58 protein-coding genes are annotated in these 56929 nt (G+C 68.6%); 40 read left to right on the top strand and 18 right to left on the bottom strand.

The window, feature by feature from the left end:
* Positions 1–55: 55 nt before the first annotated feature.
* Positions 56–1138: a Gfo/Idh/MocA family protein gene (locus EV645_RS38345; RefSeq protein ID WP_130449617.1), complete on the top strand. Its 1083-nt coding sequence runs from the start codon at positions 56–58 to the stop codon at positions 1136–1138.
* Here the strand turns inward: EV645_RS38345 and EV645_RS38340 are convergent.
* Complete coding sequence (locus tag EV645_RS38340; RefSeq protein WP_130449615.1) at positions 1135–3159, bottom strand: HelD family protein; 2025 nt, start codon at positions 3157–3159, stop codon at positions 1135–1137. The genes EV645_RS38345 and EV645_RS38340 overlap by 4 nt on opposite strands.
* 60 nt (positions 3160–3219) lie before the next feature.
* Between EV645_RS38340 and EV645_RS38335 the strand changes: the two genes are divergently transcribed.
* The 3 genes from EV645_RS38335 (at position 3220) to EV645_RS38325 (ending at position 5275) form a co-directional block, all read left to right on the top strand.
* A complete protein-coding gene (locus EV645_RS38335) occupies positions 3220–3807 on the top strand; it encodes a TetR/AcrR family transcriptional regulator (protein WP_130449613.1) in 588 nt (195 codons plus the stop codon).
* 5 nt (positions 3808–3812) lie between these two features.
* The gene (gene aroQ, locus EV645_RS38330) at positions 3813–4259 is read left to right on the top strand and encodes a type II 3-dehydroquinate dehydratase (RefSeq protein WP_130449611.1); all 447 of its coding nucleotides are present in this window, start codon (positions 3813–3815) and stop codon (positions 4257–4259) included.
* A 281-nt stretch (positions 4260–4540) separates the two neighbouring features.
* On the top strand, positions 4541–5275 hold the full coding sequence (locus EV645_RS38325; protein ID WP_198682141.1) for a response regulator transcription factor: 735 nt from the start codon (positions 4541–4543) through the stop codon (positions 5273–5275).
* A gap of 48 nt (positions 5276–5323) precedes the next feature.
* Here the strand turns inward: EV645_RS38325 and EV645_RS38320 are convergent, their stop codons facing one another.
* Together EV645_RS38320 and EV645_RS38315 are read right to left on the bottom strand one after the other, a co-directional pair.
* Complete coding sequence (locus EV645_RS38320; RefSeq protein WP_130449609.1) at positions 5324–5926, bottom strand: NAD(P)-dependent oxidoreductase; 603 nt, start codon at positions 5924–5926, stop codon at positions 5324–5326.
* A 1-nt stretch (position 5927) separates the two neighbouring features.
* Positions 5928–6833 (bottom strand): EamA family transporter, encoded by a 906-nt coding sequence (locus EV645_RS38315; RefSeq protein ID WP_130449607.1) that lies wholly within the window; start codon positions 6831–6833, stop codon positions 5928–5930.
* Positions 6834–6906: 73 nt separating this feature from the next.
* On the opposite strand from EV645_RS38315, the gene EV645_RS38310 reads away from it, so the two are divergent.
* Positions 6907–7404 (top strand): MarR family winged helix-turn-helix transcriptional regulator, encoded by a 498-nt coding sequence (locus EV645_RS38310; RefSeq protein ID WP_130449605.1) that lies wholly within the window; start codon positions 6907–6909, stop codon positions 7402–7404.
* 5 nt (positions 7405–7409) lie between these two features.
* Entirely contained in the window at positions 7410–8549 is a 1140-nt protein-coding gene (fxlM, locus tag EV645_RS38305; RefSeq protein WP_130449603.1) for a methyltransferase, FxLD system, read from the top strand.
* On the opposite strand, the gene EV645_RS38300 is transcribed toward fxlM, so the two are convergent.
* Entirely contained in the window at positions 8536–9402 is an 867-nt protein-coding gene (locus tag EV645_RS38300) for a hypothetical protein (RefSeq protein WP_130449601.1), read from the bottom strand. The genes fxlM and EV645_RS38300 overlap by 14 nt on opposite strands.
* Before the next feature lie 129 nt (positions 9403–9531).
* Between EV645_RS38300 and efp the strand changes: the two genes are divergently transcribed.
* Positions 9532–10095, top strand: a complete 564-nt coding sequence (efp, locus tag EV645_RS38295; RefSeq protein ID WP_130449599.1) for an elongation factor P — start codon at positions 9532–9534, stop codon at positions 10093–10095.
* A 36-nt stretch (positions 10096–10131) separates the two neighbouring features.
* Complete coding sequence (gene nusB / locus EV645_RS38290) at positions 10132–10542, top strand: transcription antitermination factor NusB (protein WP_130449597.1); 411 nt, start codon at positions 10132–10134, stop codon at positions 10540–10542.
* Positions 10543–10803: 261 nt separating this feature from the next.
* On the opposite strand, the gene bldD is transcribed toward nusB, so the two are convergent.
* Entirely contained in the window at positions 10804–11319 is a 516-nt protein-coding gene (gene bldD, locus EV645_RS38285) for a transcriptional regulator BldD (RefSeq protein ID WP_130449595.1), read from the bottom strand.
* Positions 11320–11524: 205 nt separating this feature from the next.
* Here bldD and pyrR point away from each other — a divergent pair, with 205 nt between their 5' ends.
* From pyrR to EV645_RS38240, 9 genes are all read left to right on the top strand, one after another.
* Complete coding sequence (gene pyrR / locus EV645_RS38280) at positions 11525–12118, top strand: bifunctional pyr operon transcriptional regulator/uracil phosphoribosyltransferase PyrR (protein ID WP_130449593.1); 594 nt, start codon at positions 11525–11527, stop codon at positions 12116–12118.
* Positions 12115–13050, top strand: coding sequence for an aspartate carbamoyltransferase catalytic subunit (locus tag EV645_RS38275; protein WP_130449591.1), 936 nt, complete (start codon positions 12115–12117; stop codon positions 13048–13050). The genes pyrR and EV645_RS38275 overlap by 4 nt, the downstream gene beginning before the upstream one ends.
* Positions 13051–13126: 76 nt before the next feature.
* The gene (locus tag EV645_RS38270; protein WP_130449589.1) at positions 13127–14419 is read left to right on the top strand and encodes a dihydroorotase; all 1293 of its coding nucleotides are present in this window, start codon (positions 13127–13129) and stop codon (positions 14417–14419) included.
* Positions 14416–14919, top strand: a complete 504-nt coding sequence (locus EV645_RS38265; RefSeq protein ID WP_130449587.1) for a PH-like domain-containing protein — start codon at positions 14416–14418, stop codon at positions 14917–14919. Before EV645_RS38270 ends, EV645_RS38265 begins: the two co-directional genes overlap by 4 nt.
* Positions 14916–16049: a glutamine-hydrolyzing carbamoyl-phosphate synthase small subunit gene (gene carA, locus EV645_RS38260; protein WP_130449585.1), complete on the top strand. Its 1134-nt coding sequence runs from the start codon at positions 14916–14918 to the stop codon at positions 16047–16049. Before EV645_RS38265 ends, carA begins: the two co-directional genes overlap by 4 nt.
* Entirely contained in the window at positions 16049–19351 is a 3303-nt protein-coding gene (gene carB, locus EV645_RS38255; RefSeq protein WP_130449583.1) for a carbamoyl-phosphate synthase large subunit, read from the top strand. Before carA ends, carB begins: the two co-directional genes overlap by 1 nt.
* On the top strand, positions 19344–20375 hold the full coding sequence (locus EV645_RS38250; protein ID WP_130449581.1) for a quinone-dependent dihydroorotate dehydrogenase: 1032 nt from the start codon (positions 19344–19346) through the stop codon (positions 20373–20375). The genes carB and EV645_RS38250 overlap by 8 nt, the downstream gene beginning before the upstream one ends.
* Positions 20372–21229, top strand: coding sequence for an orotidine-5'-phosphate decarboxylase (gene pyrF, locus EV645_RS38245; RefSeq protein WP_242000925.1), 858 nt, complete (start codon positions 20372–20374; stop codon positions 21227–21229). Before EV645_RS38250 ends, pyrF begins: the two co-directional genes overlap by 4 nt.
* An 11-nt stretch (positions 21230–21240) precedes the next feature.
* A complete protein-coding gene (locus EV645_RS38240; RefSeq protein WP_130449579.1) occupies positions 21241–22191 on the top strand; it encodes a DUF4037 domain-containing protein in 951 nt (316 codons plus the stop codon).
* Here the strand turns inward: EV645_RS38240 and EV645_RS38235 are convergent.
* Positions 22170–23030, bottom strand: coding sequence for a LysR family transcriptional regulator (locus EV645_RS38235; protein ID WP_130449577.1), 861 nt, complete (start codon positions 23028–23030; stop codon positions 22170–22172). The genes EV645_RS38240 and EV645_RS38235 overlap by 22 nt on opposite strands.
* Before the next feature lie 69 nt (positions 23031–23099).
* Here EV645_RS38235 and EV645_RS38230 point away from each other — a divergent pair, with 69 nt between their 5' ends.
* From EV645_RS38230 to coaBC, 7 genes are all read left to right on the top strand, one after another.
* Positions 23100–24071: an EamA family transporter gene (locus tag EV645_RS38230; protein WP_242000924.1), complete on the top strand. Its 972-nt coding sequence runs from the start codon at positions 23100–23102 to the stop codon at positions 24069–24071.
* Positions 24072–24079: 8 nt separating this feature from the next.
* A complete protein-coding gene (locus EV645_RS38225; protein ID WP_242000923.1) occupies positions 24080–24463 on the top strand; it encodes a hypothetical protein in 384 nt (127 codons plus the stop codon).
* Between the two features lie 161 nt (positions 24464–24624).
* A complete protein-coding gene (locus EV645_RS38220) occupies positions 24625–25008 on the top strand; it encodes a hypothetical protein (protein WP_242000922.1) in 384 nt (127 codons plus the stop codon).
* A gap of 116 nt (positions 25009–25124) precedes the next feature.
* Positions 25125–25439 carry an integration host factor, actinobacterial type gene (gene mihF, locus EV645_RS38215; RefSeq protein ID WP_130449575.1) on the top strand — a complete coding sequence of 105 codons (315 nt, stop codon included), beginning with the start codon at positions 25125–25127 and terminating at the stop codon, positions 25437–25439.
* 64 nt (positions 25440–25503) lie between these two features.
* Complete coding sequence (gmk, locus tag EV645_RS38210) at positions 25504–26127, top strand: guanylate kinase (protein WP_130449573.1); 624 nt, start codon at positions 25504–25506, stop codon at positions 26125–26127.
* A gap of 2 nt (positions 26128–26129) precedes the next feature.
* Positions 26130–26432, top strand: coding sequence for a DNA-directed RNA polymerase subunit omega (gene rpoZ / locus EV645_RS38205; RefSeq protein WP_130388473.1), 303 nt, complete (start codon positions 26130–26132; stop codon positions 26430–26432).
* A 54-nt stretch (positions 26433–26486) separates the two neighbouring features.
* Complete coding sequence (gene coaBC / locus EV645_RS38200) at positions 26487–27779, top strand: bifunctional phosphopantothenoylcysteine decarboxylase/phosphopantothenate--cysteine ligase CoaBC (RefSeq protein WP_422386670.1); 1293 nt, start codon at positions 26487–26489, stop codon at positions 27777–27779.
* A gap of 19 nt (positions 27780–27798) precedes the next feature.
* Here the strand turns inward: coaBC and EV645_RS38195 are convergent, their stop codons facing one another.
* The gene (locus tag EV645_RS38195; protein WP_130449571.1) at positions 27799–28710 is read right to left on the bottom strand and encodes a GNAT family N-acetyltransferase; all 912 of its coding nucleotides are present in this window, start codon (positions 28708–28710) and stop codon (positions 27799–27801) included.
* Positions 28711–28822: 112 nt separating this feature from the next.
* On the opposite strand from EV645_RS38195, the gene EV645_RS38190 reads away from it, so the two are divergent.
* The 4 genes from EV645_RS38190 (at position 28823) to EV645_RS38175 (ending at position 33997) form a co-directional block, all read left to right on the top strand.
* A complete protein-coding gene (locus EV645_RS38190; RefSeq protein WP_242000921.1) occupies positions 28823–29935 on the top strand; it encodes a winged helix DNA-binding domain-containing protein in 1113 nt (370 codons plus the stop codon).
* A gap of 186 nt (positions 29936–30121) precedes the next feature.
* Positions 30122–31315: a methionine adenosyltransferase gene (metK, locus tag EV645_RS38185; RefSeq protein ID WP_130449569.1), complete on the top strand. Its 1194-nt coding sequence runs from the start codon at positions 30122–30124 to the stop codon at positions 31313–31315.
* A gap of 103 nt (positions 31316–31418) precedes the next feature.
* A complete protein-coding gene (locus tag EV645_RS38180) occupies positions 31419–33446 on the top strand; it encodes a primosomal protein N' (RefSeq protein WP_130449567.1) in 2028 nt (675 codons plus the stop codon).
* Between the two features lie 44 nt (positions 33447–33490).
* Positions 33491–33997: a nucleotidyltransferase domain-containing protein gene (locus tag EV645_RS38175; protein WP_130449565.1), complete on the top strand. Its 507-nt coding sequence runs from the start codon at positions 33491–33493 to the stop codon at positions 33995–33997.
* Here EV645_RS38175 and EV645_RS38170 read toward each other — a convergent pair whose 3' ends face one another.
* The gene (locus tag EV645_RS38170; protein ID WP_130449563.1) at positions 33998–34987 is read right to left on the bottom strand and encodes an ArsR/SmtB family transcription factor; all 990 of its coding nucleotides are present in this window, start codon (positions 34985–34987) and stop codon (positions 33998–34000) included. It lies immediately after the preceding gene.
* A gap of 65 nt (positions 34988–35052) precedes the next feature.
* Here EV645_RS38170 and EV645_RS38165 point away from each other — a divergent pair, with 65 nt between their 5' ends.
* On the top strand, positions 35053–36264 hold the full coding sequence (locus EV645_RS38165; protein ID WP_130449561.1) for an MDR family MFS transporter: 1212 nt from the start codon (positions 35053–35055) through the stop codon (positions 36262–36264).
* Here the strand turns inward: EV645_RS38165 and EV645_RS38160 are convergent.
* Positions 36197–37510 carry an MFS transporter gene (locus tag EV645_RS38160; protein WP_130449559.1) on the bottom strand — a complete coding sequence of 438 codons (1314 nt, stop codon included), beginning with the start codon at positions 37508–37510 and terminating at the stop codon, positions 36197–36199. The genes EV645_RS38165 and EV645_RS38160 overlap by 68 nt on opposite strands.
* Positions 37511–37606: 96 nt before the next feature.
* Here EV645_RS38160 and EV645_RS38155 point away from each other — a divergent pair, with 96 nt between their 5' ends.
* The 3 genes from EV645_RS38155 to EV645_RS38145 are packed head-to-tail and all read left to right on the top strand — an operon-like array spanning position 37607 to position 39748.
* The gene (locus EV645_RS38155; RefSeq protein WP_130449557.1) at positions 37607–38581 is read left to right on the top strand and encodes an Lrp/AsnC family transcriptional regulator; all 975 of its coding nucleotides are present in this window, start codon (positions 37607–37609) and stop codon (positions 38579–38581) included.
* Positions 38578–39186 carry an HAD family hydrolase gene (locus EV645_RS38150; protein WP_130449555.1) on the top strand — a complete coding sequence of 203 codons (609 nt, stop codon included), beginning with the start codon at positions 38578–38580 and terminating at the stop codon, positions 39184–39186. Before EV645_RS38155 ends, EV645_RS38150 begins: the two co-directional genes overlap by 4 nt.
* A 19-nt stretch (positions 39187–39205) precedes the next feature.
* On the top strand, positions 39206–39748 hold the full coding sequence (locus EV645_RS38145; RefSeq protein WP_130449553.1) for a DUF1707 SHOCT-like domain-containing protein: 543 nt from the start codon (positions 39206–39208) through the stop codon (positions 39746–39748).
* 6 nt (positions 39749–39754) lie between these two features.
* Here the strand turns inward: EV645_RS38145 and EV645_RS38140 are convergent, their stop codons facing one another.
* Complete coding sequence (locus EV645_RS38140) at positions 39755–40888, bottom strand: hypothetical protein (protein ID WP_242000950.1); 1134 nt, start codon at positions 40886–40888, stop codon at positions 39755–39757.
* A complete protein-coding gene (locus EV645_RS38135) occupies positions 40888–42087 on the bottom strand; it encodes a C39 family peptidase (RefSeq protein ID WP_422386669.1) in 1200 nt (399 codons plus the stop codon). The genes EV645_RS38140 and EV645_RS38135 overlap by 1 nt, the downstream gene beginning before the upstream one ends.
* A 317-nt stretch (positions 42088–42404) precedes the next feature.
* On the opposite strand from EV645_RS38135, the gene def reads away from it, so the two are divergent.
* From def to EV645_RS38115, 4 genes are read left to right on the top strand one after another with little or no spacing between them, the layout of a single operon-like run.
* Positions 42405–42953 carry a peptide deformylase gene (gene def, locus EV645_RS38130; protein WP_130449549.1) on the top strand — a complete coding sequence of 183 codons (549 nt, stop codon included), beginning with the start codon at positions 42405–42407 and terminating at the stop codon, positions 42951–42953.
* Positions 42950–43882: a methionyl-tRNA formyltransferase gene (fmt, locus tag EV645_RS38125; protein WP_130449547.1), complete on the top strand. Its 933-nt coding sequence runs from the start codon at positions 42950–42952 to the stop codon at positions 43880–43882. The genes def and fmt overlap by 4 nt, the downstream gene beginning before the upstream one ends.
* Positions 43879–45285 (top strand): RsmB/NOP family class I SAM-dependent RNA methyltransferase, encoded by a 1407-nt coding sequence (locus EV645_RS38120; protein WP_130449545.1) that lies wholly within the window; start codon positions 43879–43881, stop codon positions 45283–45285. The genes fmt and EV645_RS38120 overlap by 4 nt, the downstream gene beginning before the upstream one ends.
* Positions 45286–45333: 48 nt before the next feature.
* Positions 45334–46326, top strand: a complete 993-nt coding sequence (locus EV645_RS38115; RefSeq protein WP_130449543.1) for a DMT family transporter — start codon at positions 45334–45336, stop codon at positions 46324–46326.
* A gap of 28 nt (positions 46327–46354) precedes the next feature.
* Here EV645_RS38115 and EV645_RS38110 read toward each other — a convergent pair whose 3' ends face one another.
* Positions 46355–47311, bottom strand: coding sequence for a DMT family transporter (locus EV645_RS38110; protein WP_198682139.1), 957 nt, complete (start codon positions 47309–47311; stop codon positions 46355–46357).
* Between the two features lie 121 nt (positions 47312–47432).
* Here EV645_RS38110 and EV645_RS38105 point away from each other — a divergent pair, with 121 nt between their 5' ends.
* The 4 genes from EV645_RS38105 to EV645_RS38090 are packed head-to-tail and all read left to right on the top strand — an operon-like array spanning position 47433 to position 52786.
* Positions 47433–48638, top strand: a complete 1206-nt coding sequence (locus tag EV645_RS38105) for a cysteine desulfurase-like protein (protein WP_130449539.1) — start codon at positions 47433–47435, stop codon at positions 48636–48638.
* A gap of 37 nt (positions 48639–48675) precedes the next feature.
* Positions 48676–50247 carry an alpha-amylase family protein gene (locus tag EV645_RS38100; RefSeq protein WP_130449537.1) on the top strand — a complete coding sequence of 524 codons (1572 nt, stop codon included), beginning with the start codon at positions 48676–48678 and terminating at the stop codon, positions 50245–50247.
* 12 nt (positions 50248–50259) lie between these two features.
* Positions 50260–51510: an ROK family transcriptional regulator gene (locus EV645_RS38095; protein ID WP_130449535.1), complete on the top strand. Its 1251-nt coding sequence runs from the start codon at positions 50260–50262 to the stop codon at positions 51508–51510.
* Between the two features lie 7 nt (positions 51511–51517).
* The gene (locus EV645_RS38090; protein ID WP_130449533.1) at positions 51518–52786 is read left to right on the top strand and encodes a glycoside hydrolase family 125 protein; all 1269 of its coding nucleotides are present in this window, start codon (positions 51518–51520) and stop codon (positions 52784–52786) included.
* Here the strand turns inward: EV645_RS38090 and EV645_RS38085 are convergent.
* The 6 genes from EV645_RS38085 to EV645_RS38065 form a co-directional block, all read right to left on the bottom strand.
* Positions 52779–53624 carry an ABC transporter permease gene (locus tag EV645_RS38085; protein WP_130449531.1) on the bottom strand — a complete coding sequence of 282 codons (846 nt, stop codon included), beginning with the start codon at positions 53622–53624 and terminating at the stop codon, positions 52779–52781. The genes EV645_RS38090 and EV645_RS38085 overlap by 8 nt on opposite strands.
* Complete coding sequence (locus tag EV645_RS38080) at positions 53614–54510, bottom strand: ABC transporter ATP-binding protein (RefSeq protein ID WP_130449529.1); 897 nt, start codon at positions 54508–54510, stop codon at positions 53614–53616. Before EV645_RS38080 ends, EV645_RS38085 begins: the two co-directional genes overlap by 11 nt.
* Positions 54511–54738: 228 nt before the next feature.
* Entirely contained in the window at positions 54739–54864 is a 126-nt protein-coding gene (locus tag EV645_RS43020; RefSeq protein WP_242000920.1) for a class I SAM-dependent methyltransferase, read from the bottom strand.
* 42 nt (positions 54865–54906) lie between these two features.
* Positions 54907–55332, bottom strand: coding sequence for a hypothetical protein (locus EV645_RS38075; RefSeq protein ID WP_130449527.1), 426 nt, complete (start codon positions 55330–55332; stop codon positions 54907–54909).
* A gap of 33 nt (positions 55333–55365) precedes the next feature.
* Complete coding sequence (locus EV645_RS38070; protein WP_130449525.1) at positions 55366–56031, bottom strand: response regulator; 666 nt, start codon at positions 56029–56031, stop codon at positions 55366–55368.
* 146 nt (positions 56032–56177) lie between these two features.
* Complete coding sequence (locus tag EV645_RS38065) at positions 56178–56837, bottom strand: response regulator (RefSeq protein ID WP_130449523.1); 660 nt, start codon at positions 56835–56837, stop codon at positions 56178–56180.
* Between the last annotated feature and the right edge of the window lie 92 nt (positions 56838–56929).

The raw sequence follows: 56929 nt of genomic DNA, 5'->3' as shown, positions 1-56929 counted from the left end.
TGTGGATCGGGAGCGGGGCACCGAGGATGGTAGACCCGTGGAAAGGGCTTTCCATATGCGTAAGCAGCGGATCGCGATTGTCGGTACCGGCGGGATCGCCGCCTCGCACGCCCGGGCGGTCACCGCGCTGGCGGAGCGGGCCGAGCTGGTCGCGGCGGTCGACGTCGACCTGGGTCGGGCCAAGGAATTCGCCGACAAATGGAACATCCCGGCGACGTACCCGAGCCTGACCGACCTGCTCGCGGCGGACCGCGTCGATCTTGTCCACCTGTGTACGCCGCCGAACTCGCACGTCCCGCTCGCCGTGGAATGCCTGGCGGCGGACGTCGACGTTTACATGGAGAAGCCGCCGACCCTCTCGCTGGACGAGTTCGACAAGCTGGTGGCGGCGGAGGAGAAGTCGTCGGCGCAGGTCGCGTGCGTCTTCCAGCAGCGCTTCGGATCCGGCGCCGTCCGGCTGCGGCAGCTGCTCGACGACGGCGTACTCGGTCGGCCGCTGGTTGCCCTGTGCAACACCGTTTGGTACCGCGACGACGCGTACTTCGATGTGCCGTGGCGCGGCACGTTCGACGTCGAGGGTGGCGGGCCGACCATGGGGCATGGAATCCATCAGTACGACCTGCTGCTGTCGATCCTCGGCCCGTGGGAGAAGGTGACCGCGCTCGCGGCCCGGCAGGCTCGTCCGACGCAGACCGAGGACGTCTCGATGGCGCTGCTGACCTTCGAGAACGGCGCCGTTGCCTCGGTCGTGAACTCGCTGGTGTCCGCCCGTCAAACATCGCAGCTCCGCTTCGACTGCGCGAACGCGACCGTCGAGCTGGAACACCTGTACGGCTACAAGAACCCCGACTGGACCGTCACGCCGGCGCCCGGCCACGAGGAGATCGCCGACGCCTGGTCGGCCGATCTTCCCGACGTACCGAGCGGCCACACCGCTCAGCTGGCCGCGATCCTGGAGGCCAAGACGGCGGGTAAGCCGACCCCGGTCACCCTCGCCGAGGCCCGCAACACGCTCGAACTGGCCGCCGCGATCTACGCCTCAGCCTTCACCGACAAGCCGATCCGCCGCGGCGAGCTGGCCCCCGGTACGCCGTACGCCCAGCGTATGGGCGGCCCCGGCGCTCCCTGGAGTGCCTAGCTCAGCTCCGCTGGGAGCGGGAGGTTGTGGAGCACGTCCAGGCGGGAGACGGCTCTGGTGAGGATCACGTAGAGCCGGTTCAGGCCGCGGGGCTCGTTTGCGACAATGTCCGTTGGTTCGACTGCGATGACGTGGTCGTACTCGAGGCCCTTGGCCAGGCTTGCCGGTACGACGGCGACGCGGCCGTCGCCGTCCGCCGCGACGACCTCGATGCCGGCCGTCTTCAACGCATCGGTCAGTACCGGTAGTTGGTGGTCGGCGGCGATCACGCCGACTGAGCCTTCCCGGGTGAGCGCCCGCTGCACGCTCTCGACACACGCCGCCGGAAGGTCGTCGACGTGGGTGATGGTCAGCTCGCCGTCGGAGCGGAAGGACGTGGTTGGCGGGACATCGACGTCGAGGGACGCCAGCAGACGGTTCGCCAGCTCGACGACGACGGCGGGCACGCGGTAACCGGTGCTCAGGGCAATAATCTCCGCGGTCGGTTTCCCGAGCTGGCCGAGCTGGGTCGGCCAGTCGGTCGCGGCCCAGGCCGTCGTACCTTGAGCCAGGTCGCCGAGCACGGTCAGCGAACTGTGCTCGCTGCACCGCGCGATCGCACGGCACTGCATGGGGGAGAGGTCCTGCGCCTCATCCACAATCACATGCCCGTACGTCGGTGCGCGCTCGAGCAACGCACTAACCTCGTCGAGCAGTACTGCGTCGGCAGCCGTCCACCTAGCGCTCTTCGCCGTCCGCGGCCTCGGCCATCTGATGGCGTCCAGCTCGTCCGCGTTCAGGATCCCGTCCGCAGCAGTTGAAGGATCGCTCAGCACCTCGGCCAGTACTTCGTCCGCCTTGAGCCGAGGCCACACGGCCTCGACGGCGGGCGTCACCGCCCGGGCCATCCGGCGCAGCCAAACGCCGTTGCAGTTCTGCCCGCGAGCCTCCGCCTGCCGCTGCAAAGCCGCGACGATCCGCGCGATCACCCGCTCACGACCGGTCAGGTACGTCGTCGCATCCGCCTCGGCTTCCACCACTATCTCTGCGAACTCGTGCTGGTTGACGCGCCACTTGTACGACTCGTCGCTCACCACGACTGCTTGTGACGGTCGACCGATCCGCGAGTACACCGCCTTCCGCAGTACGTCGGCCATCCGCACGTCGTGCTTCACCTCGGCGGTCGCCTGCTCGTCCGTCGCGCGGACCTCACGATCCAGCAGCTGCTCGATCGTCGTCTGCTCGACGTCGACCTCGCCCAGGGTCGGGAGGACGGCGGAGATGTAGTGCAGGAACGCCCGGTTCGGACCGAGCACGAGTACGCCGTTCCGCGTGAGTCGGGACCGGTGCGCGTAGAGAAGGTACGCCGCTCTGTGCAGGCCGACCGCGGTCTTGCCGGTGCCGGGTGCGCCTTGCACGCAGACCGAGACGTCGAGGTCGGTCCGCACCAGCGTGTCCTGCTCCGGCTGGATCGTCGCGACGATGTCCCGCATCGGGCCGACCCGGGCGCGCTCGATCTCGCGGCGTACCAAGTCACTGCCACCGGACGGCGAGCCGGTCAGGAGGCGCTCGTCCTCGAAGCTCGTGAGCGTCTGTGCGGACCAGCCGAACCGGCGGCGGGTCTCGATCCCACGCGGCTCGACCGCGGACGCCTGATAGAACGCGGCCGACACCGGCGCCCGCCAGTCGATCACCATCGGCGGCCGCCCGATCGCATCCGAGACATGCCGCCGCCCCAGGTAGTACGTCTGCCCGCCGTGCCCGCCGTGCCCGCCGTGCCCGCCGTGCCCGCCGTGCTCGCCGTGCCCGCCGGCGACTGCGCCGGCGGCGTACGCGATCGCGCCGAAGAACGGCGGGTTGTCGCCCTCCTCGCCCATGTCCCGCGCGAGCGTCTTCAGGTAGAACCCCAGTCGCTCGGCCGTGTACCGGTCGCCCCAGGTGTGCTCGCCGACCGCCACGTTCTCCCGTGCGCCGGCCACCATCCGCCGTAAGGCCTCCCGGCACCGCTCGGCGTACTCGCGCTCCGAAGCCAGACCCCGCATCCACCCCTCCAGGCAAAAGATTAACTCGGTCAATCTTTTGCCTAGGTTAACATGTTGACCATGACCGGACTTCGCGAGCGCAAGAAGCAGCAGACGTACGACGCCCTGTCCGAGGCGGCCATCGCGCTGTTCCTGAAGCGAGGCTTCGACGAGGTGTCGGTGACCGACATCGCCGAAGCGGCGAATGTCTCCAAGCCGACCCTGTTCAAGTACTTCCCGACCAAGCAGGACCTCGTCCTGCACCGGATCGCCGACCACCGGCACGAGTCCGCCCGAGTCGTCGCGGCCGCGGCGGTCCCACCGGTCCAGGCGCTCCGCGAGCACTTCCTCGCCGGGCTCACCGCCCGCGATCCCGTCACCGGGCTGAACGACCACCCGCAGGTCCTCGCCTACTACAAGCTCGTCTTCACCACGCCCGCACTCACGACCCGGCTCCACCAGTTCATGGACGACGACGAGCGCGCTCTCGCCCAAGCCCTCGGAGGCGATCTCACCGGCGAGCTCCTCGCTGCACAAGCGGTCTCCATCCAGCGAGTCCTGTCCCGCCGCAACTGGGAGGCCATCACCGCCGGCCAACGCGCCGCAGACCGCTACCTGGACGCGGTGACCGAAGCGGAAACGGCCTTCGACGACCTGCCGATAGGGTGACTGCTGTGACGGATGCGAGCAGGCGAGTGCTGGTGCTGAACGGACCGAACCTCGGACGCCTGGGGTCCCGCGAGCCGGAGAAGTACGGAACGACGACCTTCGCCGAGCTGGTCGGGGTGTGCGAGAAGACCGGCGCCGAGCTCGGCTTCGAGGTCGAGGTACGGCAGACCGACGACGAGGCCGAGCTGGTCGGCTGGCTGCACGAGGCGGCCGACGACCGGACTCCCGTCGTACTCAACCCGGCCGCGTTCACGCACTACTCGTACGCCCTGCGCGACGCGATCGCGCAGCGGACGGCTCCGCTGATCGAGATCCACCTCACCAACCCCGCCACCCGCGAGGAGTTCCGGCACACCAGCGTCGTCGCCGGTGTGGCGACCGGGACCATCGCCGGCTTCGGCCTCGACTCGTACCGGCTCGCGCTCCGCGCCCTCACCAGCCTGGATTCATAACCGCTCATAACCAAAGTGCCCTTTCGGGCATCAGGTAGTTGTGGGCAGATTTCAACCCGCCGAGCGGGCACAGTTCACAAGCCGACGGCCAAGAGCTCGGGGTGAGATGCCGGTGAAACGCCGGTGCGTCACCCTAGGCGTTGGGTCGTGACACCGGCTGTCACCGGTCCGAAAGGCCGGCCGGCCGGACGCACGATCGGGAGGAAATCGACGACTTGGGGGTTCGTGTGACTACGGATTCGATCCGTTCCGTTCAACAACGCTCTGGGGGAGTGACAGGTATGACGACCAGCACGAATGGGCAAAACCGTATTCCGGTCTGGGTCAAGGCGCTGGACCCGCTGTCGCAGTTCGGCCTGGTGCACACGCTCCGGCAGCGGCCGGAGATCAGCCTGATCAACGACACCGACATGACCGCCCTGCTGCCCGGGCTGTCCGGAATGTCTGGGCTGTCTGGGCTGTCTGGGCTGCCTGGGCCCACGCCGTCAGGCGACGAGCGCACCACCCCGCCAGTGGTCGCGTTGATCGCCATCGACTCGCTGGACGCCGGGGCCGTCCAGGTACTGCGGGCGGCAACCCAGCGCGGTTGTCGCCGGACCGTGCTGATCGGCAGCACGATCGACGACGACGCGCTGATGACCGCGGTCGAGCTGGGGGTGTCCGGCGTACTGCGCCGTACCGAGGCGACCGCTGACCGGATCGTGCACCTGGTGCAGGCTGCCGCTGCCGGGGACGGCAGCCTGCCGCCAGATCTGCTTGGCCGGTTGCTGGGACAGGTGTCACGGATGCAGCGGCAGGTGCTGGCACCACGGGGGCTGTCCCACACTGGTCTGTCCGACCGCGAGACGCAGGTACTGCGACTGGTGGCCGACGGCAAGGACACGCAGGAGATCGCTCGTGAGCTGTCCTACTCGGAGCGGACGGTGAAGAACGTCCTGCACGACGTGACCAGCCGGCTCCAGCTGAAGAACCGCTCACACGCCGTCGCGTACGCACTGCGCGAGGGCCTTATCTGAGACACCGGCCAGACAGCCGGCCCTCGCTCAACAGCGGGGGCCGGCTGCCTAGTACCCGACGGTGAAGCGCTGCCGGACGTGCTCCGCCCGCTCGGCCTCGTCGACGAGCGCGATCGCGAAGTCCTCCATCGAGATGGTCGAGTTGCCGTGGGCATCGGTCACCAGATGGTCGTAGCCCTCGCGATAGCGTCCGGTCCGCTCGCCGGGCTCGAGTAGCGCGGGCGGGCTCACGTACGTCCAGTCCAAGCCGCTGGCTGCCCGCACAACGTCGTACTGCTCGTTGCAGGCGAGGGCGATCGGGCGCAGGCCGACCGGGAAGCCGGGCGAGTCGATCAACTGCACTTCGGTCCCCGGCACGATCAGACTGGCCGCTCCGCCGACCAGGATGAGCCGTACGCCGCTGCCGCGCAGGCCGATCAGCAACCCCTTGGCCGCAGCGATGAGCTCACTTTCGCTTCCCGGACGCGGCCGGGTCGCGCTGATCACCACATCGTGCCCAGCGCTCAGTCGAGCGACGTCGTCCGGGTCAGCCGCGTCACCGCGGACCGGGCCGGAGCGGCCGACGGTGGTGACTTGGTGGCCGCGGGCAACTGCTTCTTGGGTGACCCGACTGCCGACGGCGCCGGCCGCACCCCAGACCAGGATTCGCATGTCAGCGCTCCCCGGCTGCGACGAGGACGGGACCTTCGGCGGCGGGCGTTGGCCGCACCTTCCGGCGTACCTGGGCGGTCACGAGGGCGCCGAGGACGATCAGACCGCCAACGGCCTGCCAGACCGACAGGTGCTGGTCCAGCACCAGCCAGCCGAGTGTGGTCGCCATGACCGGGCTGAGCAGCCCCAGGAACGTCACTTCGGTCGGAGCGAGCTCACGGAGTCCGCGGAACCACAGCGCATACGCGACGGCGGATCCGAACAGTGCCAGGTAGGAGTAGCCCGCGAGGTTCCGCAGGGTGAAGTCAGGGAGCGCACCTTCGACCAGGAAGGCCACTGGCAGCAGTACCAGTCCACCGGCGACGAGTTGCCAGCCTGTGGTCGCCAGCAGGGGAGCGGGCGACGTCCAGCGCTTGCTGAGTACGACGCCGAACGCCATCACGATCGCCCCGCCGACAGCCGCGAGCACACCCAGCATGTCGAGCTGTGCAGTAGCCCGCAGTACCAGCAGGCCGACGCCGAACACTCCGGCTATGGCTGTGAGGACAGTGCGCAGAGACAGACGCTGCCGCAGCAGACCGGCCGACAGTACTGCGACTAGTAGTGGCTGGATCGCACCGACAGTCGCGGCTACTCCACCGGGCAGCCGGTATGCGCCGACGAAGAGCAGTGCGTTGAAGGCACCGATGTTGAGCGTGCCGAGGACCAGTGAGCGCCACCACCAGCTGCCGCGGGGAAGGACGCGGGTGATCGCGACCAGCAGGAGGCCTGCCGGCAGCGACCGAAGCAGTGCGGCCAGCAGCGGGCGATGAGGTGGGAGGAACTCGGTCGTGACCAGGTAGGTCGTACCCCAGAGCAGCGGCGTGATCGCCGTGACCAGAAGAAGAGAGACTCGGTTGCTTAGCACTAAGATAAAGTATCTCAGCGCTAAGTTACTTACAATCCCTCAGCGCTAAGCAATTCGGCAGTAGGCTGAGCGGATGGCAGATCACGTCGACCTGGTGCTCGAGCAGTGGCGGGCGCGGCGGCCGGATATCGATCCGTCGCCGATGGGGGTCATCGGCCGGTTGAGCCGGCTCAGTGCGCTGTTCGACGCCGAGCTGCGGCGGAACTTCGCGAAGTACGAGCTGGACCGCGCGTCCTTCGACGTACTGGCGACGCTGCGGCGCAGCAACGCGGAGCACAGCCTGACGCCGGCCGGGCTGATGCACTCGTCGATGGTGACGTCAGGGGCGATCAGCCAGCGGCTGGATCGGCTGGAGACGCGCGGTCTGGTGACGCGCACGCCCAGCGAGACCGACGGCCGCGGCGTACAGGTGACCCTGACGGCCAAGGGCCTCAAGCTGATCGACAAGGTCCTCCCAACCCACGTCGACACCGAGGCCCAACTCCTCTCCGGCCTCTCCACCCCAGAACGCGACCACCTGGCCGCCCTCCTCCGAACCCTGCTCGAATCCCTCGGAGACAAGCGCGACTAGCGGTTATGACGAACGACTGGGCACGGGCGGAATCGCTTCGCAGCGCCCTGACGCGACAGTTGGTTGCGGATGGCACGATTCGCTGCCAGCAGGTGGCGGATGCATTGCAGGCCGTGCCACGGCACGTGTTTGTACCGGACGCTCCGCTCGACATCGCGTACGCCGACGACGTCGTGGTGATGAAGCGGGACCGGGTCGGTGTCGCGACCAGTTCGGTGTCGCAGCCAAGCATCATCGCGCTGATGCTCGAGCAGGCCGACATCCGGCCGGGGGACCGGGTGCTCGAGATCGGTTCGGGTGGCTACAACGCCGCGTTGCTGCGGGAGCTCACCGGTCCGGACGGCGCGGTGACCACGGTCGACATCGACCCGGAGGTGACCGATCGGGCCCGGGCATCCCTCGACGCGGCCGGGTATGGCGACGTGGCCGTCGTACGGGCGGACGGCGCGTTCGGTGACGCGGACCGGGCGCCGTACGACCGAATCGTGGTCACGGTAACCGCCTGGGACATCGCCACCGCGTGGCTACGGCAGTTGCGGCCGCTCGGCCGGATCGTCGTACCTCTCCGGGTGCGCGGTCAGACCCGGTCGATCGCGTTCGACCGAGTCGGCGACCACCTGGAGAGCCGGTCCACGACGCTGTGCGGCTTCGTCAACATGCAGGGCGCCGGAGCGAATTACGAGCGCCATATCGCGCTCGGTGGGGCGACTCTGATGTACGACGAGGATCAAGAGGACGAGCCGCGTCCGCAGGACGACGTACTGGCGTTGCCGCGCGAGCAGGTGTGGTCAGGACTGGAGGTCGGTCGGGAGGAGCCTCTGCTTGATCTGTATCTCTGGTTGGCGAGCAGACTGCCGGGATACTGCGTTCTGTTCACCGACGAATCGCCATGGGTGCCGGCGATCGCGACCGCGGACAGTCTGGCCTATCTGTCGACGCGGGCGGGCGCGGACGAGTCACATGTTGAGCTGGGGTGCAGCGGGCACGGTCCGGGCGCTCACGAGTTGATCGAGCGGCTGGTAGAGCAGGTGCTGAGCTGGGGACGTCGGCTGCCGACGTTCCAGGTGCACGCTGCGGGTGATGAGTTGCCGCCGGGCTTTCATGTTGCTCGGCGGCACAGCTACATCACGGTCAGCTGGGAGTAGTTCCCGGGCGTGGGGTGTTGCGGACGGTTTGCCAGAGTTCGTCTATGTCGGAGCGGTCTTCTGGTTCGGGCTTGTCTACCCAGCCGCTGGCCCAGACGTTCTCTTCGCGGTCGTCGAGGTTGAAGATCGACTCCGCGAAGGCGGCGGAGCCGACGTAGCGCCCGTCGTCCTCGTCCGGGTCGTCGGATTCGTCGGCGTCGGTGGAGCGGGGAGCGGTCTTGGGGGCGACGAGGGAGCGGGCGTACTTCTGTGCCTCGAGGATGCCGAGCTCGCGCTTCTCGCCCAGCAGACGGATCGCGCCGACTTCGTTGTTCGCGTTCATCAGCGTGCGCACCTGGGCGTCCAGGTCCTGGTTCGAGACCGGCAGTTGGCTTTGCTGCGGGCGATGCGCCGGCGGCTGGTAGGGATTGGCGTTGTACGCCGGCTGGAACTGGGCCGGAGGCTGGTACACCCCGGTCGACGGGTACTGCGCAGAGCCGCCGGGCTGCTGTGCCGCCTGCCCCGGAGAGGTCCGCTCGCCCAGATGACGCGGCTGCCGACCGCTCTGCAACAGCTGCTCCAGTACGGCCGCGACCTGCTGACTGCCCGGCGCGCTCCCGGTCTGGCTCGGGAAGGTGGACTGCTGGCTCTGAGGAGGGGCCGGCGGACCGCCCTGGCGGGCCGCCTGGGTGTACTGGCCCTGGAACTGCGTGGGCTGGTTGCCGCCCTGCTGGGCCTGGATCTTCTCGACCAGCGCCTGGACCCGCGGGCTGACCTTCCCGCTGTTCCGGTTGGCCCGGTTGGACTGCTGCTTGGCCTTGTTGATCAGGCTCACGACGATCATCACCACGATGAAGATGATGAATCCGGTCATCGCAGGCCTCCTCCCGTGGACGGTCCGACTCTCAGCGTAGAGCCCCCCGGGTGCGCGGAGTCGGAGGAATCCGGAAGTGACCGCTACAATCTCGTGTTACCGCTGATCGAATTCGAAGGGCATACCCGCGTGGCATCGACGAACGACCTCAAGAACGGCATGGTGCTCGACCTGGACGGCCAGCTCTGGTCCGTCGTGTGGTTCCAGCATCACAAGCCGGGCAAGGGCGGCGCCATCGTCCGGACCAAGCTGAAGAACGTGCTGTCCGGCAAGGTGGTGGACAAGACCTTCAACGCCGACGTGAAGGTCGACGTGGCCACGGTCGACAAGCGTGACATGACCTACCTGTACAACGACGGCTCGGCGTACGTGTTCATGGACAAGTCGACGTACGAGCAGCTCCAGCTCCAGCCCGAGGTGGTCGGCGAGGCCGTCCACTTCCTGCTCGAGAACCAGGACGCCATCGTCGCCGTGCACGACGACCTCCCGCTGTACGTCGAGCTCCCGGCCTCCGTCGAGCTGACCGTCGAGTACACCGAGCCGGGTCTGCAGGGCGACCGCTCCAGCGGCGGCACCAAGCCGGCCAAGCTCGAGACCGGGTACGACATCCAGGTCCCGCTGTTCCTGACCACCGGTGAGAAGGTCAAGGTAGACACCCGCACCGGGGACTACCTCGGCCGCGTCACCTCCTGAGGCCCTGACACACCCTGAGAGAGCTGACAACAGAACATGTCTGCCCGTAGCAAGGCCCGCAAGCGCGCACTGGACGTGCTGTTCGAGTCCGAGGTCAGGGGGCTGCCGGTCGGCGGCACCCTGGCCGACCGGGTGGCCGACAACGACCCGCCGGTGAACGAGTTCACCGTTGCGCTGGTCGAAGGTGTCGCGAAGCACATCGAGCAGATCGACGACCTGCTCGAGACCCACTCGGTGGGCTGGACGCTGGATCGGATGCCGGCCGTCGACCGGAACATCCTCCGGATCGGCGCGTACGAGCTGCTGTTCGACGACCAGGTCCCGGACGTGGTCGCGGTGAGCGAAGCGGTCGCGCTGGCGCGGGATCTGTCGACGGACGAGTCGCCGGTCTTCGTGAACGGGCTGCTGGCGAGACTGCTGCAGCTGAAGCCCACACTGGGCGTCTGAGAAATTCGGGCGGCTGAGTTTCGGGCGGTTCGAGGAACGAGGGGGGCGAGCCCTCTCCGAGTTCCTCTGTGTGTCTGGCCCGGTGACCGTCTCGGTACGGTCCCGGGCCGCCGATGCGTCCCCGTACGCGGCTGGTGAGGTGTTACCTGCCGCTCCTACTGCTGTTGTCCTGCTCTGTTGAGTCAGATGGAGAAGGCGGGCGGCCGCGGGCCAGCTGCTACAAGCCCCGACCGTCAAATGCCTTCGATTGACGCTAACGCGTCAGGCGCCGGCTGCCTCGGACGATTCCTCGACCTCGCCCTTCGCCTCCGGGTTCAGTACGCCCCAGGAGATGAAACGCTCGGTCAGCGTCGTCGGCGACTCGTCGTAGATCACGGCGAGCGTCCGCATGTCGTCCTGCCGGATCGACAGCACCTTTCCGTTGTAGTCCCCGCGCTGAGCCTGGATCGTGGCGGCGTACCGCGTCAGCGGACCCGCCTCGCTCGCGTCGAGGTGTTGCAGGGCCTCCAGGTCGAGGATCAACCGGGGCGGAGCGGCAGCAGCCGCGGCCGCGCTGGCGGAACCAGGGAGCAGTTCACGGATCGGCACGCCGTAGAAATCGGCGAGCTCCGCGAGCTTCTGGACCGTGACGGCTCGATCGCCGCGCTCGTAAGAGCCGACGACGACCGCCTTCCAGCGACCCTTGGACTTCTCTTCCACACCATGCAGCGACAGTCCTTGCTGCTGGCGGATGGCGCGTAGCTTGCCACCCAGTGTCTTCGCGTATTCGCTAGGCACGCTGGTCTTCCCTCCGACTAGTTTCGTCTTGTCCGGCCCGCAGGGTACGGCCCGAAAGGTGAAACCCCCCTCGATTACACAGAGTAACAATATTCTGGGTGCGAGGCCAGCGTCAAGACGGCGTGTCACATCCGATACCATGTCAAGCGGTCCGAACGTCCTTTAAAGACCCGTCCAGAGAGGCGGGAAAGGAGGAACGGTAGCGATGAGCCCTGCCCAGAGTGCAGAGCAACCCGAGCTCGCGCAGCCGCTGCAACGCAGTGGTCGCGAAGTTCTCGACGCTTCCGATATTTCCCGGGCATTGACCCGGATCGCCCACGAGATTCTCGAGCGGAACCGCGGCGCCGACCCGGTCGTCCTGCTCGGCATCCCCACCCGCGGAGTCCCGCTGGCGCAGCGCGTCTCCGCCCGGATCCAGGCTGTTGAGGGGCAGAGCGTGCCCACAGGGTCACTCGATGTGACCATGTACCGCGACGACATCGGCCTCAAGCCGCCCCGTGGCCTGGAACACACCGACATCCCCGCCGACGGGATCGACGGCAAGGTCGTCGTCCTCGTCGACGACGTGCTGTTCTCCGGCCGCACGATCCGCGCGGCCCTCGACGCACTCGGCGACATCGGCCGCCCGCGCGCGGTCCAGCTCGCGGTCCTCGTCGACCGCGGCCACCGCGAGTTGCCGATCCGCGCCGACTACGTCGGCAAGAACCTGCCCACCTCCCTGGCGGAGCGGGTCACGGTCCATCTGACCGAGTTCGACGGCGAGGACGCTGTGCTGATCGCCGACAAGGGGGCGAAATGAAGCATCTGCTGAGTGCCGGCGACCTGAGCCGCGACGAGGCCAATCTGATCCTCGACACCGCCGAGGAGATGCGGTCGCTGGCCGACCGCCCGATCAAGAAGCTGCCCGCGCTGCGCGGGCGGACCGTGGTCAACCTGTTCTTCGAGGACTCGACCCGAACCCGGATCTCCTTCGAGGCGGCCGCGAAGCGGCTGTCCGCGGATGTGATCAACTTCTCCGCCAAGGGCTCGAGCGTGAGCAAGGGCGAGAGCCTGAAGGACACCGCGCTGACGCTCCAGGCGATGGGCGCGGACGGTGTGGTCTGCCGGCACGGTTCTTCGGGCGCGCCGCACCTGCTGGCGAAGTCCGGCTGGATGACCGGCTCGGTGGTGAACGCCGGTGACGGCACCCACGAGCACCCGACCCAGGCGCTGCTCGACGCGTTCACGATGCGCCGCCACCTCGGCTCGCTGGACGGGCGCCGGATCACGATCGTCGGCGACGTCCTGCACTCGCGGGTCGCGCGGTCGAACGTGCTGCTGCTGTCCACGCTCGGCGCCGAGGTGACCGTGGTCGCTCCGCCGACGCTGCTGCCCGTCGACATGACGAGCTGGCCGTGCGCGACGTCGTACGACCTGGACGGCGCGCTGGCCAAGACCGACGCGGTGATGATGCTGCGGGTGCAGCGGGAGCGGATGAACGACGCGTTCTTCCCCAGCGCCCGCGAGTACACGCGGCGGTACGGCCTCGACCGGTACCGGATGGCGCAGTTGCCGGACGAGGCGATCGTGCTGCACCCCGGCCCGATGAACCGCGGGATGGAGATCAGCGCCGACGTCGCCGACTCCACCCGCTCGGTGATCGTCGAACAGGTCACCAACGGCGTGGCCATCCGCATGGCCGTTCTGTATCTGCTGTTGTCAGGTAGTAACGAAGAGGAGCAGACCGCGTGAGCGAGCGGAGCGAGTTCACCATTCAGCACAGTCCGTCTCGCGCCTCATCGGCGCCCGGAGCGAAGCGAGGACGTCGATGAGCTCATACCTGATCACCGGAGCGAGCATCGTCGGCGGTGAGGTGGCGGACCTGCTGATCGACAACGGCGAAATTGTTGCCGTTGGCACCGACCTCGCCGCACCGGAAGGTACGACGACCGTCGACGCGCAGGGCCTGATCGCCCTGCCGGGTCTGGTCGACCTGCACACGCACCTGCGCGAGCCCGGCCGCGAGGACGCCGAGACCGTGCTGACCGGCACCCGGGCCGCGGCCAAGGGCGGGTTCACCGCGGTGTTCGCGATGGCCAACACCGACCCGGTCGCCGACACGGCCGGCGTGGTCGAGCAGGTCTGGCGCCTCGGCCGCGACGCCGGGTACGCCGACGTGTACCCGATCGGCGCGGTCACCGTCGGCCGGAAGGGCACGCAGCTCGCGGAGCTGGGCGCGATGGCGGACTCCGCGGCCCGCGTCCGGGTCTTCTCCGACGACGGCGACTGTGTCTGGGATGCCGCGCTGATGCGGCGCGCGCTCGAGTACGTGAAGGCGTTCGACGGTGTGATCGCCCAGCACGCACAGGAGCCGCGGCTCACCCAGGGCGCGCAGATGAACGAGGGCGCGCTGTCCGGCGTACTCGGGCTGACCGGCTGGCCGAGTGTCGCCGAGGAGGCGATCATCGCCCGCGACATCCTCCTCAACGCGCATGTCGGGTCGAAGCTGCACATCTGCCACCTGTCCACCCGGGGCTCGGTCGAGATCGTCCGCGCCGCCAAGCGCCGCGGGCTGGAGGTGACCGCCGAGGTCACGCCGCACCACCTGCTGCTGACCGAGGACCTGGCCGCGTCCTACAACCCGGTCTACAAGGTGAACCCGCCGCTGCGCACCAAGGACGACGTCGAGGCGGTCCGCGAGGGCCTGGCCGACGGCACGATCGACATCGTCGCCACCGACCACGCGCCGCACCCCGTGGAGGACAAGGACTGCGAGTGGAGCGCGGCCGCGTTCGGCATGACCGGGCTCGAGACGGCGCTCAGCGTCGTACAGCACTCGATGATCGACACCAAGCTGCTGACCTGGGCCGACGTCGCCGACCGGATGAGCTACCGCCCGGCCTCGATCGGTCAGATCTCCGAGCACGGCCGTCCGCTCGAGGCGGGGGTGCCGGCGAACGTCGTCCTGTACGACCCCAGGGTCGAGCGGACCGTCGTACCGGAAGAGTCGGTGTCGCTGTCGCGGAACACGCCGTTCGAGGGGATGACGCTGCCGGGCAAGGTGGTCGCGACGTTCCTCCGCGGTACGCCGGTCGTCCTGGACGGTGAGCTCACCAGGTGAAGGCCTTCCTGGGCATTCTCGGCACGCTGCTGATCTTGGCAGCGGGCTACTTCGGCATGTACCGGGGCTGGCGGAACCGTCAGTCCCGGCAGGCCGACCTCGCGCCGCTGCCCGCGGTTCCCCCAGAAGCAGGCGCAGCGAAGGTGCGTGGTATCGAAGGTGTGTACGTCGCGACCACGAGCGCGGGCGACTGGATGGACCGGATCGCCGTGCACGAACTGGGCGTCCGCAGCATCGCGGACCTGGCCGTCAGTGAGGCCGGCCTGATCTTCCACCGGCTGGGCGCGACGGATGTGTTCATCCCCGCGGACCACTTGACCGGCGTCCGGACCGACCGCGGGATCGCCGGCAAGGTGACCGCGGAGAAGTCCGGCCTGGTCGTGGTCACCTGGACACACGACGGCCGCGAGCTCGACACCGGGTTCCGCCCGCGTCGCAAGGCCGACACCGCCGCCCTGACCGAATCCATCGCAACACTGATCGGAGCCGAGCAAAGATGAGCCTGCCCGTATCCAATCCGGCGCTGCTCGTCCTCGAGGATGGCCGGTCGTTCGCCGGCACGTCGTACGGGGCGACCGGCGAGACGTACGGCGAGGCGGTGTTCACCACCGGGATGACCGGTTACCAGGAGACGCTGACCGACCCGTCGTACCACCGGCAGATCGTCACCCAGACCGCGCCGCACATCGGCAACACCGGCATCAACGACGAGGACGACGAGTCGCAGAAGATCTGGGTCGCCGGGTACGTCGTCCGCGACCCGGCCCGCGTGCCGTCGAACTGGCGCGCGAAGCGGTCGCTCGACGACCAGCTCAAGGCGCAGAACATCGTCGGCATCTCCGGGATCGACACCCGCGCGCTGACCCGGCACCTGCGTGAGCGCGGTGCGATGCGGGCCGGGATCTCGACCGAGATCCTCGACCCGGCGGCGCTGCTGGCCAAGGTGCTCGAGCAGCCGCCGATGGTCGGCGCGGACCTCGCTGCCGAGGTCACCACCTTCGAGCCGTACGTCGTACCGGCCGAAGGCGAGAAGCGGTTCACGGTGGTCGCGCTCGACCTCGGGATCAAGGCGATGACGCCGAAGCGGATGGCCGAGCGCGGCATCGAGGTGCACGTGTTCCCGGCGACGGCCTCGTTGGACGACGTACTCGCGGTGAACCCGGACGGCATCTTCATGAGCAACGGTCCCGGCGACCCGGAGACCACCGAGCACCCGACGACGCTGCTCAAGGAGTTGCTGCAGCGCGGCAAGCCGTACTTCGGGATCTGCTTCGGGAACCAGGTCTTCGGGCGCGCGCTCGGGCTGGGGACGTTCAAGCTCAAGTACGGGCACCGCGGGATCAACCAGCCGGTGCTCGACCGGGCTACCGGGAAGGTGGAGATCACCGCGCAGAACCACGGGTTCGCGGTGGACGCGCCGCTGGACGGCAGCATCGAGACGCCGTACGGGACGGCTGAGGTCAGCCATGTCTCGCTCAACGACAACGTGGTCGAAGGGCTCAAGCTCACCGGCAAGGACGGGCGCGTGCTCGCCTTCTCGGTGCAGTACCACCCCGAGGCGGCGGCCGGTCCGCACGACTCGGCGTACCTGTTCGACCGCTTCGTAGAGCTGATGGAAGGGCGGGCCTGATGCCGCGTCGTACAGACATCGAGTCGGTGCTGGTCATCGGCTCCGGCCCGATCGTGATCGGTCAGGCCTGCGAGTTCGACTACTCCGGCACGCAGGCCTGCCGGGTGCTGCGCGAGGAGGGTTTCCGCGTCGTCCTGGTGAACTCCAACCCGGCCACGATCATGACCGACCCGGAGTTCGCCGACGCGACGTACGTCGAGCCGATCACGCCGGAGTTCGTCGAGAAGGTGATCGAGAAGGAGCGCCCGAACGCGCTGCTCGCCACCCTCGGCGGCCAGACCGCGCTGAACGCGGCGATCGCCCTGCACGAGAACGGCGTCCTCGAGAAGTACGGCGTCGAGCTGATCGGCGCGTCCGTCGACGCGATCCAGCGCGGTGAGAACCGCGAGTCGTTCAAGCACATCGTCGAGGGGCTCGGCGCGGAGGTGGCGCGCTCGGTCATCTGCCACACGCTCGACGACGTGATGGGCGCCGCGGGCCAGCTCGGGTACCCGCTGGTGGTGCGGCCGTCGTTCACGATGGGCGGCGTCGGCTCCGGCATGGCGTACGACGAGGCCGACCTGCGCCGGATCGCCGGGGCCGGCCTGCACGCGAGCCCGACGACCGAGGTCCTGATCGAGGAGTCGATCCTCGGCTGGAAGGAGTACGAGCTGGAGGTGATGCGCGACAAGGCCGACAACGTCGTGATCATCTGCTCGATCGAGAATGTCGACCCGATGGGCGTGCACACCGGCGACTCGGTCACGGTCGCGCCGGCGATGACGCTGACCGACCGCGAGTACCAGGTCATGCGGGACCTTGCCATCGGCATCATTCGCGAGGTCGGCGTCGACACCGGCGGCTGCAACATCCAGTTCGCGGTGAACCCGGCCGACGGCCGGCTGATCGTGATCGAGATGAACCCGCGGGTCTCCCGATCGTCCGCGCTGGCGTCGAAGGCGACCGGCTTCCCGATCGCGAAGATCGCTGCGAAGGTTGCCATCGGCTACACCCTCGACGAGATCCCGAACGACATCACCAAGCAGACGCCGGCCAGCTTCGAGCCGACGCTGGACTACGTGGTGGTGAAGGTGCCGCGGTTCGCGTTCGAGAAGTTCCCGGCCGCGGACGCCACGCTGACCACGCACATGAAGAGCGTCGGCGAGGCGATGGCGATCGGCCGCAACTACACCGAGGCGCTGCAGAAGGCGCTGCGGTCGCTGGAGAAGCCGGAGGCCAGGTTCTCCTGGGCCGGTCATCCGGCCAGCGAGCTGGAGCCGTTGCTGGAGGCAATCAAGACGCCGCAGGACGGGCGGCTGCGGATCATCATGGACGCGATCCGCGCGGGCGCGACGCCGGACCAGATCTTCGACGCGACCAAGATCGATCCGTGGTTCGTGGACCAGCTGTATCTGCTGCACGAGACCGCTCTGCAGGTGGCGGCCGCGCCGCGGCTCACGCCCGAGGTCATCAAGCTCGCCAAGCGGCACGGATTCTCGGACCTGCAGCTGGCCGAGATCCGCGGGCTGACCGAGGACGTCGTCCGCGGCGTACGGCAGGCGCTCGGGATCCGGCCGGTCTACAAGACGGTCGACACCTGTGCGGCCGAGTTCAAGGCCGAGACGCCGTACCACTACTCGTCGTACGACGAGGAGTCCGAGGTCGCGCCGCGCACCGAGCCCGCCGTCCTGATCCTGGGCTCGGGGCCGAACCGGATCGGCCAGGGGATCGAGTTCGACTACTCCTGCGTGCACGCGTCGATGGCGCTGCGCGAGGCCGGCTACTGCACGATCATGGTGAACTGCAACCCGGAGACGGTCTCGACCGACTACGACACCTCCGACCGGCTGTACTTCGAGCCGCTCACCTGCGAGGACGTTCTCGAGATCGTGTACGCCGAGATGCAGGCCGGCCCAGTGGCCGGCGTGATCGTGCAGCTGGGCGGTCAGACCCCGCTCGGGTTGGCGCAGCGGCTCGCCGACGCCGGCGTGCCGATCGTCGGGACCTCGCCGGAGGCCATTCACCTGGCCGAGGAGCGGGGCGCGTTCGGCAAGGTCCTCGCGGACGCGCAGCTGCCGGCGCCGAAGCACGGTACGGCGCTGTCCGCCGACGAGGCACAGGCGGTGGCCGAGGAGATCGGGTTCCCGGTGCTCGTCCGGCCGTCGTACGTGCTGGGCGGACGCGGGATGGAGATCGTCTACAGCGTGGCCGAGTTGTCGGCCGCACTGGAGCGGCTGGGCGGCGGCGAGGCGTTCGAGCACCCGGTGCTGATCGACCGGTTCCTGGACGACGCGGTCGAGATCGACGTGGACGGGCTGTTCGACGGCGAGGAGCTGTTCCTCGGTGGCGTGATGGAGCACATCGAGGAGGCCGGGGTTCACTCGGGCGACTCGTCGTGCGCGCTGCCGCCGATCACGCTCGGGAACGCCGACATCGAGAAGCTCCGCACGTCCACCGAGGCGATCGCGCGCGGGGTCGGCGTACGCGGGCTGATCAACATTCAGTACGCGCTGGCCGGCGATGTGCTGTATGTGCTGGAGGCGAACCCGCGCGCGTCGCGGACCGTGCCGTTCGTGTCGAAGGCAACGGCGACACCGCTGGCGAAGGCGGCGGCCCGGGTGATGCTCGGGGCAACGATCGCTTCACTGCGCGAAGAGGGAATGCTGCCGGCCACCGGTGACGGCGGGACGCTGCCGACGACGACGCCGATCGCGGTGAAGGAAGCCGTGATGCCGTTCAACCGCTTCCGGACCATCGACGGGTCGTCGGTCGACACCGTGCTCGGGCCGGAGATGAAGTCCACCGGCGAGGTGATGGGTATCGACGACACCTTCGGTACGGCGTTCGCGAAGTCGCAGGCGGGGGCCTCGCAGCCGCTGCCGATCGACGGCAAGGTCTTCGTCTCGGTCGCGAACCGGGACAAGCGGCACATGATCTTCCCGGTCAAGCGGCTGGCGGATCTCGGCTTCCAGATCTACGCGACCGAAGGCACGGCCGACGTACTGCGGCGCAACGGCGTCGAGGCGGTCACGGTCCGCAAGAGCAGCCAGGGCCCCGGCCCGAACGGCGAGCCGACGATCGTCCAGATGGTCCAGGACGGCGAGCTGAACCTGATCGTCAACACGCCGATCGGGATCACGCAGGGCGGTTCGCCGCGCCTCGACGGCTACGAGATCCGCAGCGCCGCGGTCGCACGCAACATCCCGTGCATCACCACGGTCCAGGGCCTGGCAGCCGCCGTACAGGGCATCGAGGCGCAACGGGCCGGCGACATCGGCGTACGGTCGCTCCAGGACTGGGTGCCGAGGATCCGCGGTGTATAGGCGGGTCGTCCGACCGGTCCTGTACCGGCTGGGTCGCGGTGACGCGGAGGTCGCCCACGAGCAGACGCTCAAGGGGATGCGCCTGTTGGGGCGCATCCCGGGCGGTCCCGCGCTCGGGGCCCGGATGTTCGGGTCGGCGTCACCACGTTCGGTCTTCGGCATCACGTTCCCCTCACCTGTCGGGCTCGCCGCGGGGATGGACAAGAACGGGATCGCGCTGCGCGCGTGGCCCGCGATCGGTTTCGGCTTCGTCGAGGTCGGCACGGTCACCGCGCATCCGCAGCCCGGTAACGAGAAGCCGCGACTGTTCCGGTTGGTCGAGCACGAGGCCGTCATCAACCGGATGGGCTTCAACAACCTCGGCTCAGAAGCGCTGGCGGACCGGCTAGCGGCGTATGGCGAACTCGGCTACCCGCTCGGCATCTCGATCGGCAAGTCCAAGATCACCCCGCTCGAGGACGCGGTCGAGGACTACGTGACCTCCCTCCGCCGCCTCTACCGGTACGGCGACTACTTCGCCGTCAACGTCTCCTCACCGAACACCCCCGGACTGCGCACACTCCAGGACGCAGGCCACTTGCGCGAACTGCTCGCCGCCTTGCACGCCGAGGCCGCTTCGCTGACCGTGGCCGGGCTCGATCCGAAACCGATCCTGGTGAAGATCGCGCCCGACCTGACCACGTCCGCGATCGACGAACTCCTCCAGGTGTGCACGGACGAGCATGTCGCCGGCATCATCGCCACCAACACCACCATCGATCGGGCGAGCGTCTCGGATCATCCGCTGGCTCGCGAGACCGGCGGCCTGTCGGGGCGCCCACTGGCGGAGATCGCGGCGAAGACCGTCGCCCACATCCACAACGAGACCGGGGGAGCGCTGCCGATCATCGGAGTAGGCGGTATCGTCGAACCGTCCGACGCCACCCGCCTGTTCGACGCCGGCGCCAGCCTGGTCCAGGTCTACACCGGCCTGATCTACCGCGGCCCAGGCTTGATCCGGGCCATCAACAGGAGCTTGCCATGAGCAACCAACCATCGGGGAGCGACATGCGTAACAAGCCGTTCGGCGCGCGTCTGCGTGCGGCCATGGACACCCGCGGGCCACTCTGCGTCGGCATCGACCCCCACCAGCACCTGCTCGACGCCTGGGGCCTGCCGGACACGGCCGAGGGCCTCGCGTCGTTCACGTACGGCGTCGTCGATGCGCTCGCCGACCGGGTCGCGGTGTTCAAGCCGCAGTCCGCGTTCTTCGAGCGGTTCGGGTCGGCCGGCATCGCCGTACTCGAGCAGGCCACGATCCGGCTGCGGGACGCCGGTGCGCTGGTGATCATCGACGCGAAGCGCGGGGACATCGGCAGCACGATGGGCGGCTACGCGGCGGCGTACCTGGCCGAGAAGGGCCCGCTGGCGTGCGACGCGCTGACGGTCAGCCCGTACCTCGGCTTCGGGTCGCTGCAACCGGCCATCGACGGGGCCCGCGAGTCCGGTGCCGGCCTGTTTGTCCTGGCGCTGACGTCGAACCCGGAGGGCCCGCAGTTCCAGACGGCTCGCACCGCCGACGGCCCGACTGTCGCCGGAGCGGTTCTCGACGGCCTGCGCGGATTGAACGCGGACTCCGACGACCTCGGCTCGTTCGGGGCAGTCGTTGGCGCGACCATCAGTTCGACCGACGAGAACCTCGACATCAACGGCCCGCTGCTCGCTCCCGGCCTCGGCGCCCAGGGCGGCACGGCCGAGGGTCTGACGAAGGTCTTCGGCGCGGCGGTCCGCAACGTCGTACCGTCGAGCTCCCGCGAGATCCTCGGCGCCGGTCCGAGCGGGCTGCAAGACGCGGCCGACCGGGCAAACGAGGCGTATCGGACGGTCCTCGGGTACTAGTCTTCGGTCGCATGTCTGGTCTGGAGATTTGCGAGCGGTTCTACTTCGACGTCGTCCGGCCGCAGGTGGACGTGCCGCACAGCGCGGCGTTGCTGGGCCGCGGCTCGGAGGTGCTCGGGTTCGACGACGAGATGTCGTCGGACCACAACTACGAAGCGCGAGTGCTGCTGTTCGTCGCGGAGGGAGTCGAACTGCAGCCGGAACTGCCGGCGACGTTCGAAGGCCGTCCGACGCAGGTCGACGTACATACCCTCCGCAAGTACTTCGCCGACCAGTTGACGTTCGACATCGACGCCGACCTCACGCCGCAGGATTGGCTGACCTTTCCCGAGTCGATTCTTCGGCAGCACACGGCCGGTGGTGTGTTCCACGACGACCTCGGTCTCGAGGCGGTCCGTGATCGGCTGGCGTACTACCCGGACGATGTCTGGCGCTATTTGATGATCACCGCGTGGTGGCGGGTCCATCCGGAGATGAACCTGGTCGGGCGCTCGGGGTACGTCGGGGACGAGCTCGGGTCGGCGTTGATCGGTGCGCAGCTCGTGCAGGACCTCATGCAGCTGTGCTTCCTGATCGAACGCACGTACGCGCCGTACCGGAAGTGGTTCGGTACGGCGTTCAACCGGCTGTCGTGCGGCGCGACCCTGACGCCGCTGCTGCGCCAAGTGCTGCGGGCCGAGACGTGGCAGGAACGCGAGGAGGCGCTGATGGAGGCCTATCGCGGCGTCGCCGAGCTGCACAACCGGCGGGGCGTCACCACGCCGATAGAGCTCGGTGTGGAGCAGATGTGCGGACGGCCGTTCAAGGTCGTCTGGGGAGACTTCATCGGCGCGCTCACCGCCGACATCCAGGATCCCGCCGTACTGCGCATCTACGAGCGCTGGCCCGTCGGCGGCATCGAGCAGATCCGCAATCAGCTGTGGAAGGCCGTGGATCGCCGTCAGGCGCTGGACTTCTTGTAGAGCGTCGTGAGCAGCCCGACGGCCGCCTGGGTGGCCGGATGCGGGTCCTCGCGATGCCAGATCAGATGTACGTCGACCGGCGGCGCATCACGCAGGGGGCGATAGACGACACCATCCCGCCGGTACTGCGTCGTCGTGGCCTGGGGCGTCACACCGACACAGCGGCCGGATGCGATGGCGGCCAGCCAGTCGTCGACGTCGTGGGTGAGCTCGATCCGCGGTCGCGCGTGCTCCGGCCAGAGCTCGATCGTGGTGCTTCCGGTACGGCGGTCGATCACGATCGTCCGGTCGGCGATCTGCGCGAGCGTGAGCGATCGTTTGCGTGCCAGCGCGTCGTCGGCGGGCAGGACGCAGTACCGCGGCTCCTGGGTCAGCAGGACGCAGCCGAACCTGCTGAAGTCGAGGTGGGTCCGGACGACGGCCAGATCGCACAGGCCCTCGGTGAGGCCGCCCGTGGCTGTGTTCGTGCGGATCAGTTGCAGCTCGACCTCGGGGTACGCGGCAGCCCATCGGCGCTGGAACTCCGTCGTATGCCGGCCGAACGCCGACCACGCGTGCCCGACGCGCAGCCGGGTGTGGCCGCTGGTCGCCTCCGTCACCAGTACGTCGATCTCGGCCAGGATCTGCCGGGCACGCGCGAGCACCTGGACACCTGCGGTCGTCGGCGTGATCGACCGGCTGGTCCGATGCAGCAGGCGTACGCCGAGCCGCTGCTCGAGCGCCAGGAGGCTGCGCGACACGGCGGCCTGGGAGATCCCGAGCTCGATCGCCGCGTCGGTGAAGGTCCCGTTGTCGACGATCGCGACCAGGCAGCGCAGATGCCGCAGTTCGAGATCCATGACTCCAGCGTATAGATCGACGGCCGGCTGCATTTTGTGATGCCGCCCGCTGGGCGGACTCTCGTGTTCGTGAGGCGAGAACGGTTGGTCGGAGTGGCGATGATGCTCGGGAGCGGGCTGTCGACGCAGGTCGGTGCGTCGGTGGCGGCGCTCGCGTTCCCCGTGATCGGTCCGGCAGGCGTGGTGGCGATCCGTCAGTGGGTCGCCGCGATCGTGCTGCTCGCGGTCGGTCGCCCACGTCTGCGGTCCATCACGGCCCGCCAGTGGCGCCCGGTGATCGGGCTGGCGATGGTCTTCGCAGTCATGAACCTGTCCCTTTACACAGCGATCGACCGAGTAGGCCTGGGCCTGGCTGTCACGCTGGAATTCCTGGGCCCACTCGCTGTCGCACTGCTGGGCTCACGTCGCGTGCTCGACCTGGTGTGCGCGCTCGTCGCCGCGCCCGCAGTGGTGCTGTTGGCGCGACCCCAGGCAACCACCGACTACCTGGGCATCGGCCTCGGCTTGCTCGCCGCGATGGGCTGGGCGTTCTACATCCTCCTCAACCGCAAGGTCGGTCGAGAGTTGCCGGGTGCAACCGGTTCGGCCGCCGCGGCAGCGTTGTCCGGACTCGCCTACATCCCTGTCGGCGTGGTCGTCCTGCTGCACCATCCGGCGACGCTCGCGGCCGCGTCGTACGCGCTGGTGGCCGGCGTACTGTCGTCCGCGGTGCCGTTCCTCGTTGATTTGTTGACGTTGCGGCGCGTGCCGGCGCAGTTCTTCGGCGTCTTCATGAGCGTGAACCCGGTGCTCGCGGCAATGGTCGGACTCGTGGTTCTGCACCAGCAGCTGGCGCTCGTCGACTGGGCGGCGATCCTGGTGATCGTCGCGGCGAACGCGGTCGCGATCTCGTTCGGCGGGCGCGACGACGCGGCACATCACAACCCGGTTCCAGTCGAGCCGTGCGATCTTGTTCACGGCGTGCCGGAGCTCGCGGTGACCCCGGCGTTCGGAAAGGTGTCGGCGGACGGGGAGCCACAGTCTTCCCGCGCGACTTGTTAAGGAACAGAATGCGGAAGCTGGCAGCCCTCGCGGCCGTAGTGACGATGAGTGCCGGTGTCCTGACGGCATGCTCCGGCGGCGACTACTGCGGTGACCTGAAGGGCTACGTCGACTCGGCCAAGGACGTCGACATCAAGAACGCCGACCAGGTCGGCAAGATGCTGGACCAGGCCAAGAAGGTGTCGAAGTCGGCGCCGGACGACCTGAAGGACGACTGGAAGACCGTCATCGACTACGCCGAGAAGGCGCAGGACGCCAAGGGCGACACGAACAAGCTGGTGGAGCTCGCCAAGGCCGACGGTGACAAGATCACGCCCGCCATGCAGGCGATCACCAAGCAGGCGAAGGACACCTGCAAGATCGACCTCCCGGGCGCAGGCAACACCAACTGACGCCCGCGGTGCCGGCAGGGCGGCGTCGCATCGCCGTCCCGCCGGCGCCACGGCGGCATCACCCGACACCAGCTGACAGCGGAACGTATTCGTTTCGGATGGTTTGGTGACTCCCGGTAGCGTCGTTCGCACACGACCTCCCGACCCCCGAGGATGAAGCCGTGAAACGTGTTCTCGCCATTGTTGCGACCGTGACCGCCACTGTGACGGCAGGCGGTGTGCTGACTGCCTGCACCGACGAGCAGGCGTACTGCGTCGACCTCGCCAAGTACGCCGCGAAGGCTGTCGACGTCGACCCGCAGAAGCCGGTCGACTACGTGAAGATCCTGGACGAGGCGAAGAAGCTGCAGGAGTCCGCGCCGAAGGACGTGAAGGACGACTGGGGTGTCGTCGTGACGTTCGCGGAGAAGGCCAAGGCGGCCGCTTCGGACCGGGTCGAGCTCGCGAAGCTCAGCAAGCAGACCGGCGCCGTGATGACGGCGTACAAGAACATCAGCAGCCAGGCCAAGGACAGCTGCAAGGTCGACCTCCCGGCGCTGAATTGATCAACTGATCGTTCCAATCCGCCGCCTGTCCCGCGACTCTGCTCACCGCGTCCTGATCGCGGGCTGGAGCCGTGTTAGGTTCCCTTGCGAAGCCATACAACGGGACAGGTGAAACGGTGCCACTTCCTTCTTTGACCCCGGAGCAGCGTGCGGCGGCTCTGGACAAGGCCGCGGCCGCGCGGCGTGAACGAGCCGAGATCAAGAACCGGATCCGGCACTCGGGAGCGTCTCCGACGGAGGTGCTCCACGAGGGCCAGACCAACGAGGTCATCGGCAAGATGCGGGTGAGCCAGCTGCTGCAGTGCATCCCCGGCGTCGGCAAGGTCCGGGCCCAGCAGATCATGGAGCGGGCGGGCATCTCGGAGACGCGGCGGGTGCGCGGCCTCGGCTCCAACCAGATCGCCGCGCTCGAGCGCGAATTCGCTGAGTGACGCTGGGTGATTCAGTGTGAGCCAGACCGAAATCCATCCCGGCTCGTTGGACACTGGTGTGACGATGACCACGCACCCTGACAATGTTGCGAACGAGCCGATGGCCGCCGATCCCGGCCCGGCGCGGTTGACCGTGCTGGCCGGGCCCACCGCGGTGGGGAAGGGGACGGTCGCGGCGGAGATCCGCGAGCGGTACCCCGACATCTGGATCTCGGTCTCGGCGACCACCCGCAAGCCGCGGCCGAACGAGGCGCACGGCGTGCACTACCTGTTCGTCTCCGACGCGGAGTTCGACCGGATGGTCGCGGACGGTGAGCTGCTCGAGTGGGCGGTCGTGCACAAGGCGGCCCGCTACGGGACCCCGAAGCAGCCGGTTCTCGACAAGCTCGCCGCGGGCCGGCCGGCCCTGCTGGAGATCGACCTGCAGGGCGCCCGTCAGGTCCGCGAGACGATGCCGGAGGCACAGTTCGTGTTCCTGGCGCCGCCGACCTGGGACGAGCTGGTGCGCCGCCTGGTCGGCCGGGGCACCGAGACGCAGGAAGAGCGCGAGCGCCGGCTCGAGACCGCCGTACTGGAACTGGCGGCCGAGAAGGAGTTCGACGTGACGATCGTGAACGCCTCGGTTCGGGAGGCTGCCGATCAGTTGGTAAAGTTGATTCGATCACCCTCCATCTCTGGAAAGAGCTGACTTTGTCTGGCAACCAGCCCGTCGCCATCGGCATCACCTCGCCGCCGATCGACGACCTGCTCACCCGCACCGACTCGAAGTACAAGCTGGTGCTGTACTCGGCCAAGCGCGCGCGGCAGATCAACGCCTACTACTCGCAGCTCGGCGAGGGCCTGCTGGAGTACGTCGGACCGCTGGTCGAGACGCACGTCCAGGAGAAGCCGCTGTCGATCGCGATGCGCGAGATCAACGAGGGCGTGCTGACCTGCACCGACATCGACCCCGAGGCCGAGGCGGAAGCCGCTGCCGCGGAGAAGTCCGAGTAACCCACTCGCAATGACGACCGGGAACGGGGTCAGCTGATGTCCGGATCCGGTGAAGTGCAACCCCCTGGGACCACAGCTGTCCCGGGGGACTCTGTCGTTCCCGCTGCGTCCGCCAAGCACAAGCCCAACGTGGTGCTGGGCGTCGGCGGCGGCATCGCGGCGTACAAGGTCTGTGATCTGCTCCGGCGGCTGACCGAGTCCGGGCACAGCGTGCGGGTGGTGCCGACGGCGGCCGCGCTGGAGTTCGTCGGCGCGGCGACCTGGGCGGCGCTATCCGGGCAGCCCGTGACGGCTGACCCGTTCGACCACGTCGAGGAAGTGCCGCACGTCCGGATCGGGAAGGCCGCTGAGCTGGTCGTCGTCGCGCCCGCGACCGCGAACCTGATCGCCAAGGCCGCCCACGGGCTGGCCGACGACCTGCTGACGAACACCCTGCTCACCGCACGCTGCCCGATCCTGTTCGCGGCCGCGATGCACACCGAGATGTGGGAACACCCGGCAACCCAGGCGAACGTCGCTGTGTTGCGTTCCCGCGGGATCACCGTTCTGGACCCGGCGGTCGGCCGGCTGACCGGCGCCGACACCGGACGCGGAAGGCTGCCCGAGCCGTCGGAGATCTTCGCGATCACCCAGCTGATGCTCGCCGATGAGGCGGCCCGCGCCGCCGGGCAGTCTGTCGCGGACCTGACCGGCAAGCATGTTCTGGTCAGCGCGGGCGGCACGCGCGAACACCTCGACCCGGTCCGGTACCTCGGCAACTCGTCGTCCGGCAAGCAGGGCTACGCGCTTGCCCGGATCGCCGCCGCCCGCGGCGCCAAGGTCACGCTCGTCGCGGCGAACTCCGAGCTACCCGACCCGGCCGGGGTGCAGGTGGTCCCGGTCGTGTCCACCCGCGACCTGTACGACGAGATCACGGGGCGGGCCGCCGACGCCGACGCGATCGTGATGGCGGCCGCGCCCGCGGATTTCCGCCCCGCCGACTTCGCCGAGCACAAGATCAAGAAGACCGCCGACGGCGCCGTCCCCGCGGTCAACCTGATCCAGACCCCGGACATCCTGAAGACCGTCTCGCACGACCGCGCCCGCCCCGGCCAGGTCATCGTCGGCTTCGCCGCAGAGACCGGAGACGCCGAGCACACGGTCCTCGAGCTCGGCCGAGCCAAACTCGAGCGCAAGGGCTGCGACCTCCTGGTCATCAACGACGTCTCCGGCGGCAAGGTCTTCGGCAGCGACGTCAACGAAGCAGTGATCATCGACCGCAACGGCACCGCCCTGCCGTTCCCCTCCGGCAGCAAGGACGCCCTGGCCGGCGTCATCTGGAACCTGGTCGCAACCCACTGGCACTGACCCGCCGGGGCCCGCGGGCTCAGCGAGCCTGTGAAGAACCTCCGGGCAGAGGCAGCGGCGCCCGCAGAGTGCTGCTGACGATGCCGTAGGTGAAGCCGAGGTGTTCGTTGAGGCGGCGCATCGCGTCGTTGCCGCGTTGCGTCCAGGTGTAGATCTCGGTGATTCCGTGGTCGGCGGCCCACGCCATGCTGGTGCGTTTGAGCGTCGCGGCGACCGACTTGCCGCGCCACTCCCGGCGTACGGCGGTGTAAGCGACCTCGGCCCGCTCCGGTCGATCGGAATCGAGCATCAGCCCTGCCACCCCGATCGCCTGGTCACCGGCGACGGCCACGAACATCGCGGCCGGGTCGTTGATCCACTCCTTCTCCCAGTCGGCTTCCGAAACCTTCAGTGCGACCGGGTGGTCCATGTCGGGCAGGGTCGGTACCGCGACCTGGTGGTAGGCCGCCGTCCACAGCTCCGGGCGTTCGGCGACCGAGACGATCTGGTACTCCGTCGGCGGGGCCGGCCACGGCTCGTCGCCGAGCTGCCGCACCTGTTCGACTTCCCGATTCGTTTCCACGAAGCCGAACCGCTCGGCGAAGAGCCGGGACTCCTCGTCGTCGACACTGGCACCCGCAAACTCGTAGCCCTGGGCAACGGCATGGTCGGCGAGCACGCGGAGCAGCTCGGTTCCCACGCCGCGGCGGCGGAACTCTGGGCGGACGCGCGGCGTCAGCGACGCCTTCTGGCCGTCGCGCGAACGATCCGCCAGTCCGCTGCCGACCACCTCGCCGTCGACCTCCGCCAGCACCAGCAGCCGGCCGGGCCGATCGAGGTCGCGCATCTCAGCGACCGTCGGGCAGCGCTCGTACGGCATCACCGCGATCCGCACCGCACGCCAGGCTTCGTAGTCGGCGTCGGTGATCGCCGTCCGGACAGTCGTCGTCATACCCTCACCCTGCCGCAACCCGCCCCGAACCGCCCGCCCTTTTCCCTCGTCCACGAGGCGGGCGGTCGGCAGAGGTCAGGAGTTGTCCTCTTTGGTGTTTAGGGTCCTGGGTATGGAGATTGGGTGGGAGGCCGTGGTTGCGCGGCGGATGCGGCGGCACTTCCTGACCGAGGAGGCCGAGTCGCCGGTTGATGCTGTGCGGGCGATGTGTGGAGCGCACGCGCAGATCGCGACAGCGGGAGAGATGTCCGTGGCGATCCGAGTGGCTGGGGCTGATCGCGCGACGGTGCAGGGCGACGAGGGGCTGGTGAAGACGTTCGGGCCGCGGGGGACTGTGCATCTGTTGCCGCTCGAGGATCTGCCGATGTGGACCGGGGCGTTGTCGGCTCTACCGGGGGCTGGTAGTCAGCCCGCGCCGATCCGGATGTCGCCGGATGAGGTCGACCAGGTGATTGTCGCCATCGGGGAAGCGCTCGCGCAGGACGATCTGACTGTCGACGAGCTGACCGAGGAAGTCGTACGGCGGACGGGCGAGTGGGCCCGGGAGCCGACGATCCCCGCCTTCCAGGGTGCGTGGGCGCGGTGGCGGCAGGCGACCTCGGTCGCGGCGAATGCCGGCGTACTGTGCCACGGCCCGATGCGCGGCCGGCTGATGACGTACGCGAACCCGCATCGCCTCCGCCCGTTCGAGCCGCTCCCGGCCGAGAAGGCTCTGACCGAGCTGCTGCACCGATACCTGTACTCCTACGGGCCGGCGACCCCGCAGCAGTTCGCCCGCTGGCTGAGCACCACGCCGACCAAGATCAAGCCGTACTTCGACGGTCTGCCGCACGCGACGCTGGCAGACCATACCGTATGGTATGCCCCGGGTGACGGTGACTTCACGGACGAGCGGGCCGAGGGTGTGCGGCTCCTGCCGTACTTCGATGCGTACGGCGTCGGCAGCTACCCGAGGGAACTGCTCTTCCCCGGCAAGGCCTTCGATCGGGCGACCGCCCGCGGGCAGGCCGGCAACTACCCGCTGCTGCTCGTCGACGGCATCGTGGCGGGCGTCTGGCACCAGAAGAAGTCGGGCCGGACACTGCACGTCACCGTCGAGGCACTGACCCCGCTGAACCGTCGCCGCCGCAAACTGCTGGACGCCGAGGTGGAGCGGCTGGGGGAGATCCTCGGTGGTGCGCCGTCGCTCACACTCGGCGACGTGACGGTCGGCGCTCACGCCTGAAACCAGGGTCGAAGTCCAGAATATGATCAGTAATCCCGTATGCTGGATGAATTCGAAGCGTTACCGGGACTCCGGTGGAAACTGCTGGCATACTGCCCAAGATGCATCGCCAACCGTCGGTGCATGGGGGGACCGTGCGACTGTGGGGAACGGTCGTGCGGCACGAGAGGAATCCGAGGGAGAACTGTGGCGAGGCGCCTTTTCACGTCCGAGTCCGTGACCGAAGGTCACCCGGACAAGATCGCTGACCAGATCAGCGACTCCATCCTCGACGCGTTGCTGGCCGAGGACCCGAAGAGCCGCGTGGCGGTCGAGACCCTGATCACCACGGGTCTGGTCGTCGTCGCGGGCGAGGTCACCACGACGGCGTACGTCGATATCCCGGGGATCGTGCGAGCGCGCATCCTGGAGATCGGCTACGACTCGTCCTTGAAGGGTTTCGACGGCGCGTCCTGTGGGGTGCAGGTCGCTATCGGCAGCCAGTCGCCGGACATCGCCCAGGGTGTCGACACGGCGTACGAGACGCGGTCGGACGCGTCCGTGGACGCACTGGACCTGCAGGGGGCAGGCGACCAGGGACTGATGTTCGGCTACGCGTCCAACGAGACGCCGGAGCTCATGCCGCTGCCGATCACGATCGCGCACCGGCTGTCCGAGCGGCTGTCCGAGGTCCGCAAGAACGGCACGCTGGCGTACCTGCGGCCCGACGGCAAGACCCAGGTCACGGTCGAGTACGACGGTGACAAGGCAGTCCGGATCGACACCGTGGTGGTGTCCAGCCAGCACGCGGCGGACATCAACCTGGAGTCGATGCTGACCCCGGACATCAAGAAGCACGTCGTCGACCCGGTGCTCGAGCAGTTCGACATCGACTCGACCGACTACAAGCTGCTGGTGAACCCGACCGGCCGGTTCGAGATCGGCGGCCCGATGGGCGACGCCGGGCTGACCGGGCGGAAGATCATCATCGACACGTACGGCGGGATGGCGCGGCACGGTGGTGGCGCGTTCTCCGGCAAGGACCCGTCCAAGGTGGACCGGTCGGCGGCGTACGCGATGCGCTGGGTGGCGAAGAACATCGTCGCCGCGGGCCTCGCGGACCGGGTCGAGTGCCAGGTCGCGTACGCGATCGGCAAGGCCGCGCCGGTCGGCTTCTACGTCGACACGTTCGGGACCGAGAAGGTGCCGGTGGCCAAGATCGCCGACGCGGTCCGTGAGGTCTTCGACCTGCGGCCGGCCGCGATCATCCGCGACCTGGACCTGCTCCGCCCGATCTACGCCCAGACCGCCCGCAACGGCCACTTCGGCCGGACCGGCGAGGACTTCACCTGGGAGCACACCGACCGCGTCGAGGCCCTGAAGGCCGCGGTCAACAAGTAGGTCAGGAAGTAACAAGGCAGTTCCGCGACCCGGCTGTGGCAGTTGTCCACAGCCGGGTCGCGGCGTTCCGCGCGCTGTCGCCCGGGCCGACTAGAGTTTCCCGGTGACATCGGACTCGCCGGAGCAACTGACGCTGCTGCGGGACGCCGTGCGCAAATCCCGGACCAAAGAGCCGGCCGAGATCACCGAGACGTTGCCGGTGGCACGGATCGCGGTCGATGTCTCCCTCCCGCATCTGGACCGGCCGTTCGACTATCTCGTCCCGGACGACATGGCCGAGGCGGCTCAGCCGGGCGCCCGGGTGAAGGTTCGTTTTGCCGGCAAGGACCTCGACGGGTTCGTGCTGGAGCGGCTCGCCGAGTCGGATCACGACGGCAAGCTGATGAGGATGCGTAAGGTCGTCTCGCCCGAGCGGGTGCTGACACCGGAGATGGCCGACCTGTGTCGTGCGGTCGCCGATCGGTACGCCGGGGTGCTCGCGGATGTGACGCGGCTGGCGGTCCCGCCGCGGCACGCGAAGGTCGAAGCCGAGCCGCTGCGCTGCGATCAGCCACCGCGTCCGCCGGTCTCCACGTCGCGGTCCGAGTGGTCGCCGTACCCGCCGGGATTCCTCGATGCGATCGCGCGAGGGGAGCCGCCGCGGGCTGTGTGGACCGCCGTGCCGGGGGCCGACTGGGCGCTCGCGTTCGCGCAGGCTGCGGCTGTCTGTGCCGCATCTGGTCGTGGTGCCCTGCTGCTTGCCCCCGACGCGCGCGACCTCGAGCGACTGGCGGCCGCCTGCGAAGCCGTCCTCGGCCCGACCGGCTTCGTCACGCTCTCGGCCGACCTCGGCCCGACAGCCCGCTATCGCGCCTTCCTCGCCGCAGTCCGCGGATGCGCTCGGGTGGTGATCGGCACGCGGGCGGCCGCGTTCGCGCCGGTGGCGGAGCTCGGGTTGGTGGCGATGTGGGACGACGGCGACGAGTCGTACGCCGAGCCGCGCGCGCCGTACCCGCATGCGCGTGAAGTCCTGCTGCTGCGGGCGTTCCGGCAGAACTGCGCTGCTCTGCTCGGCGGGTTCGCGCGCTCCGCGGAGGCGGCGGCGTTGATCGAGTCCGGGTTCGCGCATGAGCTGATCGCGGACCGGAAGGTGATCCGCGCGGCGGCGCCGTCGGTGCATATCGCGGGGGAGTCGGATCACGAGCTGGCCCGTGATCCGAGCGCGCGGGCGGCGCGATTGCCGCACCGCGTGTTCGAGATCGCGCGTGACGGGTTGCGGTCGGGGCCGGTGCTGGTGCAGGTGCCGCGGGCCGGGTATCTGCCGAGCCTCGTGTGCCAGACGTGCCGGGCGCCGTCGCGATGTTCGACGTGCGGCGGGACGTTGCGTCGTACGGGCGGATCCGGGCCGGCGAGCTGCAGCGTCTGCGGGCGACCCGCGGTCGACCACCGGTGCCCGGAGTGCGGCGACACCCGGATGCGCGCGGCGATCATCGGCGCTCGTCGTACGGCGGAGGAGCTGGGGCGGGCGTTTCCCGGCGTCGTGGTGCGTACGTCGGGCGGCGACAACATGCTCGACGTCGTGTCCGATGCCCCGGCCCTGATCGTCAGCACGCCCGGGGCCGAGCCGGTCGCCGAGGGCGGGTACGCCGCAGCCGTCCTGCTCGACACCTGGCTGATGCTCGCCCGCCAGGACCTACGAGCTCCCGAAGAAGCCGTACGCCGATGGTTCAACGCGGCCGCCCTGGTCCGATCGGCCCGCGACGGCGGCACCGTCATCCTCGTCGGCGACCCGTCCGCCCTTCCACTCCAGGCAATCGTCCGCTGGAGCCCCGAGGGCTACGCCACCCGCGAGATCGAAGAACGGCGTACCGCCCGCCTCGCCCCCGCGGCCAAACTAGCCGAACTGACCGGCCCCTCCGAGGCCGTCAACGACCTCATCACCCGCCTCCGCGACCTGGTCCCACCATCCGCCGGCCTGGAGGTCCTCGGCCCCGTAGACCTCGACGAAGAAACCGTCCGAGCCGTAGTCCGCACCCCCCGCCAACACGGCCCCACCCTCGTCCGATCCCTCAAGGAATCCCAATCAGCCCGCACCACCAAGAAAAACCCCGGCACAGTCCGAATCCAGGTAGACCCACCCAGCTTCGGTTGACCTAAGGGGTGGACCGGCAGTGTTCGGTCGCGGACCCTGCTGGAATGGATGGCGAATCTCGCGACCAACTGGCGGCGATCTCCGCGCTCAGCCAGGCCTTGGACAACGCCGGGGTCGATCACTGGCTGTTCGGAGGATGGGCGGTCGATTTCTGGGTGGGAGAGTGGACCCGGCGGCACGACGACGTGGACGTGGCGGCCTGGCGACGGGACTTCGCCAGGGTCAAGGCAGCACTCGAGGCGGCCGGATGGCGTCATACGCCGATGCCTGATGACGTGATCGGGACGCGGTACGTGTTCGGTTCGGTGCTGGTCGAGTTCACCTTCGTGGAGAGCGGCCACGCGGGCGAGGTCGTCGTACCGCTGCCTGATCAGCCGGTCGTCTGGTCGACGGAGCCGCTCGGTGATGTCCGCCGCGAATTCGGGGCGGTGTCGGCGCGGGTGATCCCCCTCGACGTACTGCGGGCCGGCAAGGCTGTCGCGCGTGAGGATGCGTCGGACGCCGCGAAGGATCGTGCGGACGCGGCGGTACTCGAGCGGGTCGAGGAGTAGCTAAGCCGTCGTCGCGAGCTGGGTTGATGCGGCGAGGAGTTGGTGGCCGAGGGAGGTTCGGTGGTAGAGGACGGTGCGGCCGTCGCGGTGGGAGGTGACTACGCCGGCGTTGCGGAGGATGCTCAGGTGGACGCTGAGGGTGGGGGCGGAGACACCTAGCTGGTGGGCCAGGTGGGTGGTGGACATTGGGAGGTCCAGGTGGCTGACTATTGCGGCGCGGGTGCGGCCGACGAGGTCTGCCAGGGGTGAGTCCGTGGTGTCCTGGCGGTCCTCCCACAAGCGGCCGAGGCCGCGTGGTGGGTAGGTGATCGTCGGCACGTGCGGCGCGCCAGTGACCGCGAGGCCGGCGGGCCAGGTGAACACGCACGGCACGAGGAGCAGGCCTTGCCCGGCCATCGGCTCGCCGTCGCAGGTGTACGGGCGGTCGATCTCGACGCGATCGCCGCGGTAGCTGATCGACGGGTGCAGGTTGCGGAACAGCCGCTCGATCCCGCCGCTCGCCAGTTCGTCCAGCCGGAACGCGAGGTCCTCCTGCAGCAGCGACCGCATCCGCCGCCACTCCGGCTCGATCGCCCGGCGCCAGTACGTCTCCAGCGCCGACGTGATCACCTCCAGCGCCTTCGCCGGATGCGCGATCAGCTCCGGCAGCAGCGGGTGCGGAGTGTCGTGGTGAAGCTTCCCGAGCTCGTCCGCCACGATCTCGTGCGGGGTAGCGGCGATCGCGGCCAGACCGGACTCGAAGCTCGTCGACCGCCGCGGCGGCGCGGGCGTCATGAAATCAGGGATATAGCCGTACGGCGGAATGAGGGCCCTGAGCAACGTCAGGTCGTCGCCCGCGATTGTCGGCCGGACCTTCTGCAGCCACGGACCGTGCACGCTCTGCGCGGTGTTGTTGCTCAGCGCCCGCACACTCGTCATCGCCTCCCACACCGGCGACAGCGCGAACCGGATCCGCCCGACGTCCCCGGCGTTCAGCCTGATCGTGATCACCCGGCCAAGATTAGTCCTCACCCTAATCATCGACAACAGCCGACGGGGACCCGAGAGTTGATCCCATGAGTGCAGTCGCCATCGGCAACGCCGCCCCGACCGCCCTGCCGCGGGCGTTCTGGGCGCTGTGGGTGTGCCAGCTGGTCAACCGGCTCGGCAGCTTCGTGCAACCCTTCCTCGTCCTCTACCTGACCCACGACCGCCACCTCTCGGCCGGTACGGCGGGAGCTGTCGCCGCAGCTGTCGGCGCCGGCTCCGTGTGTGCGCAGCTCGTCGGCGGCTGGCTGGCCGACCGGGTCGGACGCCGCGTGACCATGCTGATCTGCTTCTTCGGTACCGGCGCCGCGCTGATCCTGCTCGGATCCGCCCGTTCGATGGCGCTGGTCTGGGTGACCGCCTTTCTGGTCGGCCTGCTCAGCGACCTGTTCCGCCCGGCCGTCCAGGCGACGGTCGCGGACCTGCTGCAGCCGACCGAGCGGGTCCGCGCGTACGGCCTGCTGTTCTGGGCCATCAACCTCGGCTTCTCCGTCTCGACCGTCAGCGCGGGCGTCCTCGCGTCGTTCGGCTACGGCCTGCTGTTCTGGGTGAACGCCGCCACGTCGGTGATCGCCGGCCTGGTCATCTGGATGATGGTGCCGGAGAGCCGTCCGGCCCCCGAGGAGGATTCGGTACGCCGGGCGCTGCTGCCGGTCGTCGTACGCGACACCGTGTTCCTGCTGATGATCCTGATCCAGATCGGCTACGCGACCATCTACATGCAGGGCTACTCGACCCTGCCGCTGGCGATGTCGGACGACGGCCTCTCATCCCGGACGTACGGTCTGGTGATCGCGCTCAACGGTGTCGTGATCGTGCTCGTCCAGCCGTTCCTCGGCAAGTGGTACGCCAGGCTCGACCGGCCGAAACTGCTCGCGGCCTCGATGCTGGTGGTCGGACTCGGCTTCGGCGTCGGTGCCGTCGTACACAGCTGGTGGGGATACGCGGTGTCGGTCGTGGTGTGGACGATCGGCGAGATCGGGTTCGCCGCGGTGATCGGCGCGGTGTTCGCCGACCTCGCGCCGATCGATCTGCGCGGCCGCTACATGGGTCTGTCCGGGATGGCGTTCGGCGTCGGCACGGTGATCGGTCCGCTGGCCGGTACGAACGCCCTCGAGCATCTCGGCCCGACAGCCACCTGGCTCGGCTGCGCCGTACTCGGTGTGGTGATCTTCATCGGCCAATACTCGCTGGCGCCGGCGCTCCACGCCCGCGCCGCAGCAAACGCGGCGACCGCATGAGGTGAGCGGTCGCGACCGTCACGACGACGACCGCGACCGCAACCCACGCCGTGCGGTCGAGCGAGGCTGGATGGTGCAGGAAGATCGTGCCGAACGCCGCAACGCCGAGCGTCCCGCCGAATTGCTGTACTGCGTTGAGCAGCCCTGCAGCGGACCCGGTCTCGTGCGGCTCGACCCGATGCAACGCCTCGGTGAAGAACGCAGTCGTGAACAGCCCGACCCCGAAGCCCACAACGGCCAACGCGGGCAGGAGTGCGTACGGCGCGGCCGCGAGGCCGACGAGCAGTACGCCGAGACCGGCGTACATCAGCCGGGATCCGAAGCGGGCGACCAGCCACTGACCTGCGACGAGTGACGCGATTCCAGTCGCGGCCGACCACGGGAGCAGCGCGAGGCTGGCGCGCATGACGCCGTGGTGCAGCGTGAGTTGCTCATGCAGTACGACGACCAACGTCAACCCGCTCATCACCGCGAAGAACAGCGTGGAGGTCGCAAGCGCCGGAGCGAACCCGCGATGCGCGAACAGACTCGTCTCGATCAAGTTGCCGCGCAGCAGACACAGACCGAGCAGAACCACCCCGCCGATCAACAGGAACCAGCTGCGGGACTGCAGGATCGGGTAGACGATCAGCGCGGTACCGCCGGCCAGCAGCACCGTCCCCAGGACGTCGATCTTCGGACGGTGAGGCGCCGCCGACTCCGGCAGCAGGTGCGAAAGGGCGAGCACGGCCAGCCCCAACGGCACGTTGACGAGGAAGACCCCGCGCCACGTGCTGACCTCAGTGATGAACCCGCCGAGGAGCGGGCCGGAGATCGCAGCGAGCCCCATCACCGGACCGATCGTGCCGAGCGCCTTCGCCAGTGCACCACTGGTGAATCCGGCCTTGATCAGCCCGATGGTCTGCGGAATCACCAAGGCCGCCGCCGCGCCCTGGATGGCCCGGGACGCGATCAGCAGACCGGGTGACATCGCCAGCGCGCACGCCGTCGAGGTGAGCACGAAGGCGGCAACGCCGATGCGGAACACCCGCCGCCGGCCGTACCGATCGCCGAGCCGGCCACCGGTGATGAGCAGCGCCGCGAACGGCAGCGTGTACGCCGCGCTGAACCACTGGATATCCGAGGTCCGTCCACCGAGGTCACCGTGGATCACCGGCGCAGCGACCTGCACGATCGTCGCGTCCAACAGGTTCATGGCCTCGGCCACGAGCAGGGCGATCAGGCCGATCCATCTCTTGTTCGTCATGCCACCACGATCGGATCCAACTATCTAACCTTCCACAAATCCGACAGAAGTCGCAGAAATCTTCCATCCACGCGCACGATGGGCGATGATCTTCACATGCTGGACACGATCGACCGGGCCCTGATCCACGCGCTGCAGCTCGACGGGCGCGCGCCGTACAGCCGGATCGGTGAAGTCCTCGGCGTCTCGACGCAGACGGTCGCACGCCGCTTCAACCGGCTGCGGGCCGAGGCCGGCCTGCGGGTGATCGGTCTGCCGGATCCGCAGACGGCCGGTCGGGCGCTGTGGCTGGTTCGCCTTACCGCGACTCCGCAGGTCGCACAGGATCTCGCCGCGGCACTCGCTCGCCGCCCCGACACGAGCTGGATCAAGTTCGCCGCGGGCGGGACCGAGATCGTGTCGATCGTGAACAGCACCCCGACCGACGGCAGCGCGCTCCTCCTCAACGACCTCCCGCGGACCACCGGCATCACGTCGGTGTCGGCGCAGTACCTGCTGCACATGTACGTCGGTGGTCCGACCGCCTGGCGTGGCCGCGCCAAGAGTCTGACGTCGGCACAGGAGGCAGCCTTCATCACGACGCCGACCGATCGAGGACCCGTCAAGCCGCTGGGCGATGGTGACGCGAAGTTGCTGACCGCGCTCGGCGAGGACGGTCGCGCCACGCACGCGGATCTCGCCGTACGCACGGGCTGGTCCACGGCGACGGTCGCGCGCCGGCTGGACGAGCTGCAGCGGACCGGCGCGATCTACTTCGATGTCGACGTCGATCCGACCGCGCTCGGCTTCACGACCAGCGCGATGTTGTGGTTGTCCGTTCCGCCCGCGCACCTCGACGCGGTCGGGCGGGCGTTGGCCGAGCACGACGAGCTCGGCTTCGTCGCGGCGACCACCGGCCGGACGAACCTCGTCACCCAAGCACTCTGCGCGAGCCCCGACGCCCTGCACACCTACCTGACCGAACGCATCGGCGCCATCGAGCACATCACCGCGATCGAGACCGTCCCGGTGCTCCGGACGGTGAAAGCGGCCGCCCCGTTCTCCCCGAGTCTCGTAGGGTTGCGCACATGACGATCGATGCGGTGGTGTTCGACATCGGTGGGGTGCTGCTGGACTGGAGCCCCAACTACCTCTACGCCGACCTGATTCCCGACGAGGAGCAGCGGTCGCACTTCCTGACCAACGTGGCCACGCCGGCCTGGAACCACAAGCAGGACGAGGGTCGCACGTGGGCCGAGGCGGTTGCGGAGCTGACGAGTCTGCATCCGGAGCACGCCGAGTGGATCGAGGCGTACGACACCGGCTGGCTGAAGATGGTCAAGGGCGTGTTCGAGGACACTGCCGCAGTGCTCACCGAGATCAAGGCGCTCGGTCTGCCGACGTACGCACTGACGAACTTCTCCGGTGAGAAGTGGGGGATCGCGAAGGACGCGTTCCCGATCCTCCAGCAGTTCGACGGCGAGGTCGTCTCGGGCGTCGAGCAGACCGTGAAGCCCGACGAGAAGATCTACCGGATCCTCATCGACCGCTTCGGTCTGGACCCAGCGCGCACCTTCTACACCGACGACATGGCGTACAACGTCGACGGTGCCCGCGCGGTCGGTCTCGACGCCGAGGTCTTCACCGGTGCGGCCGACCTCCGGACGCAACTCCGGGCTCGCGGTCTGGTCGTGTAGCGGGTACTACAGTGGTTTGGTGACGTTCGTACCTGGAGACCGCTCGCCCGCCATCGGGGACGTGGATCGCGACACTGCGGTGCGACGCGTGCAAGAGGCCTATACGGACGGGATCCTCACCCACGAGGAGATGGACGCCCGGCTGCACCAGGTGCTCAGCGCCAGGACCCGGCAGGACATCCAGCGAGCCCTGGCCTCGCTGCCGGCACCCGACCCGGGCCGTTCCGCGACCATCGGCGCGGCGTCCGGACGGATCAGCCGCGCCGGCGTCTGGCGGGTGCCGCGGACGCTGAAGGTGCATTCCGCGTTCGGGCGGGTCCGGCTCGATCTGACCCGGGCGATCTTCGAGCACCAAGAGGTCGACATCGAGCTGAAGCTCGGTACTGGCGGCGCGAAGATCCGGGTGCCGCGCAACGCGGTCGTCGAGCTCGAGGGTCTGCACACCGCCTGGAAGGACTCGCAGTACAAACCGCCGCGCGGGTCCACCGGCACCGGCCCGCGGATCCGGATCACCGGCGCGGTCGGGTTCGGCAAGGTGCGGATCCGGCACGCGCGCTGGTAGCCGCTGTCAGACTGCCGCCGAGATCGTTTCGGTGTACGTCGGCGTGCTCGCGAGGTAGGCCGCTTCGACGTACACGGTGTTGTCCTGACAGGTCATCGGCGTGAGCGCGACGCCGGGTTTGGCGGCGTACATGCGTTGCGGGGTGGCGAGACCGGGCCGCCAGCGGTTGATCTGGTAGGTCTCCTCGCCGGTCGCGCTGACCGTGCGGACCTCCCAGAGGATCCAGTTGCCGCAGGCAAGGATCGTGTCGGTGACGACGGTGCCGAGCGCGCGGGCGGGGGAGTCGCCGGACTCGCGGACGTACGCCTTGCTCTGGTACTGGTTTGGGTCCGCGGCGGCAACCTCGGACCAGACCGTTGCGCCGCCGATGGTCGCGCCGCTCCACTGGATGCAGTTGGTTGCTGCAGGCACCGGCTTCGCCGGGCCGTTGGTCAGGGGAGCGGAGAGGATGCGTTTGCAGCGGCGTGCGGTCTCCGGGGCGATGATCTCGCTGAACGTGACGGTGTCGGCGGAGACGACCGGATCGGCGACGTACCCGGGGGCGTCTACGCAGGTGACGGCCCGCGATTTCAGGGTGGAGAGGTCGGCGACGATCAGGCAGGAGCGGTTCTTCGCGTCGGTGGAGCTGTAGGCGAATGTGCCGTTGTAAGCGCCGATCTCGGGCTCGGAGACAGGTGGGATTCCGGCAGGTGTCGCGGCCTTGCCGGTCGTGAGGTCGTAGCGGACGACCTTGATCTGCGGGTCCGGACCGTCGGAGCGGATGTCCTCGATCAGGGCCCAGTGGTCGTCGATGACAACGGGGGACTGGGCAACGAAACCGGTCGCGGGGACGTGGCGGACGACGGCCTTCTTGCTGGTGCGGTCGGTGATCGTCGTCGTACCGGCCTCGTCGCTTCCGCGCGTGACGACGTACTTGTGCTGCTGGGTGACGAGGTGCTGGCCGTCGACCGGTTGCCGCAGGACATTCGCCCACATCGGGATCGCCGTACCGCTGTCCGTCGGCCTTGTGGGAGTGGCCGACGGCTTCGGCGTTGGTGTGGGTATGGGCGTCGGGGTTGGCGCGGTGCTCGGGGTGGTTGACGAGCATCCGGCCAGCAGCAGGACGAGAAGGGTGCCTGCGGCAACCGTACGACGACGCATCACAGCCCGATGTTCTGGAAGGAGTTGGCCAGGGTGGCGTTGAACAGCGCGCTCGCCGGGATGTTCCGCGGGCCGTCGGTGACGTTGCCGCGGCTGTTGAACCGGCGCTCGTTGAACACCTCGAAGATCGCGATCGTGCCGTTCGCCTTGTCGTAGCCGCGGCCGACCTGATAGTGCCCGCTGTGGTTGAAGGCGAGGTACGGGAAGTAGCGCTTCAACAGCTGCACGTGCTCGATCACCGGAGCCTTGTACACGCCGAGGTGCTTCTGGTGGACGGTGAAGAACGTCTGCGCGTTCCAGTCCGAGACGTTCTGCACGACGTACGTGCCCGCGGACTTCGGCCAGGCGGTCTTCACGTTGGTCTGCTGCACCATCGCCGAGATCGCCGTACCGCCAGTGGTCGAGCCGAGGTCCTTCGCCCAGGACGCCTGGGTGTCCTTCTGGTTGTCGTCGGCCCAGTCGATCGACTGGAACGTCGCCGGCCCACACCAGTACCCCTTCTCCTGCGAGGTCTGGAAACCCTTCATGATGTACGCCGAAGCCGGCGTCTTCACCGGAGCAGCCGGCGTCTGCGGCGGCACAGGCTTGGACGGCCCAACCGTCGGAGCGGTCCGAGTAGGAACCACCGTCGGCGTCACGGTCGGAGTGGTAGTTGCCGTCGGCGTCGCAGTCGCCGCAGGTGTCGGCTCTTCAGTCGTCGCTTGTGGGTTCACCGGAAGTGTTTGACTGGCGACCAGCTCGCGGAGTTCGCGGGCCTTCTCTCGGCCGTTCCAGGCTGCTTGCATCTCGTCCAGCTCTGCGGTGACCCGAGTGCTCTTCGGCATCGCGGCGCGCTGGGCGACGAAATCGGCCGGGGTGAGGTCACCGGTCGGGATGTCCTGCTCGACTCCGGCCTCGTCCGCCGCGCGGAGGGTCGGCGGGCTCACGAGCGACTGCAGTTGTGCACCCGTCGGGAGCTTGTCGACGAAGCCGAGGCCGAGGCAGTAGTTCTCGGTGTCGAGCTTGAAGCACCTGAGCATGGACTCGGCCTGCTCGGTCTTGTCTGCCGACCGCACCTGCAGATCACCCGGCGACGTCTCCGTCACCTGCTTGACCACCTCGCTCCACGACCGCGCCGCAGGCTCGTCCACCGGCTGACTCGCAGTCGCCGTGGCCGTTGGCGTCGTAGTCGGCTCGACAGTGGGCAAAGAGGTGGGCATAGAGGTGGGGGTAGCGGTGGGTGTGGGGGAAGCGGTGGTGCTGGGCGGCCCGGAGTACTCGGGCTCGCGTGGTTGGTAGGCCTGGGCAGTGAGGGGTGCCTGCGCAAGCAGTGCACCCAGGAGGATCAGAGTTGCCCCCCGTGCTGCAGTGAGCATTGGGTCTCCCGAGCGGCGTGTGACGGCAGTGACTGAGGGTACGCCTGAGACCACAGTACGTGCTTGTGGCAACAAACGGGAGGGGCCTCCTGTCCTGAATCCCCGCGACGAGCCAACTAGACTTGCGCAGTCCTGCCTCGTGGAACCCGTGTGGAGAGTCTGTGTCGGTCCAACCCATCCGCCTGTTCGGCGACCCCGTGCTGATCACCAAGGCCGAGCCAGTCGTCGACTTCGACGCCGAGCTGCGCCGCCTGGTCGCGGACCTCACCGACACCATGCAGGAGGCGCCCGGATCCGGCCTGGCCGCGCCGCAGATCGGCGTCGGGCTGCGCGTGTTCACGTACCACGTCGAGGGTGAGCTCGGGCACCTGATCAACCCCGAACTGTCGCTCTCGACCGCCGAGCAGTTCGGCCCCGAGGGCTGCCTGTCGATCCCCGGCCTGACCTTCGACTGCCGCCGCGCCCAGTCCGTGATCGCCAAGGGCTTCAACATGTACGGCGACCCGGTGGTGATCGAGGGCTCGGAGCTGCTGGCCCGCTGCATCCAGCACGAGACCGACCACCTGGACGGAATCCTGTTCGTCGACCGCCTCGACCGCGAGACCCGCAAGCTGGCGATGAAGGCGATCCGCGAATCCGACTGGTCCGGCCTGAGCGGCCCGCCCCAGCTCAAGGTCTCACCCCACCCCACGAACGGATTCGGTCTGTGAGAGTCGTCTTTGCCGGTACGCCGGAACCAGCCGTTACCGCACTCGAGGCGATCGTTGCCAGCCGCCACGAACTCGTCGGCGTCGTCACCCGCCCGGATGCGCCGGCCGGCCGCGGGCGGAAGCTCGTCGCCTCGCCGGTCGCGCAGTACGCCGCGGAGCTCGGCGGGATCGAGATCCTGAAGCCGGTGAAGCCGAGCGACCCGGACTTCCTGGCCCGGATGCGGGAGATCGCGCCGGACTGCTGCCCGGTCGTCGCGTACGGCGGCCTGTTGCCGCAGGCCGCGCTCGACATCCCGGAGCACGGCTGGATCAACCTGCACTTCTCGGTGCTGCCCGCATGGCGTGGGGCCGCGCCGGTGCAGCACTCGATCATCGCCGGCGACGACGTCACCGGCGCGAGCACGTTCCGGATCGTGAAGGCGCTCGACGCGGGGCCGGTGTACGGCGTACTGACCGAGCCGATCGGCCCTTCGGACACCTCGGGTGATCTGCTGCACCGGCTGGCTGTGTCGGGGTCGAAGCTCCTGGTCGACACGCTGGACGGTATCGAGGCCGGCGTACTCGAGGCTCGGGAGCAGCCGGCCGACGGCGTGACGCTCGCGCCGAAGCTCACGGTCGAGGACGCCGAGCTGGATCTGAACGCGCCTGCGCAGCGGGTGGATCGGCTGGTGCGCGGGTGCAACCCGGCGCCGGGGGCGTGGACGACGTTCCGGGGCGAGCGGCTGAAGGTGCTCGCCGTCCGGCTGACCGACGACGAACTGAAGCCCGGCGACCTGCAGGCGACGAAGTCGAGCGTGAAGGTCGGCACCGGTAGCCGCGCGGTCGAGCTGGTGACGGTCCAGCCGCAGGGCAAGAAGCCGATGGCCGCCGCGGACTGGGCGCGCGGTATTCGCCTCACTGATGACGATCGGCTGGGTCCGTCCGCGTGAGTGATCGTTCGCCCCGCAATCGTGCGCCGCAGGTCCAGCCGGATCGGGTACGGCGGGTCGCGTTCCAGGTCATCCGGCAGGTGACGGCCGAGGGCGCGTACGCCAACCTCGCCCTCAACAAGGCGCTCCGCGATGCACGCCTGTCCGGTCGCGACGCCGCGTTCTGCACCGAGCTTGTCCATGGAACGCTGCGCTGGCAGGGCACGTACGACGCATGCCTCGCGCGCAGCGTCTCCCGTCCGCTGGCGGACCTCGACCCCGAGCTCCTCGACCTGCTCCGCCTCGGCACGCACCAACTCCTCAACATGCGCGTCGACTCGTACGCCGCGGTCAACGAGATGGTCACGCTGACCCGCTCCGAACTCGGCCAGAAACGCACCGGCATCGTCAACGCCGTACTGCGGAAGATCAGCCAACGCACGCTTGATCAGTGGATCGACACAGTCGCCCCGTCACCGAACGAGGATCGTCTCGGCTTCCTGGCGATCGCCGAAGCGCACCCGCGCTGGGTCGTGGAAGCCTTCGACCGCGCCCTAACATCCGGACCGGGCGCCGCCCCGCCAGGCGATGAAGCGGTCGAGCTGGAGCGGTTGCTTGTCGCTGACAACGATCCTCCTCGCGTGACGCTTGCCGTTCGGCCAGGGCTGGCGGAGGTTGACGAACTGGTTGCGGCTGGGGCGAGTCCGGCGCGATGGTCGCCGTACGGGGCCGTGCTGGAGGGTGGCGGTGATCCGGGGCGGATCGATGCGGTTGCCAGTGGCAGGGCCGGCGTGCAGGACGAAGGGTCGCAGCTGGTCGCGATCGCGTTGGCGTCGGCGAAGGTTGACGGCGACGACACCAACTGGCTCGACCTGTGCGCGGGACCGGGTGGGAAGTCGGCCTTGCTCGCGTCGCTCATGCACGATGGCCAACTGACCGCGGTTGAACCGCTCAAGCACCGGGCCGAACTGGTCCGCTCCAACCTGCGTGCGATCCCCGGCGACCACAAGGTTCTTGTGGGCGACGGGACCAAGCCGACCTGGCCGGCCGGCTCCTTCGACCGTGTGCTGGCCGACGTCCCCTGCAGCGGGCTCGGCGCGCTCAGGCGTCGCCCCGAAGCCCGCTGGCGCCGTACGCCGGAAGACGTCGTCGAACTGCGTCCGCTCCAGGAGGCGCTGCTCGACTCGGCGATCACCTCGGTCCGATCGGGCGGCGTGGTCGCGTATGTGACCTGCTCGCCGCATCCCGACGAGACCCGCGCGGTGGTCGACGCCGTCCTTGCTCGCCGCGACGACGCCTCCCTCGAGGATGCACGGGCGCTGTTCCCCGGCGTACCGGATCTGGGCGACGGACCGGATGTCCAGCTCTGGCCGCATCTGCAAGGGACCGACGCGATGTACCTGGCGCTGATCCGACGGTCATGATGCGGACCTGCTGTCAGCAGCTATTGGCCGGACGGTCATGATGGTCAGGTGACAGCAACCGCCACGCCTCCCGCCGTCTCGACCCGGCAGCACCACCTTGTCGGCCTCGTCTCGGCCTTCGGCATCGGCATGCTCGTCGCGGTGCAGTCGCGGCTCAACGGCGAGCTCGGCGGGATCCTCGGCGACGGGATCCCGGCGGCACTGATCTCGTTCGGCACCGGCCTGCTGATCCTGCTGGTCGCGACCGCAGTGGTGCCGCCGGTGCGTCGCGGACTCGGCAACGTCTGGCGCACGATCAGCACGCCGATGCGCGGGTACGGCGGTCTGCGCTGGTGGCAATGCCTCGGTGGACTGGCGGGCGCGTTCCTCGTCGCGACGCAGTCGATCACCGTTTCCATCATCGGCGTCGCGGTCTTCCTGGTGGCCGGTGTGGCAGGGCAGGCGATCAGCAGCCTGGTCGTCGACCGTCTCGGCTTCGGACCGGCGGGACCGCAGCCGCTCACCACGATCCGGATCGTCGGCGCGATGATCGCTCTGGTCGCGGTCGGTCTGGCGGTATCGGAGCAGCTGAGTCACCCCGACGGCCTGTTGCTCGCAGTACTGCCCGCGCTCGGCGGCGTCGGCACCGCCGTACAGCAGGCCATCAACGGGCGGGTCGCGCGGACCGCCTCCACCGACGCGTACGGCGCCGTCGCGGCCGGTGTGGTCAACTTCCTGGTCGGCTTCACTGCTCTCCTGGTCGTCTTCCTGGTCGACCTCGCCCTTCGCGGCGCACCGCGACACCTCCCGAGCGAACCCTGGCTGTACTTCGGCGGCGCGTGCGGCGTGATCTTCATCAGCGCCGCGGCCGCCGTGGTCCGGGTGGTCGGCGTTTTCGTCCTCGGCCTCGGCACGATCGCCGGCCAGCTCATCGCGAGCCTGTTCATCGACATCTTCGTCCCGGTCGCGGACAAGCCGATCACAACCCCGGTCGTGGCCGGCACCCTCCTCGCCCTGGTGGCCGTGGCGGTCGCCGCCATCCCCAACTTCCGCCGCCGCTAGCCCGGCGGTACCTCAGGGCGGCAGATCGTCAACCGGCGGCGGCCTCAGCTGGAACGAGCCGCTTGCGGCGCACCGTGAGGACGCCTTGGGAGACGGCTACGCCGAGCAGGACGACGAGGCCGCCGACCGGCTGGTACCAGGTGATGTGCTCGTGCAGGACGATCACGCCGACCAGGATCGAGAAGACCGGCATCAGGTACGTGACCATCGACGAGCGGCTCGCGCCGATCAGCCGGATGTTACGCATGTTGAGCACGAAGGCGAGTCCGCTGCCGAGCGCACCCAGCGCGATCACACTCAGCACCACCTCGATCGACAACGACCACGGCGCGGGCGGCGCCTGCCGGGTCACGATCGGCGCAACGATCGCCAGCTGAACAGTTGCGCACAGCAACAAGGCGGCCGACAGCGCGGTGCCGGACAACGTCGTCCCGGCCAGGAACTTCTTCTGGTAAGGGATCGCGAGTCCGTAGAACACCGCCGCGAGCATGCACAGCCCCTGCCCGACCAGATCGGCGCCGCTGTCCACCCGCCATGCGCCGAGAACGACGAGCATGCCGGTGAACCCGATCAGCAGCCCGACACCGCGCTGCACCGAGAACACCTCGGTCCGGAAGATCAGTACCGCGATCGGCAGCACGATCAACGGGGTGATCCCGTTCCAGATCCCGGCCAGCAAGGACGGGATGCGCTCCTCGCCGTACCCGAACAGCGTCCACGGGATCGCCGAGCCGATCGCACCGGCGACGAACGAGTGCGCCCACAGCCGCGGATCGCGCGGCAGCGACTCGCGCTTCACGGCCAGGATCGCGAGCAGTACGACGGACCCCGCGATCACCCGCCCGAGCGCCAGGTAGAGCGGCGGCAGCTCCCGCACGCCGACCGAGATGAACAAGAAGCTGCAGCCCCAGATCGCGGCCAGGGCCAGCATCACGGGGAGCCAGGCCCGCACCGGAGCCTTGTCAGGAGTCGTAACGGTACTCACTCCTGACATCCTGCACTACGGCACCGACATTCCGGAGACTTTTATCCGTATTCGGGCAGCTGGCGGTCAGTAATGGACAGCACATAGCGGCGAGTGTCAGGGGCGAGAGAGGATGACGCTCATGAGTGCCTTCGAGGTGGTGGCGGTCCGGAAGCAGTTCCCCGCGCTCGACGAGGGAGCGGCGCACTTCGACGGCCCGGGCGGCTCGCAGACGCCGCAGGCAGTCGCCGACGCGGTGGCGAGAACGATGGTCTCGGCGCTCGCGAACCGCGGCCGGCTGACGGCAGCGGAGCGCCGCGCCGACGAGATCGTCGTCGGCGCCCGGGAGGCGATGGCCGACCTGCTCGGGACGACCGCGCAGGGCATCGTCTTCGGCCGCAGCATGACCCAGCTGACGTACGACTTCTCGCGCACGCTCGCCAAGAACTGGTCCGAGGGCGACGAGGTGATCGTCACCCGTCTCGACCACGACGCGAACGTCCGCCCCTGGGTGCAGGCCGCCGAGGCCGCCGGCGCAACGATCAAGTGGCTCGGGTTCGACCCCGAGACCTCCGAGCTCGACGACGTCGCCCCACTCCTCACCGACCGCACCCGCCTGGTCGCGGTCACCGGCGCCTCGAACCTCCTGGGCACGCGGCCCGATACGCAGCGGATGGCCGACCAGGTCCACGCGGCCGGTGCGCTCATCTACGTCGACGGCGTACACCTCACCGCACACGTGCCGATCGACGCCGCGTACGCCGACTTCTACGCGTGCTCGCCGTACAAGTTCTTCGGGCCCCACCTCGGCACGCTGACCGCATCGCCCGAGCTCTTGGAGACGTTGAGGCCGGACAAGCTCATGCCGTCGTCGAACGTCGTACCGGAGCGCTTCGAGTTCGGCACGCTGCCGTACGAACTGCTGGCCGGCACGACCGCGGCCGTCGACTTCCTGGCCGGCCTCGGCGGGACCGGCGCCACCCGTCGCGAGCGGCTCGTCAGCTCACTCGGGCTGGTCGAGGAGCACGAGGACAACCTCCGGGACGACCTAGAGTCGCGCCTCGCCGCGATCCCCGGCATCACGCTCTACGGCCACGCGGTCAACCGGACGCCGACGCTGCTTTTCAACCTCGAGGGGCACAGCCCGGCAGCCGTCGCCGAGCATCTCGCGAAGGCGGGCGTCAACGCTCCGGCCGGCTCGTTCTACGCGTACGAACCCGCTCGTATCCTCGGCCTCGGTCCGGCCGGGGCGGTCCGCGCGGGCCTCGCGCCGTACACGGACCAGTCGGACGTCGACCGTCTCGTCGCCGCGGTAGCCGCCTTGACCGGCGCGAGAGGGACTAACTAAAGTCTGTGGGGAAAGTAAGCCGCCCCGAGGGAGCCAGGTGAGAGAACCGACTGCTGTTTTCGTCCAGGCGGATCTCTCGGACGGGTTGGCCACCGCGGTCAGATCGGGCTCGACCTGGTCCGCGGCCGGCTCCGAGGTCAGCTGGAACGACGGGACCGTCGAGGTCACCGCGACGACGATCTCCCGCGTTGCGCTCCGTTGGACGTCGAAGCTCCCGGCGGATGCGCTGATCCTCGGTGACGCGTGGGAGCGTTCGTACGGCGACCTGCAGTGGCGTCACGTCCAACCCGAGCGCCTGCTGCCGTGGTACTTCCTCGTGCATGACCCGCAGACCGGCAGTACGACCGGTGCAGGCGTGGACGTGCAGCCGAACGCGTTCTGCTCCTGGACGGTCGACACCGACGGGTTCACGCTCTGGCTTGACCTGCGCAACGGCGGCGGTCCTGCACACTTGAGGGGCCGGACGCTGACTGCGGCGACCGTGCGACTATTCAAAGACGGCGGCACACCTTGGCAGACCCTGAACGCAGCGGTCGCCACCATGAGCACCCGACTACCGGCGCGACCTGAGCCCGCGCCGGTGGTCGGGGCTAACAACTGGTACTACGCGTACGGCGAGAACTTCGACGAGAAGGCTGTCCTCCAGGACGCGACCACGATCGTCGAACTCGCCGACGGCCACCCGGTCAAACCGTTCAGCGTCGTCGACGACGGCTGGTATCCGGGCGGCGTCTGCTCCGGCGGGCCCTGGGACCGCGGTACGCCGGGTGTCTTCGACGACATGGCGGGTACGGCGGCCGCGGTCAAGGCGATCGGCGCGCGCCCGGGCCTGTGGTTCCGCCCGCTGCTGGTCCGCGAGCCCGGATCGTTCGCGTCGACGGGACCGCACGACAAGCCCGGTCGCGCGCTCGATCCGTCGTACCCCGAGGTCCTGGACGGCATCCGGGCCGACCTCGAGCGGTTCCGGTCCTGGGGCTTCGAACTCGTGAAGCACGACTTCAGCACGTACGACGTCTTCGGCGCGTTCGGCCCGGCGATGGGCTCGCGGCTGACCCGCGGCGGCTGGCAGCTCCACGACATCTCGCGGACGACGGCCGAGATCATCCTCGCGTTCTACCGCGAGATCCGGGCCGCGGCTGAGGGCGTCGTACTGATCGGGTGCAACACGGTCGGCCACCTCGCCGCCGGGCTCGTCGACGTACAGCGGACCGGTGACGACACGTCCGGGCGGGACTGGGAGCGGACCCGGAAGATGGGGATCAACACGCTCGCGTTCCGGCTCCCGCAGCACAACCGGTTCTTCACCGTCGACGCGGACTGCGTTCCGTGCACGCCGCAGACGCCCTGGGAGCTCAACGAGCGCTTCCTCGACCTGGTCGCCCGATCCGGTACGGCGCTGTTCTTGTCGATCGATCCAGCAGCCCGGACAGAGCGGTCCGACCGGGCGTTGCGGAACGGTATACATTTGGCGCTCAGTGGTGGTGCGGCGGCCGGGATCGAGCCGACCGATTGGCTGGTCAACACCACACCCAACGCCTGGCGGGCGGGTGACGAGGCCATCCACTACGACTGGTCCCGTCCGTGGGGTGCGGACCCGACCGCCGACTGACGTGGGGGCCTTGTGAGCGTACGGCGGGGTACGAATCTCGATCGGGTCGGCGGCTTCAACGATGCCGTCGTACTCGATGCGATCCGCCGCAGCGAGCAACTGAGCCGCGTCGAGCTCGCCGAAGCCACCGGGCTGTCCGGCCAGGCCATCTCCAACATCGCCCGCCGTCTTCTCGACGCCGGACTCGTGCGGGAGGCCGGCCGGCTGCGCGGCGCGGGCCTGGGCAAGCCGCGGACGTTGCTCGAGCTCGAGCCCACCGGCCAGTACGCCGTCGGCGTGCATCTCGATCCGTCTGTGGTCACCGTCGCACTGCTCGATCTCACCGGCGAGGTGGTCGCGCGGCGGCCCGTCGATCAGGACGCCGACGACCCTGACGTACTCATCGACGGCATCGCGAAGACGATCGAGGAAGTGATCGCCGAGTCCGGTGCTGTGCGCGATCGTGTCACCGGCGTGGGCATCGCGGCGCCCGGTCCGATCGACGTCGAGCGCGGTGTGGTCGTCGATCCGCCGAACCTGTCGGCCTGGCATCTGGTCCCGTTGCGCGACGAGCTGCGGGAGCGGATCGGTCTGCCGATCCTGTTGGACAAGGACGTGACCGCGGCTGCGTCGGCCGAGAAGTGGGCCGGACAGGGCGGCAGCTTCTTGTTCTTCTATCTCGGGACCGGTGTCGGCGCCGGGCTGGTGATCGGTGACGAGATCGTCCGCGGCTCGTCCAGCAATGTCGGCGAGATCGGTCATGTGATCGTCGATCCCGACGGTCCGGTCTGCTACTGCGGGCGGCGCGGGTGTGTGGGTGAGACCAGCCAGCCGCGGTACCTCGTGCAGCAGGCGGTCGAGGCCGACGTACTTGCCCAGGGCATCGATATCGAGGATCGGCCGGCGGTGGATGCGGCGTTCGCTCAGCTGTGCGCGTTGGCTGCAGGCGGTCCTGGTGTTGCTCGGGAGATCATCGTCGCGCTGGCCGGGCGGATCGCGAAGGTCGTTGAGGACATCGCCAATCTGCTTGATCTGGAGCGGGTTGTCTTCGGCGGTCCGCACTGGGAACACCTTGCGCCGGTGCTCGGCGAGGCGGTGCGGGATGCGCTCGACGGCCGGTTCCTGGTGGGCGCAGTCCATCCGTTCGAGGTCGCCGGTACGGCGCTCGGCACCGACGTCGGCGCGATCGGCGCCGCTTGCCTGGTCCTCGATCAGACGTTCTCTCCGAACCCTTCTTTGTCGTTGCAAAGCAGTTCAGATGTCACTGGTGTCACTGAAAGGTGATTTGTTGATGATCGACCCCGAGGTCCTCGCCCGAGCCGTTGCCGCTGTTCAGCAGGCCACCGGCGACGAGGTGATCGCGGAGATGTTCCGGCGCTCGATGGCCGGCAACCTGCCCGCGGTCGCCGAGCAGTTGCCGGACGGGACCACGTTCGTGCTCACCGGCGACATCCCGGCCATGTGGCTGCGCGACTCCGCGGCACAGATGCGCCCGTACCTGCTGCTGTGCAAGGACGATCCGGGTCTGCAGGACACGCTGATCGGCGTACTGCACCGGCAGCTCGAGTACGTCGTACTGGACCCGTATGCGAATGCCTTCAACAAGGAGGCGAACGGCTGGGGTCATGTCACCGACGAGACCGAGATGTCGCCGTGGGTGTGGGAGCGCAAGTACGAGATCGACTCGCTGTGCTTCCCGCTCGAGCTGGCGTACCGGCTGTGGCGGATCACCGGTCGGGCGGATGTGATCGACGAGCGGTTCCGTGCGGCGGCGGAGGCGATCATCGAGTTGTGGACGGTGGAGCAGGATCACGAGGCCAGGTCGCCGTACCGGTTCCAGCGGCTCGACGACCGGCCGTCGGACACGCTGGTGCGCGAGGGACGCGGGCGGCTGACGCGGCCGACCGGAATGTCGTGGAGCGCCTTCCGGCCGAGCGATGATGCGACCGAGCTGGGCTTCAACGTGCCGGGCAACATGTTCGCGTCGGTCGTGCTCGGGTATCTGGAGGAGATTGCGACCGAAGTACTGCGGGACTCCGAGCTGGGCGACCGCGCGAAAGCACTGAAGGCGGACATCGACGAGGGCATCGCGCAGCACGCGGTTGTGGATCATCCCGTGCATGGGCAGGTGTACGCGTACGAGGTGGACGGCCTGGGGGAGTCGTTGCTGATGGACGACGCGAACATGCCCAGCCTGTTGTCGATCCCGCTGACCGGGTATGCCGCGGCGGACGATCCGACGTACCTTGCGACGCGGAAGTTGTTGTTGAGCCCGGAGAACCCGTACTACTACAGCGGGACGCAGGCGGCGGGGATCGGTAGCCCGCATACGCCGCCGCGCTACATCTGGCACATTGCCCTTGCGGTGCAGGGGATCTCCAGCACGTCGCCCGAGGAACGTCAGCGCCTGCTGGAGCTCCTGCGCGACACAACGGGCGGCACCGGCCAGATGCACGAAGGCTTCGACGTCGACGACGCCACCCAGTTCACCCGAGACTGGTTCTCCTGGGCCAACGCCATGTTCTGCGAACTAGCCCTCGTCCACGCCGGCATCAGGTGACGTCGCGGCGGCGGGTGGTCCAGAGGGATAGGGCTGCGAAGACCGCGCAATAGGCGAATAGGGTTAGTAGGGCTCGGCCGCCGCCTACCGCGTCGCGGACTCCGGGTGGGGCGTCGGACGACCCCATGCCGGTGACGGAGAAGACCAGCGAGCCGGCGTTGGTGCCGGGGAGGGTGTTGGTCAGCCATTTCAGGCCTGGTAGGAGACTGCTGACGACCCCGGCCAGGAGCGTCTCGATGCCTAGGATCCAGACGACGCCGAGCCCGATCGGAAGGGCTACGTTGCGGAAGGCAACGGCTAGGACGGCGCCGGCCAGGCACCAGGTCATGAGGACCAGCCAACCGCCGGTCAAGCCTTGCGCGAGGGTGCCGATGCTGGGCCAGGTCATCGAACCGCTCTCGGCGGCGGCGATGCCAACGCTGCACAACGCGCAGGCGATGAAGATGCCGAGCACCCACAACGCGATCATGGTGCCCAGGGCAAGGAACTGTGCGCCGAGGATCGTGCCGCGGCGAGGGCGTTGGGTGAGGATGGTTTTCAGCGTTCCCCAGGTGTACTCGCCGCCGATCACGATCGCGCCAAGGACGAGCGCCAGAGCGCCGGCGAAGATCGGATAGCCGCCGATCGTGTTGTCGATGACGCGTTCGGGGAGCATCCCGCGAAGGACTTCCGCACGTGGTACGCCGCCGGTCGACGGGTTCTCGTCGCCGGTCGTGTAGCTCAGGTACGGCAGCAGATACCCGAAGATCAGGCTGAGCACGAGCCCGGCGCCGAACAGGACCCAGACCGCGGATCGTTTGCGGAGTTTGAGCATCTCCGCCCGGTAGCTACCCAACATCGGCCTTCTCCTCGGTGGTGAGCTCGAAGAAGATGTCCTCGAGCGCTCGTTCGGTCATATGCAGTTCGGAGACGGCGATCCCGGCGCCGACCAGCACGCTGTTCACCTCGGCTGCCCGCGCCGGATCAACAGTCACCCGCAAGGTGTCGTCGTACTGGTGCACGTTGCCGAAGCGGGTCAGGATCGCTTGCGCCCGGTCCTTCGGGTCGGCGCGGACGACCAGTTCCTGTTCGCCGCGCAGTTCCTCGACGTTGTGCTCGGCAACCATTCGGCCGGAGTTGATGATCCCGACCCGGTCGCAGATCTGCTGGACCTCGCCGAGCAGATGGCTGGACAGCACCACGGTGCGGCCGCCGGTGCCGAGTTCGCGGATCAGCCGGCGCATGTCGCGCATACCGACCGGGTCGAGCCCGTTGGTCGGCTCGTCGAGGATCACCAGCTCCGGATCCTTCAACAACGCGGCCGCGACCCCGAGCCGCTGCTTCATCCCCAGGGAGTACGTCGAGAACCGGTCCTGGGCGCGATCGGCCAGGTCGACGAGCTCGAGTACTTCGTCGATCCGCCGCCGCGACACCCCGGCGTACTCGGCCAGCAGCCGCAGATTGTCCAAGCCCGACAGGTACGGGTAGAACGCCGGCGACTCGATCATCGAGCCGGTCCGTCCCAGTACGTCGGCCTGCCCGGGCTTCCCGCCCAGCACGCGTACGTCGCCGCTCGTCGGCGCGATCAGCCCCGTGAGGATCCGGAGCGTGGTGGTCTTACCCGCGCCGTTCGGTCCGAGGAATCCGTAGACCTCGCCCGGCAGCACTGTCAGATCGACACCATCGACCGCAAGGGTGTCGCCGTACCTCTTCGTCAGTCCACTGATCTCAACTAGCGCATCCATACCTAGAGCCTGGCGGTCGGACCTCGTTCACCGCGTCGGGTCAGGGGAGGCACCCGCCGTACCGCATCCGGAGTATCAGGGACCGTCCGCGGAGTACTCAGCTAGCCGGCCGGGTCGCCACGTGGGTGCGGCCAGGCAACAGTCCACTGGGCTGAGCGGGTAGCCGACCGTAGTTCGCGTCTGCGGCACCTGGGGCAGCGACGTGGGCAAGCTCCCAGCCCCCGGCCGTCAGCAGAGCAGTTGGTCGCCCGCACCGGCAAGCTCCCGGGCGAACGGATCGTCGAACAGCCGATCGTCCCGCTCACTCTCACGAGCCCGTACCGCAGCAATCCAGAACGCACTCCCCACCGTCACCCGCCGAACCTACCGGGAGACCGGCCTCCGGGCCTGCCGCCGTCAGGTGCTGGGGTTGGTCGGCAGGCGGTCACGGTTCCCGGCCGCAAGCGCTGCCGCTACCTGATCCACGCCACCTCGCACCAGGTCGCCGTACCCGTCCGCGCCGAGAAGACCTAGATGCTTCCGCGCCAGCCCGAGGTGTTCGTCGGCTCTGGTCGTGTCACCGAGCCGGCGGTAGTCGTCGGCGAGGTTGAGGTGGAGCGACGGCAGCCACGCCTCGTCCTGTACGTCGTCCAGTGCCCGGACATCCCAGGCCAGCTCGTCCGCCGTCTCATCCTGCACGTCCGCGAGGTAATGCGCGATCGCGCAACGGGTCTGTCGATCGTCGGTCGCGTCCCACAACCGGCCCAGCTGTTCACGAGCCGCCTCGCGGTCACCGGCGTGTCCGAGCCCGATGGCGGCGGTGATCTGCTCCAGGTGTTCCATGGCTGCAGCCTCGAGCTTCGAGTAGCTGGAAGGTCAACCGAGCCAGCCGGGACGGACCAGCCCGGTCTGGTACGCGACGACGACCAGTTGCGCGCGGTCACGGACGCCGAGCTTGATCATCGCGCGGCTGACGTGCGTCTTCGCGGTCGCCGGACTGAGCACCAGCCGCTCGGCGATCTCGTCGTTCGACAAGCCTTCGCCGACAAGCGCGACGATCTCCCTCTCGCGTTCCGTGAGTACGTCGAGTTCCTTGCTCGCATGCGGTTGCCGACTGCGGGAGGCGAACTCGGCCACGAGCCGCCGCGTGACGCCGGGGGAGAGGAGCGCGTCGCCGCGAGCGACCACCCGCACCGCCTGCAGCAGCTCGACCGGCTCGGTGTCCTTCACGAGGAACCCGCTCGCCCCGACCCGCAGCGCCTCGAACACGTACTCGTCGAGGTCGAAGGTCGTCAGGATCACCACATGTACGTCGGCCAGCTCGGGGTCCGCGCCGATCTGCCGCGTCGCCTCCAGACCGTCGGTGCCGGGCATCCGGATGTCCATCAGCACCACGTCAGGCTTCTCGGCCCGCGCGACCGCGACCGCCTCAGCGCCGTCCGGGACCTCGCCGACCACCGTGATGTCGTCCTCGGCGTTCAGCAACGACCGGAACCCGGCCCGCACCAACGCCTGATCATCCGCCAGCAACACCCTGATCATGCGCTCACGCTAGAGCATGTCAGGTGCGAGCTCCGACGCTAACGACAGGAGGTAGTCGCCGTCGCGGCCGTCGGTGTGACCTGTCTCCCGCCTGAACACCGCTCTCAGACAGCGGCCGAGCCGACTACCTCCTGTCGTTAGCGTGGTCAGGCGAGCCCGGCGTCATGGGCGAGGAGGGCGATCTGGGTGCGGTTGCCGAGCTCCAGCTTGGTGAGGATGTGGGAGATGTGTGCCTTGACCGTCGCGAGGCTCATGAACAGCTCGGTGCCGATCTGCGCGTTCGCCTTACCCTGCGCGACCGCGAGCATCACGTCGTACTCGCGGGGTGACAGGCGCTGGAGTTTGTCCTGCGCGATCGTGTGGGCGTCGGCCTGCGTGGCGGCGCGGTCCATCAGGCGGCGGGTGATCGCCGGCGACAGGATCGGATCGCCGGCCGCGACCCGTCGTACCGCCTCGACGATCTGAGCCGGCGGGGTGTCCTTGAGCAGGAACCCGCTCGCCCCGGCGCGCAGCGCGTGCAGCACGTTCTCGTCGGTGTCGAAGGTGGTGAGTACGACGACCTCGGGCGGGTTCGTCCGCGCCCGCAGCCGCCGGGTCGCGACGATGCCGTCCACGCGCGGCATCCGCAGGTCCATCAGCACGATGTCGGGGAAATGCGCGTCGACGGCGGCCGGTACTTCGTCACCGTCAGCGGCCTGACCGACCACCGAGATCCCGTTCGTCCCGTCGAGCATCATCTCCAGGCTGGCCCGGACCAACGCGTCGTCGTCCACCACCAGCACACGAATCGTCGGTTGCTCGCTCATGCGTTTCTCCTATGTCAAGCCGCAGTTGGGAGGCTGGTTGTAGGTCGGCTGTGGTGGTCGGTGGTGAGGTGGTTGAAGACGGTGCGTGCGAG

Origin of the sequence: Kribbella rubisoli (genome assembly GCF_004217145.1) — a bacterium.
GTDB classification, from domain to species: Bacteria; Actinomycetota; Actinomycetes; order Propionibacteriales; family Kribbellaceae; genus Kribbella; species Kribbella rubisoli.
The sequence above is the reverse complement of the archived record's forward strand: the minus strand, read 5'-3'. Positions and strand labels throughout refer to the sequence as shown.

Coding starts and splice junctions, on each gene's coding strand:
- EV645_RS38275 (WP_130449591.1), top strand. CDS start 12,115: ATGAAGCATCTGCTGAGTGCCGGCGACCTGAGCCGCGACGAGGCCAAT.
- EV645_RS38235 (WP_130449577.1), bottom strand. CDS start 23,030: ATGGATCTCGAACTGCGGCATCTGCGCTGCCTGGTCGCGATCGTCGAC.
- EV645_RS38165 (WP_130449561.1), top strand. CDS start 35,053: ATGAGTGCAGTCGCCATCGGCAACGCCGCCCCGACCGCCCTGCCGCGG.
- EV645_RS38150 (WP_130449555.1), top strand. CDS start 38,578: ATGACGATCGATGCGGTGGTGTTCGACATCGGTGGGGTGCTGCTGGAC.
- EV645_RS38090 (WP_130449533.1), top strand. CDS start 51,518: ATGATCGACCCCGAGGTCCTCGCCCGAGCCGTTGCCGCTGTTCAGCAG.
- EV645_RS38335 (WP_130449613.1), top strand. CDS start 3,220: ATGACCGGACTTCGCGAGCGCAAGAAGCAGCAGACGTACGACGCCCTG.
- EV645_RS38320 (WP_130449609.1), bottom strand. CDS start 5,926: ATGCGAATCCTGGTCTGGGGTGCGGCCGGCGCCGTCGGCAGTCGGGTC.
- EV645_RS38070 (WP_130449525.1), bottom strand. CDS start 56,031: ATGATCAGGGTGTTGCTGGCGGATGATCAGGCGTTGGTGCGGGCCGGG.
- EV645_RS38160 (WP_130449559.1), bottom strand. CDS start 37,510: ATGACGAACAAGAGATGGATCGGCCTGATCGCCCTGCTCGTGGCCGAG.
- pyrF (WP_242000925.1), top strand. CDS start 20,372: ATGAGCAACCAACCATCGGGGAGCGACATGCGTAACAAGCCGTTCGGC.
- carA (WP_130449585.1), top strand. CDS start 14,916: ATGAGCCTGCCCGTATCCAATCCGGCGCTGCTCGTCCTCGAGGATGGC.
- EV645_RS38080 (WP_130449529.1), bottom strand. CDS start 54,510: ATGGATGCGCTAGTTGAGATCAGTGGACTGACGAAGAGGTACGGCGAC.
- EV645_RS38175 (WP_130449565.1), top strand. CDS start 33,491: ATGGATGGCGAATCTCGCGACCAACTGGCGGCGATCTCCGCGCTCAGC.
- EV645_RS38325 (WP_198682141.1), top strand. CDS start 4,541: ATGACGACCAGCACGAATGGGCAAAACCGTATTCCGGTCTGGGTCAAG.
- EV645_RS38195 (WP_130449571.1), bottom strand. CDS start 28,710: ATGACGACGACTGTCCGGACGGCGATCACCGACGCCGACTACGAAGCC.
- EV645_RS38085 (WP_130449531.1), bottom strand. CDS start 53,624: ATGTTGGGTAGCTACCGGGCGGAGATGCTCAAACTCCGCAAACGATCC.
- EV645_RS38270 (WP_130449589.1), top strand. CDS start 13,127: ATGAGCTCATACCTGATCACCGGAGCGAGCATCGTCGGCGGTGAGGTG.
- EV645_RS38345 (WP_130449617.1), top strand. CDS start 56: ATGCGTAAGCAGCGGATCGCGATTGTCGGTACCGGCGGGATCGCCGCC.
- nusB (WP_130449597.1), top strand. CDS start 10,132: ATGTCTGCCCGTAGCAAGGCCCGCAAGCGCGCACTGGACGTGCTGTTC.
- EV645_RS38190 (WP_242000921.1), top strand. CDS start 28,823: ATGGAGATTGGGTGGGAGGCCGTGGTTGCGCGGCGGATGCGGCGGCAC.
- EV645_RS38310 (WP_130449605.1), top strand. CDS start 6,907: ATGGCAGATCACGTCGACCTGGTGCTCGAGCAGTGGCGGGCGCGGCGG.
- gmk (WP_130449573.1), top strand. CDS start 25,504: ATGACCACGCACCCTGACAATGTTGCGAACGAGCCGATGGCCGCCGAT.
- EV645_RS38300 (WP_130449601.1), bottom strand. CDS start 9,402: ATGACCGGATTCATCATCTTCATCGTGGTGATGATCGTCGTGAGCCTG.
- EV645_RS38140 (WP_242000950.1), bottom strand. CDS start 40,888: ATGCGTCGTCGTACGGTTGCCGCAGGCACCCTTCTCGTCCTGCTGCTG.
- pyrR (WP_130449593.1), top strand. CDS start 11,525: ATGAGCCCTGCCCAGAGTGCAGAGCAACCCGAGCTCGCGCAGCCGCTG.
- EV645_RS38155 (WP_130449557.1), top strand. CDS start 37,607: ATGCTGGACACGATCGACCGGGCCCTGATCCACGCGCTGCAGCTCGAC.
- EV645_RS38105 (WP_130449539.1), top strand. CDS start 47,433: ATGAGTGCCTTCGAGGTGGTGGCGGTCCGGAAGCAGTTCCCCGCGCTC.
- EV645_RS38075 (WP_130449527.1), bottom strand. CDS start 55,332: ATGGAACACCTGGAGCAGATCACCGCCGCCATCGGGCTCGGACACGCC.
- EV645_RS38340 (WP_130449615.1), bottom strand. CDS start 3,159: ATGCGGGGTCTGGCTTCGGAGCGCGAGTACGCCGAGCGGTGCCGGGAG.
- EV645_RS38240 (WP_130449579.1), top strand. CDS start 21,241: ATGTCTGGTCTGGAGATTTGCGAGCGGTTCTACTTCGACGTCGTCCGG.
- EV645_RS38225 (WP_242000923.1), top strand. CDS start 24,080: ATGCGGAAGCTGGCAGCCCTCGCGGCCGTAGTGACGATGAGTGCCGGT.
- carB (WP_130449583.1), top strand. CDS start 16,049: ATGCCGCGTCGTACAGACATCGAGTCGGTGCTGGTCATCGGCTCCGGC.
- EV645_RS38065 (WP_130449523.1), bottom strand. CDS start 56,837: ATGAGCGAGCAACCGACGATTCGTGTGCTGGTGGTGGACGACGACGCG.
- fxlM (WP_130449603.1), top strand. CDS start 7,410: ATGACGAACGACTGGGCACGGGCGGAATCGCTTCGCAGCGCCCTGACG.
- EV645_RS38135 (WP_422386669.1), bottom strand. CDS start 42,087: ATGCCCACCTCTTTGCCCACTGTCGAGCCGACTACGACGCCAACGGCC.